Origin of the sequence: Haloferula sp. BvORR071, from assembly GCF_000739615.1 — a bacterium.
In the GTDB taxonomy this organism is placed as follows: Bacteria; Verrucomicrobiota; Verrucomicrobiia; order Verrucomicrobiales; family Akkermansiaceae; genus Haloferula.
The window spans coordinates 1-57,671 of sequence record NZ_BATP01000006.1 but is presented as its reverse complement, the minus strand read 5'-3'; the positions used below and the strand labels follow the sequence as shown (position 1 = coordinate 57,671).

General features: G+C 62.9%; 42 protein-coding genes and 1 tRNA gene (1 of these 43 running past the window's edge). 16 read left to right on the top strand and 27 right to left on the bottom strand.

The features are described from left to right. From BV071_RS05045 to proC, 5 genes are all read right to left on the bottom strand, one after another. On the bottom strand, positions 1-883 hold the 5' portion of the coding sequence (locus BV071_RS05045; protein ID WP_035603084.1) for a hypothetical protein. Its footprint begins 1,562 nt before the window's first position; only the first 883 of its 2,445 coding nucleotides appear in the window; it begins with the start codon at positions 881-883; its stop codon lies beyond the left edge, outside the window. Between the two features lie 424 nt (positions 884-1,307). Beyond that, on the bottom strand, positions 1,308-2,021 hold the full coding sequence (rsmI, locus tag BV071_RS05040; protein WP_035603082.1) for a 16S rRNA (cytidine(1402)-2'-O)-methyltransferase: 714 nt from the start codon (positions 2,019-2,021) through the stop codon (positions 1,308-1,310). Between the two features lie 57 nt (positions 2,022-2,078). After that, complete coding sequence (gene lptE / locus BV071_RS05035; protein ID WP_265594093.1) at positions 2,079-2,585, bottom strand: LPS assembly lipoprotein LptE; 507 nt, start codon at positions 2,583-2,585, stop codon at positions 2,079-2,081. Positions 2,586-2,626: 41 nt separating this feature from the next. After that, positions 2,627-3,562: an outer membrane protein assembly factor BamD gene (gene bamD, locus BV071_RS05030; protein WP_035603078.1), complete on the bottom strand. Its 936-nt coding sequence runs from the start codon at positions 3,560-3,562 to the stop codon at positions 2,627-2,629. A 60-nt stretch (positions 3,563-3,622) separates the two neighbouring features. Beyond that, a complete protein-coding gene (gene proC, locus BV071_RS05025; protein ID WP_035603076.1) occupies positions 3,623-4,411 on the bottom strand; it encodes a pyrroline-5-carboxylate reductase in 789 nt (262 codons plus the stop codon). 122 nt (positions 4,412-4,533) lie between these two features. On the opposite strand from proC, the gene BV071_RS05020 reads away from it, so the two are divergent. Next, on the top strand, positions 4,534-6,435 hold the full coding sequence (locus BV071_RS05020) for a hypothetical protein (protein WP_265594092.1): 1,902 nt from the start codon (positions 4,534-4,536) through the stop codon (positions 6,433-6,435). Positions 6,436-6,531: 96 nt separating this feature from the next. Then, the gene (locus tag BV071_RS05015; protein ID WP_035603073.1) at positions 6,532-7,413 is read left to right on the top strand and encodes a sugar phosphate isomerase/epimerase; all 882 of its coding nucleotides are present in this window, start codon (positions 6,532-6,534) and stop codon (positions 7,411-7,413) included. A gap of 106 nt (positions 7,414-7,519) precedes the next feature. Here the strand turns inward: BV071_RS05015 and BV071_RS05010 are convergent, their stop codons facing one another. Continuing rightward, on the bottom strand, positions 7,520-9,343 hold the full coding sequence (locus BV071_RS05010; RefSeq protein WP_052572914.1) for a chloride channel protein: 1,824 nt from the start codon (positions 9,341-9,343) through the stop codon (positions 7,520-7,522). Positions 9,344-9,534: 191 nt separating this feature from the next. On the opposite strand from BV071_RS05010, the gene BV071_RS05005 reads away from it, so the two are divergent. The 6 genes from BV071_RS05005 to BV071_RS32520 all read left to right on the top strand — a co-directional run bounded on the left by BV071_RS05005 (position 9,535) and on the right by BV071_RS32520 (position 17,428). Next, the gene (locus BV071_RS05005) at positions 9,535-12,528 is read left to right on the top strand and encodes a c-type cytochrome (RefSeq protein ID WP_265594091.1); all 2,994 of its coding nucleotides are present in this window, start codon (positions 9,535-9,537) and stop codon (positions 12,526-12,528) included. 168 nt (positions 12,529-12,696) lie between these two features. After that, entirely contained in the window at positions 12,697-13,011 is a 315-nt protein-coding gene (locus tag BV071_RS05000; RefSeq protein WP_035603071.1) for a hypothetical protein, read from the top strand. 86 nt (positions 13,012-13,097) lie between these two features. Continuing rightward, positions 13,098-13,188: transfer RNA gene (locus tag BV071_RS04995), tRNA-Ser, on the top strand. A 417-nt stretch (positions 13,189-13,605) separates the two neighbouring features. Beyond that, the gene (locus BV071_RS04990; protein ID WP_035603069.1) at positions 13,606-15,153 is read left to right on the top strand and encodes a hypothetical protein; all 1,548 of its coding nucleotides are present in this window, start codon (positions 13,606-13,608) and stop codon (positions 15,151-15,153) included. 149 nt (positions 15,154-15,302) lie between these two features. After that, entirely contained in the window at positions 15,303-16,046 is a 744-nt protein-coding gene (locus tag BV071_RS04985; RefSeq protein WP_035603067.1) for a sigma factor, read from the top strand. Then, positions 16,043-17,428, top strand: coding sequence for a serine/threonine-protein kinase (locus BV071_RS32520; protein WP_052572913.1), 1,386 nt, complete (start codon positions 16,043-16,045; stop codon positions 17,426-17,428). Before BV071_RS04985 ends, BV071_RS32520 begins: the two co-directional genes overlap by 4 nt. A 10-nt stretch (positions 17,429-17,438) precedes the next feature. On the opposite strand, the gene BV071_RS04975 is transcribed toward BV071_RS32520, so the two are convergent. Continuing rightward, positions 17,439-18,758 carry a PA2928 family protein gene (locus BV071_RS04975; RefSeq protein ID WP_265594090.1) on the bottom strand — a complete coding sequence of 440 codons (1,320 nt, stop codon included), beginning with the start codon at positions 18,756-18,758 and terminating at the stop codon, positions 17,439-17,441. Between the two features lie 226 nt (positions 18,759-18,984). On the opposite strand from BV071_RS04975, the gene BV071_RS04970 reads away from it, so the two are divergent. The 6 genes from BV071_RS04970 (at position 18,985) to BV071_RS04950 (ending at position 24,405) form a co-directional block, all read left to right on the top strand. After that, complete coding sequence (locus tag BV071_RS04970; RefSeq protein WP_035603062.1) at positions 18,985-20,001, top strand: NAD(P)-dependent alcohol dehydrogenase; 1,017 nt, start codon at positions 18,985-18,987, stop codon at positions 19,999-20,001. Between the two features lie 87 nt (positions 20,002-20,088). Then, positions 20,089-20,526 (top strand): hypothetical protein, encoded by a 438-nt coding sequence (locus BV071_RS35175; RefSeq protein WP_265594089.1) that lies wholly within the window; start codon positions 20,089-20,091, stop codon positions 20,524-20,526. Positions 20,527-20,672: 146 nt separating this feature from the next. Further along, on the top strand, positions 20,673-21,131 hold the full coding sequence (locus tag BV071_RS04965; RefSeq protein ID WP_035603060.1) for a MarR family transcriptional regulator: 459 nt from the start codon (positions 20,673-20,675) through the stop codon (positions 21,129-21,131). A gap of 103 nt (positions 21,132-21,234) precedes the next feature. Continuing rightward, the gene (locus BV071_RS04960) at positions 21,235-21,873 is read left to right on the top strand and encodes a laccase domain-containing protein (protein WP_265594088.1); all 639 of its coding nucleotides are present in this window, start codon (positions 21,235-21,237) and stop codon (positions 21,871-21,873) included. Further along, positions 21,870-22,715, top strand: a complete 846-nt coding sequence (ispE, locus tag BV071_RS04955; protein ID WP_035603059.1) for a 4-(cytidine 5'-diphospho)-2-C-methyl-D-erythritol kinase — start codon at positions 21,870-21,872, stop codon at positions 22,713-22,715. Before BV071_RS04960 ends, ispE begins: the two co-directional genes overlap by 4 nt. A 31-nt stretch (positions 22,716-22,746) precedes the next feature. Continuing rightward, complete coding sequence (locus BV071_RS04950; protein ID WP_265594087.1) at positions 22,747-24,405, top strand: hypothetical protein; 1,659 nt, start codon at positions 22,747-22,749, stop codon at positions 24,403-24,405. Between the two features lie 235 nt (positions 24,406-24,640). Here BV071_RS04950 and BV071_RS04945 read toward each other — a convergent pair whose 3' ends face one another. Further along, the gene (locus tag BV071_RS04945; RefSeq protein WP_035603056.1) at positions 24,641-30,322 is read right to left on the bottom strand and encodes a chitobiase/beta-hexosaminidase C-terminal domain-containing protein; all 5,682 of its coding nucleotides are present in this window, start codon (positions 30,320-30,322) and stop codon (positions 24,641-24,643) included. A gap of 197 nt (positions 30,323-30,519) precedes the next feature. Beyond that, positions 30,520-31,923 carry a pyruvate kinase gene (gene pyk, locus BV071_RS04940; RefSeq protein ID WP_035603054.1) on the bottom strand — a complete coding sequence of 468 codons (1,404 nt, stop codon included), beginning with the start codon at positions 31,921-31,923 and terminating at the stop codon, positions 30,520-30,522. A 266-nt stretch (positions 31,924-32,189) separates the two neighbouring features. Here pyk and BV071_RS04935 point away from each other — a divergent pair, with 266 nt between their 5' ends. Next, positions 32,190-32,936: a phosphodiester glycosidase family protein gene (locus BV071_RS04935; protein ID WP_052572911.1), complete on the top strand. Its 747-nt coding sequence runs from the start codon at positions 32,190-32,192 to the stop codon at positions 32,934-32,936. Positions 32,937-32,951: 15 nt separating this feature from the next. Here BV071_RS04935 and BV071_RS04930 read toward each other — a convergent pair whose 3' ends face one another. The 18 genes from BV071_RS04930 to BV071_RS04845 form a co-directional block, all read right to left on the bottom strand. Continuing rightward, positions 32,952-33,350, bottom strand: a complete 399-nt coding sequence (locus BV071_RS04930) for a VanZ family protein (RefSeq protein WP_265594086.1) — start codon at positions 33,348-33,350, stop codon at positions 32,952-32,954. 16 nt (positions 33,351-33,366) lie between these two features. Then, positions 33,367-33,639: a CopG family antitoxin gene (locus tag BV071_RS04925; RefSeq protein ID WP_035603172.1), complete on the bottom strand. Its 273-nt coding sequence runs from the start codon at positions 33,637-33,639 to the stop codon at positions 33,367-33,369. A gap of 8 nt (positions 33,640-33,647) precedes the next feature. Continuing rightward, positions 33,648-33,923: a BrnT family toxin gene (locus tag BV071_RS04920; RefSeq protein ID WP_035603051.1), complete on the bottom strand. Its 276-nt coding sequence runs from the start codon at positions 33,921-33,923 to the stop codon at positions 33,648-33,650. 124 nt (positions 33,924-34,047) lie between these two features. Further along, entirely contained in the window at positions 34,048-36,099 is a 2,052-nt protein-coding gene (locus BV071_RS04915; protein ID WP_035603049.1) for a DUF4340 domain-containing protein, read from the bottom strand. Positions 36,100-36,120: 21 nt separating this feature from the next. Continuing rightward, positions 36,121-37,698 (bottom strand): Gldg family protein, encoded by a 1,578-nt coding sequence (locus BV071_RS04910; RefSeq protein ID WP_035603047.1) that lies wholly within the window; start codon positions 37,696-37,698, stop codon positions 36,121-36,123. A 4-nt stretch (positions 37,699-37,702) separates the two neighbouring features. Then, on the bottom strand, positions 37,703-38,455 hold the full coding sequence (locus BV071_RS04905; protein ID WP_035603045.1) for an ABC transporter permease: 753 nt from the start codon (positions 38,453-38,455) through the stop codon (positions 37,703-37,705). Between the two features lie 158 nt (positions 38,456-38,613). After that, positions 38,614-39,249 (bottom strand): pyridoxamine 5'-phosphate oxidase, encoded by a 636-nt coding sequence (gene pdxH / locus BV071_RS04900; protein WP_035603043.1) that lies wholly within the window; start codon positions 39,247-39,249, stop codon positions 38,614-38,616. 188 nt (positions 39,250-39,437) lie between these two features. Continuing rightward, positions 39,438-40,127 (bottom strand): hypothetical protein, encoded by a 690-nt coding sequence (locus BV071_RS04895; RefSeq protein WP_265594085.1) that lies wholly within the window; start codon positions 40,125-40,127, stop codon positions 39,438-39,440. Positions 40,128-40,202: 75 nt separating this feature from the next. Next, on the bottom strand, positions 40,203-41,657 hold the full coding sequence (gene ffh, locus BV071_RS04890; protein ID WP_035603039.1) for a signal recognition particle protein: 1,455 nt from the start codon (positions 41,655-41,657) through the stop codon (positions 40,203-40,205). A gap of 51 nt (positions 41,658-41,708) precedes the next feature. Continuing rightward, positions 41,709-43,019, bottom strand: a complete 1,311-nt coding sequence (locus BV071_RS04885; RefSeq protein ID WP_035603037.1) for a polysaccharide deacetylase family protein — start codon at positions 43,017-43,019, stop codon at positions 41,709-41,711. Positions 43,020-43,092: 73 nt separating this feature from the next. Next, a complete protein-coding gene (locus BV071_RS04880; protein ID WP_035603035.1) occupies positions 43,093-43,848 on the bottom strand; it encodes a hypothetical protein in 756 nt (251 codons plus the stop codon). Positions 43,849-43,854: 6 nt separating this feature from the next. Further along, positions 43,855-44,142: a hypothetical protein gene (locus BV071_RS04875; protein WP_265594084.1), complete on the bottom strand. Its 288-nt coding sequence runs from the start codon at positions 44,140-44,142 to the stop codon at positions 43,855-43,857. Positions 44,143-44,574: 432 nt separating this feature from the next. Further along, positions 44,575-45,876, bottom strand: coding sequence for a hypothetical protein (locus tag BV071_RS04870; protein WP_035603031.1), 1,302 nt, complete (start codon positions 45,874-45,876; stop codon positions 44,575-44,577). A gap of 51 nt (positions 45,877-45,927) precedes the next feature. Further along, positions 45,928-46,953, bottom strand: coding sequence for a phosphate acyltransferase PlsX (gene plsX, locus BV071_RS04865; RefSeq protein WP_035603029.1), 1,026 nt, complete (start codon positions 46,951-46,953; stop codon positions 45,928-45,930). Positions 46,954-47,053: 100 nt separating this feature from the next. Beyond that, positions 47,054-47,236 (bottom strand): 50S ribosomal protein L32, encoded by a 183-nt coding sequence (gene rpmF / locus BV071_RS04860; protein ID WP_035603027.1) that lies wholly within the window; start codon positions 47,234-47,236, stop codon positions 47,054-47,056. 14 nt (positions 47,237-47,250) lie between these two features. After that, a complete protein-coding gene (locus BV071_RS04855; RefSeq protein WP_035603025.1) occupies positions 47,251-47,757 on the bottom strand; it encodes a hypothetical protein in 507 nt (168 codons plus the stop codon). 92 nt (positions 47,758-47,849) lie between these two features. Further along, positions 47,850-50,159 (bottom strand): penicillin-binding protein 1C, encoded by a 2,310-nt coding sequence (pbpC, locus tag BV071_RS04850; RefSeq protein ID WP_052572909.1) that lies wholly within the window; start codon positions 50,157-50,159, stop codon positions 47,850-47,852. A 279-nt stretch (positions 50,160-50,438) separates the two neighbouring features. Beyond that, positions 50,439-56,189: an MG2 domain-containing protein gene (locus tag BV071_RS04845; RefSeq protein ID WP_035603023.1), complete on the bottom strand. Its 5,751-nt coding sequence runs from the start codon at positions 56,187-56,189 to the stop codon at positions 50,439-50,441. Positions 56,190-56,924: 735 nt separating this feature from the next. Here BV071_RS04845 and aat point away from each other — a divergent pair. Further along, positions 56,925-57,548, top strand: coding sequence for a leucyl/phenylalanyl-tRNA--protein transferase (gene aat, locus BV071_RS04840; RefSeq protein ID WP_035603021.1), 624 nt, complete (start codon positions 56,925-56,927; stop codon positions 57,546-57,548). Positions 57,549-57,671 lie beyond the last annotated feature (123 nt).

Below are 57,671 nucleotides of genomic sequence, written 5' to 3'. Positions count from 1 at the left end.
GGCCGATCCGGTAGACGTCCGGAGCCCCCAAGCAATGTCCGAGCTCATGGGCCAGCGTTCCGCCCGAGAAGTTGTCGATCTGCACCTTCGAGTTTGGCCACATCGGCTCGCCCCACTTGCAAACCGGCCCGTAGTAGGCCCAGGCATCGAAGTTTTTGCCCTCCGGCTTCTTCTTTTTGCTTTTGCGGACCCGCACCATCTTGGTCCGGTCGGGATCGGCGCTGCGGTTTTGATAGAACTCCAGGAGTGCGGCAGTGACCTCTTGGGCCGGGGTAGCCGGGCGAGTGGTCACATAGTTGTAGCAAATGAAGCGGGGTTTGGCACCGCGGTAGGAAGTGGTGGCGAACTTCAGGGCGCTCTGGTTCATCTTGCTCACCCGTTCCTCGCCTTCCGCCTTGTCCCTCCATCCGATCGGGTTCTCCCAGTAGTCGTATTCGCAGTAGTAGCCGTAGAAGTGGGGATCCTGATAGACGGTGTTCTCGTCCGGCATGGGCGTGAGCTTCGGCCAGGTGATGCCATTGCTGTAGGTCTTGAAATACTCCTCTAGGTTCGTCCCGGAGCCTGCGGACTTGCCGCTCCCGCCGCCGCCTCCTCCTTCCTGATGGGTTTCTTTGACTTGCTCCGTCTTCTTGATCGCCAGGCTGACATCACCGGCAATCGCGGTTTCCTTGAAGGTGATGGTGATCAACCCGACGGGGAATTCGCCGGTCGCCGTGGGCTGCTTGGCCGGACTGTAATCCGGAACAGGCGCCGCCTTGGGAGGCTCCGGTTTTTTCTCAGCGCCATTTACTGGCCCAGCCAGGCAAGCCAGCGCGATCGCCCATGGAATGGCGCTCCTTCTCAAGAACCTGCCAGCCTTCGTCGGATCGATCGCATCATTCATCCTCATCCGGGAATAATGAGCCGCTTTTGCTTGGCAAGCTGAATCCCGAAAATGCCGGTTTCAAGCGTCAAAGAGGGCCAAAATGACCACGCGGAGCGTGGTGAACGGGCTCCGCTTGCTCAAAGCGGTTTCCGGCCACTGGGAGCGGCATGTGGAGTACGGTGGCACGACACCGCTTTGGTTCGGGTTGGTGATGCAACAGTAAGCGGCTGCGAATTGCCGTGAGGGGCTTGGCCGTGCGGCGCCTTATTCACACTGCGGGAAAGGGCTACGGATTGGAGAATTGCAAGCGCCCCCGCAGCCAAAGCGGTGTCGTGCCACCGCACTCCATAACACGCACCCCGGATTCGGGATCTGCTGGAGAGCTTTGCTCCGGAATCCGCCTTAACTGAGCGCCATCCGGGGCTATCCCAAAATCCTTGAGCTAATCCTCTGACACTTCGAAGCGCTCGTCCCCTTTGATCAAAAACACAATCTCACCCTTCGGCCCGTGCACCTTGAAATGGGCGGCCAGTTCCGCCGCCGTTCCGCGGTGATAGGTCTCGAACTTTTTCGTCAGCTCCCGCGCCACGCAGCAGGGCGCGCTGGGGTGCTTCTCCGCCAGCAGCTCCAGCGTGGAGAGCAAGCGGTGCGGCGACTCGAAGAAGATGCTCGTGCCCTCGGTAGCCAGGGATTCTTCCATCACCTTCAAACGCCTGCCCTTCTTGATCGGCAGGAAGCCGAGGAAGCGGAAGGCATGCACGGGGAAGCCGGAGCCCACCAAGGCGGTGAGCACCGCGGATGGTCCCGGCAGCACCTCAAAGGGGATGCCGTGCTCGATGCAGGCCTGCACCACGCGGTAGCCGGGATCGGAAACGGCGGGCATGCCCGCATCCGTGACGACGGCGATGAGTTCGCCCGCGCGCGCCGCGTCTAGCAACTCCGGCAAGCGTCGTACTTCGTTGTGGTCATGCAGGGAGACCAGCGGCTTGCCGCTGATCCCTAGCTTGGAGAGCAGGGGAGCGGAATGCCGGGTGTCCTCGCAAGCGATGCGGCTGGCTTCCTTGAGAACCTCGATGGCACGAAGGGTGATATCACCCATGTTGCCGATGGGTGTGGGAACGAGGACGAAGCGGCCCGCAGTGGTAGAGTCTGCCATTTCAATGAAGAGGGCCGTTCAAGCCGACTGAAGCCGGCGCACCCAGTGGGCACCCGGTTAGAACCCGTTCGCGATCCGGGAGACTATGCTGTCGCTGGCGCGTGCCAGCGCGTCCGGCAGGGCGTTGGTGCGCGAGGTCTGCAGGTTGGAGTCCACGAAGAAGCGGCTGCTACCGGTGGAGACGCCGGAGGCCAGGACCTTCTTCTCGTCGCGGGCATCCACCAGCCTCCAGCTCAGCGTCACCGTGTTTTGCAGTTCCTCCGGCCGCAGGGTGTCGAGCCGGGTCGAGCGCAATGCCATGTAGTCGATGGAATGTACCGTCCCCTTCAGCACCGCGTCCGCCTTGTCCCAATTGGTGATCTTGTAAGTCCCATCCAGGACGATCGCGTCCGTCGCCGCGCTGGTGGCGAGTGCCTCCGCACGCGGGTGGAGCGTGTCGTTGTGGAACATCGGCACGCTGATGTTCTTTACATCACGGAGCACGGCAGGCTTCGCCCCGCCGAGTTGGTAACCGGCGCAGGAGCTGGCCAGCAGGGCCACGGGCAGGAGCAGAAGCGAACGCATGATGGTCGGAAGGGAAAGGTGTCCTTGGATCAATCGGTCAATCAGTTGCCGAGTTCGGCGAGGCGCTTCTTGGCCTTGTCATGGGTCGGGCCATAGGCCGATTGGCGGAGGACTTCCTGATAGTAGAACTTAGCCGAGCCGACATCCCCCTTGCGCTCGTAGAATTGAGCGATCTCGAAGGAGCGCTCGACGTCTTGGCCTCCGATGTTGGCGATCATCTTGCGGGCTTCGCCGACGCGGTGATGGCTGGGATACTGGCGGACATAGTCTTCCAAGGCCACCTTGGCGCGGTCGAGGTTGGCCTGGTCCTGGTTGCCGTGCTTGGCCTGATCCAGTAGGACCTTGCCGATCCGGAACTGGGCCTCGGGCGCCTCCTTGCTGTCCGGATACTGCACTACCAGCTCGCGGTAGGCGGCCACTGCCTTGGTGGCCCCGCTGGCATTGCCCTGGATTTCCCACACTTCACCGATGGTGAACTGGGCCTTCGAGGCCGTGGGAGAGCGTGGCGCGTTGGCCCGCACCTTGGCCAGCATGTCGGTAATCTTGTCGTTGGAGATCGAGGACTTCAGGCCCAGGAAGCTGGTCTTTACGTGGCCATCGGCCGCGGATTGGGCCATCGCAGCCTGGCGGCTCAGGGCCTTCTCATAGAGATTGCTGTTGTTGTAGCGGGTGATGAAATCCTGATAGGCCACAAAGGACTTCTGGATTTCGCCATCCTGCTCCAGCAGCTCGCCTTGGCGGAAGCGTGCCTCCGCGGCGTGCTCCGAGGTCGGCATCTCGTCCGCCAGCTTGTCGTAGAGCTTGATGGCCTTGCTGCGCTTGCCGTCCTTTTCCGCCTGTTGCGCTTGGCTGTAGAGGGAGCCGGCCAGTTCGTTGTTAGCCCCGACGGTGCCGATCAGGGGTGGGGCGTCGGAATCACCGCCGCAGGAAGCCAGAAACGCCGCCAAGGCGGGCACAACGAGAAAGCGGAATCGCATGGGCGCAAAATAGGGAGACCGGGAAGGCGGCGGAAAGCGAAATTCACGCGGACGGAGCCTTCATGCCCCACCCAGCTCCGCCGAGCGGCGGGCGGCGGCATGCACCGCCTCGATGAATGCGGAGCGCATCCCGTGCTTCTCCAGCTCGGCTAGCCCGGCAATCGTCGTCCCGCCGGGGGAGGCGACCATGTCCTTCAGGGCTCCCGGATGGATGCCGGTTTCCAGCACCATCGCGGCCGCTCCCAGCACCGTTTGGGCGGCCAGCTTCAGCGCCTCGGCCCGCGGCAGGCCAGCGCGCACGCCGCCATCCGCCATCGCCTCGATCATGATATAAACGAAGGCTGGACCGCTGCCCGAGAGCCCGGTCACGGCGTCCATGAGGGTTTCCGGCAGCTCGACCGCCAGTCCGACCGAGCCGAGCAACAACCTCGCGGCCTCGCTGTCGGTCGAATTCGCCGCCTTGCCGAGGCAAAAGGCCGCCGCACCCTTGCCGACCAGGGCAGGGGTGTTCGGCATGCAGCGGACCACCCGCACCCCGGGGTGGACCCGGGCTTCCAACCAGGCCGTGGTGAGGCCGGCGGCCACCGAAATGACCCGGAAATCGCCCGGGGGCAGCCATCCCAAGGCTGCCTCGGCGTGCTGCGGTTTGGTGCAGAGCAGGTAGGTGTCCGCCTCCATCGACGAAATGGTATCCACCACGTGCGCCCCCGTGGCGGCAGCAAAGGAGCGGGCTGCTTCCGGTTGGGGGTCGCAGCCGGTGACATCTTCGGCAGCAAGCGCTCCCGAGCGGATGGCTCCTTCCACCAGGGCGCTGCCCATTTTCCCACAACCGATTACGCCGAGTTTCATGTCCCGCGCAGACTAGGAAGCGGCCGGGGCGGGCGGCGAGCGTCATTTTCGCGGCGCCGCCCGGCTTCCGTGGCGCGGTCATTTTACTTGTGAGCGGCGCGGCGGGGGACATCGTCCGGGGCATGAAATATCTCGTGGCGCTCATCGCTTCCGCAGGTCTCACCGTGGCGGCGGACAAACCGGCCCCGAAGCCCACTACCAAGCCCTCCCCGGCTGAGAAAAAGACAGCGCCAAGCGACAAGAAACCCGCCCCGGTTGACAAAAAGCCGGCTCCTGCGCCCAAGCCCGCTCCGGTCGCTCCCGGCGAGAAGAAGAAGGAGGAGGCTGACGTTCATGCCATCCCGCCGGTGGAAGCAATGTTCTCGCCGCGGCTCAAGACCCTGCCCGAGCCGACGCCGGTGCCGATCGCGAAGGGCTTCTTCATGGCAGTGACGGCGAGCGACCCGAAGGCACAGCAGCATGTGCTCGACGGTATCTCGAATCTCCATGGTGGCTGGGACTTCGAGGCCTACCGGCATTTCTGTGCCGCCTTGCAGGCCGACCCGGAATGCCTGATGGCACACTGGGGCGTCGTCGTGTCCCTGATCGATCCCGAGCCCGACCTGGTGCCGATGCGCACCGCTGCCCTGCAACGCATGGTGGAGCTGGTCAATCGCGGTGAGGCGACGGTGGAAGCTGAGAACAAGGGGGAAACCAAAGAGGTGACCAAGGAGATCGGCACGGAGCTTGAGCGCTCCTACGCCTATGCTATCGCGGTGTTCTTCGACAAAGGCCCTGCGGCTTGTTCCGATGCCTTCCGCAAGATCTCCGAAAAATTCCCGAACGATCCGCAACTCAAGGTGCTGCAGGCTGCCTTCGGGCGCGGTGGCTACGATGACCAGGGCGGGGCGACTCCCGATCAAGTGAGGTCGGAGACGATTCTCAATGACATGCTCGCCAAGGACCCGGATCACCCCTTGTTGTTGCGGGCGTATCTGGCGATCCGGGCGGAAGCTCCGGATGTGCGCGGTGATCTGGAGCGGGCACGGCGGCTTTGCCAAGTAGCTCCCGGTTATGCGCCCTTCCTGCACATGCTGGGCCACTACGAGTTGCGGAATGGCAACATCACCCAAGCGGTGGAGGCCTTTTCGCAAGCCGGCGAGGCGTACCGGACTTGGATGAAGTCCACCGGTGTGAGTCATTCCGATTGCCCGGGCTGGGTGAAGTCCGAGTGCTATCGCGCCGCGGCGCTGGCCACCAAGGGCGATTACGCGAATGCTTTGGCCGTCGCCAAGGCAGTGGCGGCGATTCCGGTTCCGCCGGCGGAAGCCCGCCGCGAGGGTGCCCAGCTTCTGCTCTGGGAGGGCCGCACGCTTGCCGCGCGGATCCTGATGCGACGCGGGCTGCCGGGGGACACGGCGCTGGCCATCGCCGCGTTGCCGAAGCCGGATGATCAGAAGGTCTACGACAAGCGCACGCACAGCATCTGGTTCTATCAGGGGCTGGCCTTTGCACTCGAAGCGCGCAAGAAGATCGAGGAAGGCAAGCTTGAGGAGGCACGCCAGATTTCTTCCGCAATGACCTTGCACGGCGAGCGGATGGCCGAGAACCGCGACGCTGCGGCGGTGGCCGGCGAGCGCTCGGCATGGATCCGCGCTTTCAAGGCACTGGAAATCACCGCCAGCGAGTTGCTGGGCCAGTTGTCGATGGCCGGCCCGAAGGACAGCATTGGCTCAGCCTTCAACTGGTACCGCGCCGCGCTCGATCGGCAGACCCCGGCTTCCATGCTCATGCCTCCGACGGTACTGCTGCCGATGCAGTGCCGCTTGGCCGACTACTATCTTGCCACCGGCGAGGCGGAAAAAGCGGTGGATATTCTGCTCCAAGCTCATACTCCCGAGGAGCGTCTCCAACTCCAAGGCCCCGGCCGCTACACCCACGACTTGGAAATCCTGACCCGCCTGCAGAAAGCTCTGACCAAGGCCGGGCACAAGGATCAGGCTGCGGAGATCGCGGCGGAGATCGAGAAGGTGAAGTCGGAATGAGGCGTCAGCCCCGTCCGGCTGGCATGGGCTGAAAATGCAATTTTATGTACACGGGCCGTGCTTGCGCTGCAACGGCGACGGCGCGAGTGTGTGGTGATGAACCGTCGATCCTTCCTCTATTCCTCTGCTGCCGGTAGCCTCGCCCTTGCCCCATCCAGCCGCCTGATGGCTGCGCTGGCGAAGGACAATAGCTACCGCGCCAACATCGGCATCCAGCTCTACACGCTGCGCGATGCCTTGAAGGCTGATGCCGCTGGCACCCTGAAGAAGGTGGCGGAGGCGGGCTACAAGCAGGTCGAGCCCTTCGGTTTCCCGAATTGCCAGCCGCTGATCGACGGCGCGAAGGATGCCGGTCTGGCAATCAACTCCACCCACTTCGAGTGGGACAGCGTGATCAAGCCGAAGGATGAGGGGATGTCCGACTTCAAGAAGATCGTCGACCGGGCCAAGGAGCTCGGCCTGAGCCACATGGTGATCCCTTACCTCCAGGACGACGTCCGTAAGACCCTAGACGACTACAAGAAGATTGCGGCCAATGCCAACAAGGCGGCGGAAATCACCAAGGCCGCGGGCATCCAGCTTTCCTACCACAACCACGCCTTCGAATTCCAACCGAAGGAAGGAGGCAAGACCGGCTACGACATCTTCATGGACGAGTTCTCCCCGGACATGAAGTTCGAGGTGGACGTCTTCTGGATCAAGGTAGGCGGCCACGATCCCGCAGCCCTGATCGAGAAGCTCAAGGGCCGCGTCTCCCAGCTTCACCTGAAGGACCTCAAGGACGGTCTCAAGCTTCCGGAATACGGAACCATCCCACAGGACTCCTTCAAGGAGCTCGGCAATGGCATCATCCCGATGGAGCCGATCATCGAAGCCGCCGCCAAGGCCGGCGTGAAGCACTGCCACGTCGAGCAGGACTTCTCCCCGCATCCGCTGGAGAGCATCAAGGAGAGCGTGGACTACTTGGCGAAGCTGTAAGCGCCTGTTAGAGGCAGTCTAAGAGTAACGCCGGACTTCGTGCGTGAAGCCTGGTCATCCTTCACCGGCTGCCAGCTCCAATCTGGAGCTGGCGGCCGCGCTGCTGTCAGTTGCTCCCTGGCGCCGCACTTAAGGTCGGCCGGTGCAGGCGATTGCTGTCCTGTTGGTGGCGGCGGGCTTCGAGAATCGACCGCCGGGTCAGTAGTCCGACGAGCTTGGGCGAGTGCGAACGGTCCACAACCGGCAGGCGGCCGATGCCATGGACGATCATGAGATCCACCGCATCGCCGAGGAATTCGTCAGCATGGATGGTCACCGGATGCAGCACGCCGGCCTCAAGCACGGTGGAATCCGGTCGTGCTTCGAGACTGGCGAAGAGGTCGGCGCGGGAGATCACGGCCAGCAGCACGTCATCCGCATCGATGACCGGGATCAGACGGACATCATGCCAAGGCGAGCCGGGAGTGCCGAGCTTGCTGGCCAGATCGCTGACCGTTTCCTCGGGGCCGACCACCAGCGGCTGGGTCTCCATGACGCTGCGGACGCTTAGGCCGTGGAGGAAATCCGGTTCGTAGTCGCTGGGGATCCGCACACCGCGGCGCGCCAGTTTTTCGGTCATGATGGTCTCGCGCATGAGCACGCGGGAGACAAGCACGGCCGCGCCGCAGCCGAGCAGCAGGGGACCGAAGGAGTCCGCCGCGTGTGTGGCCTCATAAGCGAATGCCACCGAGGCGAGGAAGGCCCGCGAGGCGCCCGCGAAGGTGGCGGCCATCCCGATCAACGCACCAAGACCGATCGGGAAATCCGCCAGGAATGGCACCCCGTGGAGCAGGTGCGCGCAAAGGGCACCTGCGGCACCACCAACGGTCATCAGCGGAGCCAAGGTGCCGCCGGAGGTGCCGCTACCGAGTGCGATCCACCAAGAAAGAAACTTGAGAATGGCCAGCGCGGCGATCGCCTTCACCGCGAGATGACCGTCCAGGAGCATCCGCAGATTATCGTAGCCCACACCCATGGTGCGCGGCTCGATCCAGCCAATGAGGCCGACGGCGATGCCACCGATGGCCGGCCACCACATCCAGTGGATCGGCAATTTCTCAAAGCCATCTTCGAGCGCGTAGACCGCCTTCGTGACGATCACCGCGAGCAGACCGCAAATCGCGCCGATGCAGAAGGATCCGCTACCAAGCGCTAGATCCGGCGTGCGCTCGAAGTGGAAGGGAAACATCGGCAGTGGCTCGTGGAAGAGCGAGCGCAGGGCCATCGCCGTGCCTGCTGCCAAGGCGACCGGCAGGAAGCTGCGGCCACGGTATTCGAACAGCAGCAGTTCCACCGCGAGTAGCACTGCGGCGAGGGGCGTGCCGAAGATCGCTGTCATGCCGGCTGCGGCACCCGCGGCGAGCAGGATCTTCCGCTGCACCGGGCTGCTCGGCAGCCACTGGCCCATCAGTGAGCCGATCGCGCCGCCGGTGGCGATGATCGGACCTTCTGCGCCGAAGGGGCCGCCGGTCCCGATCGAAATCGCCGCGGAGAGCGGCTTCAGGATCGCGACCCGGGCGGAGATCCGGCTTTCTGCGGTGCCGATCGCTTGCATGGCCTCGGGGATGCCGTGACCACGGATGGCGGGACTGCCCCAGCGGGCCATCACCCCGATAATCAATCCGCCAATCACCGGCACGAAGACCGCCAGCGGCCCCCAGGTTTCAAAGCCGGGCGCGGATTCCGCGGTGGAGAGCGTCCCGTGGAAGGCGAGGTTCGTGCAGAGGCGGATCAGCAAGATCAGGCCCACGGCGGTCAGCGTGACCGCAGCCGCGATGAGCACGGCCAGAAGAGGAATACGGGCCCGCTGCCAGGCGGAGGCGAGGCGGGATTGCGGATGGTGGAGGCGGTGGACACCGGAGGTACCCACCGGCGTTTGGTTCGACGGCATGCGGCGGCAAATATATCGTATTGCGATATATTGCAACCGTGACGTCATTCTCCCCATTCGGGTACTTCCCTATGCTAAATAGTAGGTAAGAATTCAGCGCCAATTCACGCATTATCAGGCCATGCTGGCACAGCGGAATCACCCCGCCGCTGGCCTTGTTCATCCGTCACCACCAACCGATCCTCTGCCCTGTGAAAGCGAAAGCGCTGTATCCATTCCCGATTCCGGTGGTCGCCGTCCTCTGTGGCCTGGCGACCAGCTCTCTGCTCACCGGGACCGATGTCCCGAACTGGATCTGGAGCAAGGGCGGGGGAAAGACCGACCAAGTCATCTACCTGCGGAAAGACTTCGTGGCGAAGTCCGGTCAGAAGGCACGGCTGGTGGCCACCTGCGACAATGAGATGACCGTTTACCTGAACGGCAAGAAGGTCGCCGAGAGCCGCGATTGGGAGAACGCGAAGGTCGTGGACCTTAGCAAGCTTCTGATCAACGGCAACAACCTGCTGGCGGTGCGGGCCAAGAACCAAGGGGAGGGCAGTGCCGGCTTCATCGCCAAGATCGAGGTCCAGGACGGCGCGAAGAAAGGCGAGATCGTTAGCGATGCCTCTTGGAAGATTTCAGAGCGTGAGATCAGCGGCTGGCAGACCACGGCCAATGCCGGCGGGGCTTCCGCATGGGCTGCCGCGGAGATCATGAACCCAGCCGGGGAAGGACCGTGGGCAGGCACCATCAAGGCAGACAGTCTCGACAAGTCACTCGCAGCAAAGCCGCCCGAAGCCACCCCGGTGGCGGCGATCAAGGTCAAGGATGGCTTCAAGGTCGAACTGCTCTACAGCGTGCCGATGGCCGAGCAGGGCTCCTGGGTGGCGATGTGCTTCGATGACAAGGGGCGCATCATCGCGAGCGACCAATACGGCAAACTCTATCGCATCACGCCGCCGCCGATCGGCAAGTCAGACGTGGAGACCAAGGTGGAAGAGATTCCCGTCGATCTCGGTGAGGCGCAGGGCCTGACCTACGCTTTCGGCGCGCTCTACGTGGTGACGAATTCGGACAAGTATCCGCGCGGCCTTTACCGGGTGACGGATACCAACCGCGACGACGTTCTCGATAAGGTCGAGCAGCTCCGCGCCTTCCCGAACCAAGGCGGCGAGCACGGTCCCCATGCCGTCTTGCCCGGGCCTGATGGCAAGTCACTCTACGTGGTGTCGGGCAACCAGACGCCGCTGCCGAAGATGGAGGAGAGCCTCGTCCCGCTGCACTGGAAGGAAGACAACCTGCTGCCGCCGATGGTTGGGCACGGCTTCATGGCCGGAGTGATGGCACCCGGCGGCTGGATCGCGAAGACCGACAAGGACGGCAAGAGCTGGGAGCTCATCGCGAGCGGCTTCCGCAACGAATACGATGCCGCCTTCAACAAGGATGGCTCGCTCTTCACTTTCGACGCGGACATGGAGTGGGACTTCAGCCTGCCCTTCTATCGTCCTACCCGCGTCTGCGAGGTGATCAGCGGCGGCGAATTCGGCTGGCGCGCGATCTCGAAGAAGTGGCCGGTGCGCTGGGAAGACAGCCTGCCGCCGGTGGTCGATATCGGCCCCGGTTCGCCTACCGGCGTGAGCTTCGGCTACGGCGCGAATTTCCCGCAGAAGTATCAGGATGCCTTCTACATCTCTGACTGGAGCTACGGGAAGATGTATGCCGTGCACCTCAAGCCGCAGGGTGCGGGCTATGGCGCGGACTTTGAGGAGTTCATGTCCGCCAGCCCGCTGCCCTTGACCGATCTCGCGGTGAACCAGAAGGACGGCGCGATGTATTTCACGATCGGGGGCCGCCGCGTGCAAGGGGGCCTCTATCGCGTGACTGCCATCGGCGGGAAGGCTGCGGGGCCGGTAGCCGCCAAGCCGCCACTGCTCGACCTGCGGCACAAGCTGGAAGCCTATCATGGCAAGCAGGATGCAGGCGCAGTGAGCTTCGCTTGGCCCTACCTGAACCATGAGGACCGCTTGATCCGTTTCGCCGCTCGCATCGCGATCGAGCATCAGCCGGTGGCCTCGTGGAAGGACAAGGCGCTGGCTGAGAAAGATCCGCGCGCCTCGCTTCATGCTTTGATGGCGCTGATCCGCAGCGTCGATGGCGACAAGAGCGTGCTGCAGCCCGTTCTAGCAGCCTTGGGCCGGATCGACTTCGCGAAGCTCTCGCCGGAGGATCGCGTGACCTGGGTGCGCGACTTCCAGCTCGCCTTCTCCCGTCTGGGTGAACCGGATGGCGCGACTCGCTCAGCCTTGATCGAGAAGTTGAGCCCGCTCTTCCCGACCAAAGAGCCGATGCTTGATGTCGATCTCAGCGAAGTGCTGGCTTACCTCGGCGATGGCGCTTTCCTGCCGAAGGCGATCACGATCCTCGAGAATGCCCCCACCCAGGAGGAGCAGATCTCGCACGCGAAGAACCTGCGTTTCCTGAAGAACGGTTGGACCCCGGAACTGCGCGAGCGCTACTTCAAGTGGCTCTGCCTGCGTGCCCCGACTTACAAGGGCGGCGCTGGCTTCGCTGCCTTTATGCGCGAGATGAAGGAGGACGCTCTGAAGGGCCTGAGCGATGCGGAAAAGAGCGCCCTCAAGCCGGTGCTGGACGCGAAGCCGGACCTCAAGGAGCCCCAGTTCAATCTAACTGCCCGTGATCAGGTGAAGAACTGGACCGTGGCGGACATTGATCCTTTGCTGGCAGTCGGGCTGGAAGGAGGGCGCAACTACGAGAATGGTCGTAACCTCTTCGGTGCCGCGGCCTGCTTTGCCTGCCATCGCTTCGGCAGCGAAGGCGGAGCGATCGGCCCGGACCTGACCAGCGTGGCCGGCAAGTATAGCCCACGCGATTTGCTCACGAACATCATCGAGCCGAGCAAGGAGATCAGCGACCAGTATGGTCAGATCGAGATCACGATGCTCGACGGCAGCAAGAAGTATGGCCGGGTCATGAACCTGTCCGGCGAGGACATCATGTTCAACGTGAACATGATGGACCCCAATGCGATCGAGCAGATCAACCGCAAGAAGATCAAGTCGATGGAGCAGAGCAAGACCAGCATGATGCCACCGGGCCTGCTGAACACCTGCACGGACAAGGACATCCTGGATCTGCTTGCCTACTTGCTGAGCCACGGGAACAAGAACGATCCGCTCTTCAAGTAGGTCCCGCCAGGGCAGCTCGAATTCCCGAATGCCGGATGGAGTGTGTTGGAAAGTGGGCTCCGGCTGCGGCCGGGTTCCTTTCCCGCGAGCCATTCGGCATTTGCTTGTCGCCAGGCGGCGAGGACGGGGCTTTCATGGTTCCGCGTCTGAATCCAGCCGCGGCGCGCTATGAAAATCTGGATCCTGATACTGATGTGGGTGCTCGCGCCCGGCGGGTGCAGGCTGTTCTTCGTCGCCAAGAACGGCGACGAACTGAAGGGCGGGGGAGTCACCTTCCACGTGCCTACCGAGACCAGCAGCGCGACGAGTGGCAACGACGGGATCGAATTCAACGGCGAATCCGTGAAGGCGAAGACCGATGGCAAGACCCTCTCGGTGAACGAAAAGGACTACGGAGCGCTCAATTCTGGCGACGTGGTGGACCTGCGGACCAAGGGCAAGGTGCTGGTCAACGGCGCCGAGCGGACCCCCGTGGAACCCTGAGCGGGGAAATTCAGTGACATTTCTCTTTCAGGACGGTTGACGAGTTCCGCGGGCTGTGTTCAACCTCCGCGCGACGCAAGTTCCGAGGATCGGTGGCTGAGTGGTCGAAAGCACACCTTTGCTAAAGGTGCGTACCTCACAAGGGTACCGAGGGTTCGAATCCCTCCCGGTCCGCCAGCGTGTTTCACGCTGGAATCTTCCCTAAACAGAAACGGGAAGAAGTATGCCTGCGGCATCCGTTTTTCTTGCGGAACCGGAGGGTGAGAACCTTTTCGAGCACGGCGGGAAGGGTTTGAATGCTGTGGGAGCGTTAGCGCCCCATTCTTAACGGAGAAGCCGCAAACTGGCATGGCCCGGAGGACAATCCCTCCCCCTCCGCCAGCGTGTTTCACGCTGGGATTTCTCCCAATCAAAAGGGAGAACTACGCCTTCGTCATCCCCCGCTCCCGCGGCGGGGGGCCTGAAGACGATTTCGTGAAATCTTCCCAAACTCTGCAACAAGGGGTGGTGGATTCTTAAAAAGGTAAATGAAGGGTGGCTGCAACCTGATCGGCAGGCGGCACCGCCCGACTCCAACTCTCCGGAATCAACCCCATGAAACCACCATCCATCAAATCCTGGCTGCTCCTCTCCGCGCTGCTCACGCCATTGCTCCAAGCACAGGACGCGCCGGCAAAGATCCGTGAGATCGAGCAGAAGGTGCTATCGGAACAATACCAAGAGGGCGTTCAAGCCGTCATTGGATCGGCGCGGGAGGTCGCGGACGGAACTGGTCCGGAGCTTCTCGACAAGCGCATGCAGTGGCTTGCGGTGGTGGGCGGCCAGATTGGAGCGGAAGAGAGAATCGCCGTTGCCAATCGCGAGGACATGACCCAGAGCGCCGGAACGATCAATGATCTGGCGTGGAACATGATCACTTCGGCGGATACCTCTAAGCGTCGTCCGGACATTGCGCTGCGACTGGCTAACATCGCCATCGAACTGGGTGGCGAAGACGCGGATCTGAAGCCCAGAGTGCTCGATACCAAGGCGCGCGCCCTCTTCCTGCTAGGCAAGCGCGACGAGGCGATTGCCGAGCAGGAGAAGTCGGTCGCTTCGGCCACTGAGCAAGAGAGGCCCGGATTCGAGGCAACTCTCGCTGCTTACCGCAGGGCCGAGCCGCCGGAGGGTGCCACTTTGGCTGTTCCAGCCGTGGAAGCGGCTTCGGCATCGAAGGATCCGGGCCCGAAGCTGGACGACATTCTAGCCCTACAAAAGAGGGTCGAAACTGCCGAAAGGGAACGCTCTTCCAGCCTCCCACCCGAGGCCGTCCAGGCGAGGGCTGATTTGATTCGGGAACAGCTGGCCCGTATGTTTGCCATACTCGAATCCGCGGAAAGGAAAAGCTCCGCGAACACCCCGGGCGGAATCATTCAGAGTCCGATCGATATCGCTCGTGCTCGGGCAGATTTGAGGAAGCAGATGGATGAACTCGAGAGATTCGCCGGGCCGAAGGAAGCGACGAATCAGGGCGGTCTGTCCGCCGGCACCAGCTACATTTTGGAGAAACTCCGGAATATCGTCATTCCTTCGATCCAATTTGACGACACGAGCTTGGACGAGGCCGTCGACTTTCTGAGGAAGAAGTCCATTGAGCTCGATACGAGTGAACCCGATCCTGCCCGCAAGGGGTTGAATTTCGTGGTCCGCCTGCCCGCGGGAAAGCCTGCCGCTGCGGCGGGCAACGAGGCGCCTAAACCGGAGACTCCCCGCATCAAGGAACTCCGCCTTCGCAATGTCCCGCTGGCCGAAGCGCTCAGATACGTCTGCGACTCCACCCGCTTCCGCTACAAGGTGGATGATTTCGCGGTCACCCTCGTTTCTCTAGATGCACCCGAAGACCTCTTCAACCGCACCTTCACCGTGCCCCCGAATTTCGGGAGCTCACTCGTTCCGATTCAGGACTTGCTGAAGTTGTGCGGTGTTAAGTTTGGGGAGGGAGCCTCGGCGGTCCTGACCTCTTCCGGCATGCTGGTGGTCAGGAATACTCCGAACGAGCTGGATAAAATCGAAATGTTGATTGAGGCGGAGATCAACGGACGAGGCCGTGGCAGAGCCGCGGTTCGACAGGACACGGCACCCGCCACCCCGGTCGAAAGATAAAGGCCGCTTCCGGGACAAATCGACCTCCGCTTTTCCCATCGGCATCGGCCGGAGTCCTCCGGCCGATGCTTTTGCAGTTTGTCTTCCGGTCCCTCGGACTTTACTCCGTCTGCAGCGCATCGTTTTCCTTTTGTCCTGAGCTGACAGCTATGCCGAATGCCTTCCGCACCCACTCGGGAGAGTTCCATACTACCCGATGGTCCATCGTCATCGGTGCCCAAGGGCATTCGCTGGCGGATGTGAACGCCTCGGTGGAGTCGCTCTACCGGCAGTATCTCTCGCCGCTCTATGCCTATGTGCGGCGGCGGGGATACTCGCCCCATGACGCGCAGGATCTCACTCACGAGTTCTTCTCTCGCTTGCTGGAGAAAGGTTGGTTGTCATCAGCCCAGCCGGATCGCGGGCGCTTGAGGACATTCTTGCTGGTGGCGATGAAGCGCTTCCTGACAAACGAGTGGGACCGTGCGAAGGCGGAGAAACGCGGCGGTGCTTCGCAACTCGTGAGCCTGCAATCCGAGGAGGGCGAGCGCTTGTTTGCTGCCAGCGCTGCGGCGAGCTCGACCGTGCCGGATGAACTGCAGTTCGACCGCAATTGGGCGATGGTGCTGATGCAGACGACCTTGGATCACATGCGCCGGGAATACGAGCGGAGCACGCGACCGGGGGATTTCGCAGTGCTGAAGTCCTGTCTAACAGCCGAGCGCGGTGACATCGATTACGCGGCGATCGCTCGTGAGTTGCAGCTCCTGCCGGCATCGGCGCGGAGCTTGGTTCATCGCTTCCGCAGGCGTTTCCGGGAGATCTTCCGCGCGGAGGTGGCGGGCACGGTGGCCTCTCCCGGGGAGGTGGAGGATGAGATGCGGTCGCTAATTTCCACCTTGGGACAACGATGAGCGGAACCGCAAAAAAGGAAGATTCGGTGGCGGCGGAAGCAGTCGCGCTGGCTGCCTGTCCGCGCTGTGGCTCTCCGCTGGCGGGAGCTAGTGTGGACGGCTTGTGCGCGCGCTGCCTGGGGTCGCTGAACTTCGACACGCTCACGCGCATCGGAGGAGCGGCGGATGAGGAGTCGCTCGCGGTCCCGACCGTGGAGGAGCTAGCGGAATTCTTTCCGCAGTTGGATGTGCTGTCCCTGATCGGACGCGGCGGCATGGGCGTGGTCTACAAGGCTCGGCAGAAGTCGCTGCACCGGCACGTCGCGTTGAAGCTGCTGGCCCCGGAGCGGGCGGGGGATCCGATGTTCGCGCGGCGCTTTGCGAGCGAGGCGCGATCGCTTGCGGCACTCAATCATCCACACATCGTCGGCGTGCATGATTTCGGCGAAGCGGGGGGCTATTTCTATCTGTTGATGGAGTTCGTGGATGGGGTGAATCTGCGGCAGCTGATCCAGAGTCGGCGGCTGAATGCGGAGGAGGCCTTGGAAATCATCAGGCCCGTGTGCGATGCCCTGCAAGCAGCACACGACCGCGGAATCGTGCACCGCGACGTGAAGCCGGAGAACCTGCTCATCGATCGCAATGGTGTGGTAAAGATCGCGGATTTCGGGATCGCGCGGATGCTGGATGAACCGGTCGGGGAAGAAGCTTTCCCGGCAGTCTCGGGGCTTCCGGCTCTGCCGACATTGGCTGCGGTGGGGACACCGGATTATGCCGCTCCGGAGCAGCGTGTGTCTGCTCCCAGCGACCACCGTGTCGACATCTATTCCCTGGGCGTGGTGCTGTATGAGATGATCACGGGCCAGCGTCCGGGCAGCGGGCAGATCACACCGCCATCCAGGCGCGCGGCTGTGGACATGCGGATCGATGAGGTCCTGCTGAAGGCACTACAGGAAGAGCCGGATCTGCGCTTCCGGACCGTTGCGGAATTTCGCGAGCGCTTCGAGGAGGTGAAGGAGCAAATCGCGGAGAACTCGCCGGATCGAAAGCCCCGGACCAAGTGGACTCGGCAACGCGTGACGACGGCGGTAATTTCCATGGCTTTGCTGGGCGCTGTGGCCACAGCAGAGCTGATGATGAGGCACCCGGCCAAGCAGGAGGCCGGCCCTTCCGTTCCAGAGACGGTTGCGGAGCCTTTGTTAGAAATGGCGTCCCTGAAGGCAGCCTATCAAGCCTTCGAAGAGAACTTTGCCGCGCTGCAGGAGGCGCGGCAAATCCAGCTCGTCGGCATGCCGGACGGCAGGGTGGCCCCCCCGAATCAGGCTGAAGTGGTGAAGAAGCTGGAAGTTCGCGACGGGCAACTGCGGGCGACGATCTTGCGAATGTCGAAGGAGGGAAATTAGCGCACTTCTCTCAGGGCTTCGTCGTTCCGCTCACTTGAACCGGCCAATCGCGATGCAGATCCGGATTGAAGGACTTCACCTCGCCGCTCTTGAGATCGATAGCGATTACCTGAGGGACGGTGTTCTCGCCTTCCTCGGCCATCGGTGAATGCTGAGCTGAAGGATCGGGACCCAGCATCACCGCGTAGCGCTCACCCGGGAGCCATGCGCCCATGTCGGAAAGCGGCAGGGCAGTGGCCCACACCGGGGTGCCCTTCGGGCCAGAGATGCGGGCGAGTTGCAGGCGGCCTTGTTCACCGAGCCGATCGCGGGAGAGTACGAAGACGCTGTCCGGCTCCCGCCGATACATCGCGCTCTGTCCATTGGTGCCGCCGGAGCCTTGGGTCAGCAGGCCCGCCATCAAGAATTCCGGGCTTTCCGCCAACACGCTCGGATTTTCGAAGGTCAACTGAGCGCCGAGGAACTCCTGTACCGTCTTCAGCTCCGCCCGATGGAGCTTCTGCCGCCGGGGAGTGCTGAAGTCCATCTGCGGACTGATGACGTGGCGTTCCTGCATCATGGCCAAATCGGTCTCCGCGAGGAGACCCAGCCATTGACCGTTCTTGCCTTCCGCAGGTGCTTGGATCGCGAGGCCCCGGACCATCGCCCACCAGTCCATCCCGTTGCTGATGGATACTACCTTGGAGCCAAAGGTTTCCGGGCCTGCTTTGCTGGAGTCCTGGCTCTCCTTGTGGGGCGTGGCTTCAAGCGTCAGCGGATCGATCCTCACTAGGCGGGCATCGTCGAGCCGCACGATCATGCCGGTCTGTGGTGAGAATTTCAGCGGCTGCATCGATTCCGTTAGAAAGGTGCCGGCTTGGGCAGGCTTCGGCATCAGGCCTGCGAGCGTGGGATTGCGCGCCTCGATCTTTGTGGCATCCGCGACGATCTCACCATCGCTCAAGCGGATACCAATGAGCTCGGGAATCCGGGCCCAGAGGATGCCTTGTTCCATCCCCATCGCCTTGGCGTCGCCGTTCACCTTGGCCTGTTTGATTCTACGCCGGACCACCGGCTGGGCGGTAGCAGCGTCGAGTTCCCACAGGTCGATGTTGAGCCTGCCCTCGGTTCTCGTGCTGGAACTGCTGCGGCTGCTGGTACGGAAGATCCGCTTCTCCCACTGGCTTGTTAAATAATAGAGCCTGCCTCCCGTTTCGCCATCGGTCCGCACGACACCACCCATGATCTCGGGCGTGCTGAGGTGAATGTGGGTGCCGAAGAGCCCCCGCTTCCAAATGAGAAAGGCGGCGACCAAGACGAGGATGAGAACTACCGCGGGAGCCTTTTTCACCTTTTGGAGGGATGGATGGTTGGATCCGAGGGCAATCGCTTTCATGCCATCCGCCGCAGATCGTGACAATCCTGCAATTCCGGTGCGTCTGCTAGATGGTCGCCTGAATCGGTGGCGTTTTTGCCTCGCAGAAAATCCCTCTGGCGTCGGAACGAAGAAGGGTTGAGAAGTCGGGTGATTCTCCGCGTTTTTCCCACCCCTAGAACCATAACCCTCGTTCACGACCATGAGCCAGATCCACGCCTACGCCGCCACAAGCTCCAAGGGACTCCTCGAACCCTTTACCTACGATCCCGGCGAACTCGGTCCGGAGGAGGTCGAGATCCAGATCACCCATTGCGGCATCTGCCACTCCGACCTCTCGATGCTCGACAATGACTGGGGCATGTCGGCTTACCCTTTCGTCCCAGGTCACGAAGCGGTGGGTCGGGTGGTGGCACTCGGTGAGCATGCCAAGGGTCTCAAGATCGGGCAACTCGTCGGGGTAGGCTGGACGGCCTTCAGTTGCCTGTCCTGTCCGGAATGCATCGCCGGCGACCACAATCTCTGTGCGACCAACCAAGGCACCATCGTTGGCCGTCACGGCGGCTTCGCGGATCGCCTGCGGGTGCAGTGGATCTGGGCTCGCCCGCTTCCGGAGGGGCTCGATCCAGCGGTCACGGGGCCGCTGCTCTGCGGCGGTGTCACGGTCTTCACTCCGTTCTTGGCCTATCAGATCCCGCCAAGCGCCCGCGTCGGCGTGATCGGCATCGGTGGGCTCGGCCACATGGCCTTGCAGTTTGCAAACAAGTGGGGCTGCGAGGTCCATGCCTTCACGACCAGCGACAGCAAGGAGGCGGAGGCCCGCAAGCTGGGTGCCCACTTTGTTCACAACACCAGGAACGCCGACGCTCTCAAGAAGATCGCCGGCAGCCTCGACCTGATCATCTCCACCATCAACGTGCCCATCGATGTCCCGGGGCTTCTGAACACGCTCGCGTCCCACGGCCGCCTGCATGTGGTCGGAGCGATTCAAGAGCCGATGCCAGTGCAGGCCTTCGGCCTGATCTTCGGACAGAAGTCGATCTCGGGATCGCCTACCGGCAGTCCCTCGGCGCTGGATACGATGCTCGCCTTCAGCGCCCGTCACGGGATTGCGCCGGTGACGGAGAGCTTCCCGATGTCAAAGGTGAACGAGGCCATGGAGCATCTGCGCTCCGGCAAGGCCCGTTACCGCATCGTGTTGGAGAACGACATCGGCTGAGCCGGGGAAGGGGAGGAAGGGAAATTCCGGAGCGAGACGCCATCCCGGGCTTGAATGCCCGGGGGCGTCCATGGCGCTATCTTTGCCATGCGAGTCCTCGTGATTCCGGTCTGCGCCCTGTCTTTATTTTTGAATTCCTGCTCCCTCTTCAAGGACGAGGAGCCGAAGGAAAAACCGAAGTCCGCCCATCCCGTGTTGGTCGGGAGGGTGGCTTCGACCCCCCCGGGGGCTGATTTTGTGCTAATTGAAACCTATGGTGCTTGGAAAGTGCCCGATGGGGGGCTGCTGTCGGGGATTGGTAATGAAGGACGTACGTCGAATCTGGCGGCTACCGGGGAAAAGCTGGGGCAATATTTAGCAGCAGATGTTCGTTCAGGAGTGGCGAAAGTTGGGGATTCGGTATATTATAGGCCAATTGCAGAACCGGAGGAGGGTCCCGCCTTGTCCGCACCTGCTGCCGAAGGGCATCCCTCGTCACAGCTTGAAACACAAAAAGACTCGAGTGCAGAACCCGCAAAGCCATGAATTTCAAAACGATCGGCCTAAATTCGTAGTGTTAGGCGATAAATTTGAAATTTGGTCTTGCTTACAGTTCGGCATCCTTGTTAGGTTCTTCCTCGCAAAGGCTGTGCTCCCTTACATGTCCCGAAAGATGAATACTACAACCAGCCATGAAACTGAGCACCTCGGGCGCGTCCAGCGCCCAGCACGTCGATGCAGATCGTATCGCTGACTTCGTCATGTTAACGCAGCGTAGCTGCATTCTCAACCTGTCGAACGAACTCAACAAGGGTAACGTGTCATTCCCCCAGTTCTTCCTCCTGACCTACCTTTCTAGCGAAGACTATCTGACCATGTCGGATATCGCGAAAAAGATGGGCCATTCGACCGCCGCGGCCACTGGCCTCGTCGACCGATTGGAGAAGCTGGGGTATGTCGAACGCGTCCACGCCGCGGAAGATCGCCGCAAAATCATGGTCCGCATCACTAGCAAGGGTGTGGATCTGGTGAACAGAATGCGGAAGGAAATTGCCGCGGACCTCGCAGGAATTCTGTCCGAACTGGACGAAGACCAGGCAGAGGCCGTCGAGCACACGAAGCGTGCCATTCGGGCGCGCGCTATCGCGTGAGCGACGAGGCCGCCGATAAAAACCCCTAGGCGGATCGATCGCGCCTCCGTTACGGTTTGTGCCCGTGACGGAGGCGCTCTCTTTTTTAGACCCGATCAACCGGTTGCCCGGCTTCAAGGCGGCTTGGATCGGGCGTTTGGCTGGGGTGGAGACGACCACCGATCGTGATGAAACCTTGGCGCGGCTGCGGCCTCTCCACGAAGCCCGGGTACGAGCCGACTTCGGCGCAGAGCGCTGGTGGCGGGCCGAGCAGGTCCACGGCAAGGGCGTTGCGACCGTGCCGGGCGCGGCGACGATTCCGGGCGGCGACGGGCTACCGGTGGTGCCAAGTGCCGATGGTCTCGTGACCGGGACCGCAGGCGAGGTGCTGGGAATTTACGTGGCGGATTGCGGTGCCATCTGGCTGGCCGACCGAGGTACCGGAGCGGTGGGCTTGTTGCACTCCGGTAAGAAGGGCACCGAGCTGGGGATCCTCGAAGAGGGCGTAGCGCTGATGGCGCGCACCTACGGGACCCGGGCGCAAGATCTGGTGGTGGTCCTTGGACCATGCATTCGGCCGCCGAATTATGAGATCGATTTTGCGAAGGAAATTGCGCGGCAGGCGGCGGCGGTGGGTGTGGGCGAGTTTCACGACCTCGGCGAGGATACCGCCTGCGATCTGGAGAGCTTCTACAGCTACCGGATCGAGAAGGGGAATACCGGGCGGATGCTGGCCTTGATTGCAGGGGAGGGCGTGAGATGAGCGAGGAGGCGATGGTTTTGGATGCTCCGGCGAAGCTGAATCTTTCCCTGCGCGTGCTGCGCCGGCGGGAGGATGGCTTTCACGAGATTGACTCGGTCATGGTGCGGCTGCCTGGGCTTTGCGACCGGCTGAGCGTCCAGCCTGCGGCGACGGATGCCTTTACCTGCGACGATCCCACGGTGCCCGCCGATGGCAGCAATCTGGTGCTGAAGGCGGTGGCTGCCTACCGGGAAGCGACGGGGTTTGCTCAGCCGCTGGCGATTCGCTTGGAGAAGCGGGTGCCGCACGGCGCGGGGCTCGGTGGCGGCAGCAGCGATGCTGCGGCGACTTTCGAGGCGCTGGACCGCTTGAGCGGGAATCCTGTTGGCACGGTGCGACTGATGGAGGTTTCCGCGACGCTAGGCTCGGATATTCCTTTCTTCCTCGGGCCGCCAGTCGCACGGGCGACGGGGCGCGGCGAGACCATTGAGGCGGCTGCGGCCCTACCCGCTCTAACAGTGCTGCTGCTGAAGCCGAACTTCGGGGTGGCCACGCCGGATGCCTACAAGCGTTGGAAGGATTCGCGGGAGCTGCCGGGGATCGCCTACGGCCCGCAGGTTTTCTCGTGGGGCGAGTTGGTGAATGATCTGGAGCGCCCGGTGTTTGAGAAGCATCTCTTCCTAGCCGAGGTGAAGGCTTGGCTGGTGGCCAGGGAAGGAGTGACAGGGGCGCTGATGAGCGGTTCCGGTTCAACCATGTTCGCGGTGCTGGAGGATGCCTCGAAAGCTGATGGGATCATCACTGCAGCACGGGCGGAGCTCGATCCCACGCTATGGGCTTGGCATGGAGTCATCGGGGGTTGAGGGCCGTGCGGGCCTGTCCTAGGGTCCGGCCATGATTTTGCTCCGGGTTATCGCAGTCCTCTTGATGGTGGCTGGCACCGCCTTCGCGCAGAAGAAGCCGAAGGCTCTGCCGCCGCCGGCCGATGTCGCGAAGAATCTGGAGACCCTGCAGGGTCTGATCCCGGCGATCCTCAACGCTGAGAAAGAGCTGGAGAGTCTGCGTGCCGAGCTGGCGAAGGCGCCGACCGACGAAGCGAAAAAGGAAATCACGACGCGGGTGGATGCCCAGCGCGAGCGGGTGAACCAGTTGCGCTCGAACTTCCGGATCGTGGCAACGGGAGTGGAGGACAGCGCCTACCTGAGCGCCGCGGAGGAGGAGGCGAGCTTCGACAACGAGTTCAAGGATCTCCTCAAGCCGCTGTTCAACGGTCTTCGCGAGGCGACCTCCAAGCCGCGCGAGATGGAGGAGCTGCGTTCCGAACTGCGGGTGTGGTCGGAACGGCAGAAGGTTTCGAAGGCGGCGCTTGATCGCGCCAAGGTGGCTTTGGCCTCCGCGGAGAATGGCGATGTCAAAACCGAGTTGGATGCCATCCGTAATCTATGGACCAGCCGGGTGGACGAGGCGTCGAGCGAGACCCAGACCCTGTCGCGGCAAATCGAGGAGCGGGAGAAGAATACGCCCTCCGCCTTGGACATGATCTCGGGGATGCTCTCCGATTTCTGGCGTAGTCGCGGGCTGAACCTCCTGCTGGCCTTCGGCTCGGCTCTGGTGGTCTACCTGGTCACGCGGCGGATCTACCGCGGCGTGCGCAAGATCAGTCCGCTGCACCGCAAGCGCGGAAACGGGCTGATGGCGCGTTCCGCGGATCTGATCGTGGCGGCGGCCGCAGTGGTGCTTGCTGTCTTCACCGCCACGCTGATCTTCTATCTGAAGGGCGACTGGCTGATGCTGGCGATCACGATCATCTTCATTCTCGGCCTGCTGTGGGCTTCCAAGCGCGCGCTGCCCCCTTACATCGAGCAGATCAAGGTGATCCTCAACCTCGGTCCGGTGCGGCAGGGTGAGCGCCTGATCTACAGCGGGATCCCTTGGCGGGTGGATACGCTGAACATGTACTGCGACTTTAGTAATCCCGAGCTGACCGGGGGAACCATGCGCTTGCCGGTGAAGGATGTGCTGCCGCTGCACTCCCGCATTTCAGAGGCGAAGGAGCCATGGTTTCCGACCAAGGAAAACGACTGGGTGCGGCTGTCTGATGCGACCTTCGGCAAGGTGCTGCAGCAGACCCCGGAACAGGTGGTCGTGCTGCGTCTGGGTGGCAGCTTGAAGACCTATCCAACTGCCGATTTCCTGGATCAACGTCCGGAGAACCTGTCCCGCGGCTTCCGCGTCGCCACGGTTTTCGGCATCGGTTATGGACACCGCGCTGGAGCCACGAGTGAAATTCCTGAGGCGCTGCAGGAAAGCGTGCTGAGACACTTGGTTGAGAACTTGGGCCGCGAGCTGGTGCGCTCGGTTCGCGTCGAGTTCAATGCCGCGGGCGCGAGTTCGCTCGATTACCGGGTGATGGCCGACTTCAATGGCGAGGCGGCGCAACGCTTCTCAGCGCTGGAGCGGATGATCCAAGCGGCTTGCATCGACATATGCAATGAGAGGGAATGGGACATTCCCTTCCCGCAGATGGTGATTCACCAGGCCACGGTGTCTTGACCAGGCATCCCACGATACGGCTTGTGGCCGCGGAAGTGCGACGGTCATAGACCGACGCTACAGGGTGGCGCGACATGACCCCCGGACACTAGAGGGGGGAACCGTTCCAGTGGCCGAGGGTCTTAATGTCCCGTTGTTTGCTTTGGGGGAGCTGTGCAATTTCCCTTACGCGGACGACTATGTCCGATTTCTCCCCCGTCTGGTATTACGTGATCGCGGGACATTGCGAAATGCCTCACGGTGCTTGCCGGATCACCCGCAGGCGATAGAAGCGGCGGATCTGGAGTGGCGATGGATCGGTGATGGTCAGGTAACCGTCGGGTGAGGGCTGGAGGGACGAGCTGGTGGAATTGAACAGGATCACCGGGTTCGACCAATCGGAGAGGTTGGTGGTGGCTTCGACCTGATAGACCAAGTCGAAGAGGGCGGGATTGTAGCGGAAGCGGAAGCTGGCACTGCCGCCGTTGCGGACGAGTTCCGGAAGACTTACCTGTCCGGCTCCGCTGGTGCCGAGCGCATAGCGGAGGAGGTTCGGGACACCATCGCCGAAAGGTGCTGCATTCTCCCCGGAGATCGCCGGGTTGCCGAGTTGGGCCGGGGTGAAGGCAGCGGCTTGCCACGCGGCGAAATGGGTGGGAGCGCCATCGAGGCGGACTTCGAGGATCTCCGCGTTGATATTGCCTTGGCCGAGATTCACCGTGATGGGCACGCGGGTCAGGCGGGCGTTGGAGACGAGGGACCACGTGCGACCATTGAAGAACTGCCCGCCAGCATCATCCGGTGCGAAAACCTGCGGAGCGGATTCGACGAGCGCCGCCTGCCAATCGCTGCCGGGCGGCAGCAGGAGGCCGCCGCGGAGACGGTCGCCGGCTTGCAGCGAGGCTAGATCGAGATAGAGCGTGAGGCTCGAGATCGGCCCGCTGAGTTGGTCTGCGACCAAGGTGCCGTTGCCAGCATTGGCGGTTTGCGAGAAATCCGGCGACCCGGTTTGAGAGAAGACGAAGGTCGCTGCCAAGCCCGAGAGGGAGTCCGCATGGAGGATGCCGCGATCCACGAGGAGGCTGCCGCTGCCCGTGAGTGCACCGCTGTGGCCGTAGCCGCTGAGCGAGGTGCCGGAGGCCAGCTGAATCGCGCTGCCAAGATTGCCCGCCAACTCCAAGCTGCCGTTGTCCACTTGGATCGCGCCGAGATAGGAGGGGCTGTTTCCGGAGAGCCGGAGGACACCGCCACCGCTCTTCACCCAACCGGAGTTGCCGGAGAGTGTGCCGCCAAGTTCGAGGTGATTGTCGCTGCCATCCACGTGGAGGTCGCTGGCACCGGCGAAGGCGATTGGATTGGTCACCTTGGCGTAGTTCTCGCTATTGCCCGGATCGTAACGCAGGGCACCGAGCACCCCCATGCCTGCACCTTCGACGACGCCGCTGCGACCCATGCCGCTGAGTTGAATCGGCCCTCCGAAGGCATGGAGGCCCGGTTCTTCGGGAGTGCCAGTGGAAGTCAGGCGGAGTTGTCCACCTGGACTTACGGTTACCGATGAACTCGCAGTCATGGTGGCGGGAGCGCTGACCGCCAGCACGCCTTGGCTGATGAGGGTAGGGCCGGTGTAAAGCTTGCCCTCACCTGTTAGGGAAGCGAGGCCGGGTCCGGTCTTGGTCAAGCCGCCGCTGCCATTCCAGACGGTGCGCAGCCGCAGCGCGCCGAAGTCCTTGTTGCCGACAATGTTGTTCACCTCAACGGTGAGCGGCGAATTGAGGGTGCATTGGGAGGCGAGTTCAAACTCCACCCAGCCGGTGCCCGAGCCGTTCACGCGGAGCAAGGCGTTGCCCTGCGCGGACTGGAAACTCAGCGGATTCACCACGAATTGGTCGCGCACGCGGTTGCGGAAAGTGGTGCTGCCCTGCTCGAAGACGAGCTCGCCGACGGTGGTCGCACCGATCAGATCGATATTCCTGTCGCCGCTCGCCGGAGCGAGGATACGGGCACGGGCGCCGCTGCTGTTGGGATAGGGTGGATTAGTCCAGTTGGCATCGACGTTCCAACTCTCGCTGCCGCCGGGAATGAACTCGGCGACCAGTTGCTCCGGCTGGAAGGAGGCGGCGAGCAGCGCGCTCCAAGTGCCGTCGCTGAGCCGCGCGCGGGCTTTCACGGTCAGGGCGGATGGCAGCGTGAAGGGGGCGGTGTAAAGCGTGCTGCCAGCCGCCGGATTGCCAGTGGCCGGGTCGGCCGGATCGCTGCCATTGATGGTGTAATAAATGTCACCCAGCGGTGCGGTGATGGATAGCGGCTGGGCCGGCGGGAGGATGCCGCCGTGCTGGCTGAAGGTCGGGGCATCGAGTGCCGGATAGAGATTGTTGGCACGCAGTTCCTGGATCAGGCCGCGACTGTCCGTGGAGCTGTTAACGATGGGAATGTAGTAGTTTACCGTGAGGTCGCGCTCGACCAGCCACGAGTCCTCGCGGGTGAAGTAAATGCCGCCCGGATCGCTGGCATGAGGAGCCGGCGGATAATTGTCGGAGTCCAGGTTGTTGAGTGGCACCGGCTGCGCAATGGTGCTGCCGTAGGGTGTCTTGTCCGCGGTGTCGCCCCAGCGTGCGGACTCGGCGACGATGGCCTTGTCGATCTGCGCGGCGATATTGAGATAGCGGCCGCCGCTCTTGGCCACCGTGAGCGCGCCACCATCGAACATTGCCTTCTTGACCCGGTCCGCGAAGATCAGGCGGAAGCCGGGATTGAGCCGCAGACGCTGGAATAGCGTGCCGGCGGTGTTGTTGCCGGGATTGGTGCTGTAGCGGTTCCAAGTGAACTTGTTCAGGGCAATCTCCTGATCCCAGACGGAGAAGCGGAACTTGCCATCACCACTTATCGCGTTGGCTGCGGCGTAGCCATTGTGATGCGGCCAGTCCTCGGCATCGCCGTAGAAATGCAGGATCATGTAGTCCGCGAAGTTTTCCAGATCGATGTAGGGCTGAATCGACGCGAGGCCGGCGGGGGTGGATATGTTTGCTGAGTTCGCAATCGCCATCATCTGGGTCCACCGCGGGCTGCCGGTAGCGAAGTCGGCATTCACCTCCCAATCCTCGGACCTACCGCCGAGGTGTTCCGCGTAGAAGTCATCCTCCAGCCGTTCGGTGAAATCATGGAGTCCGAAGTAGAGCCCGTTCACGTAGAGGTGGACGTAACGGCCGTAGCTGGTCGGCTGGCCCATGTCCCCGAAGCTGCGCTTCATCCACACGTCGCGCATGTACTGGGCATCATTCGGGCGGTAGCGCGGGGAGTCCCAGCTGACGAGACCCCAGCTGTCGCTGAAGCAGGCACGTAGCACCAGCTTGTTGAACTTGGTGACCGGCGAGTTCGGGAAGAGCGGGAAATCGAGCTTCGGGATGCCGATCGCAGAGCTGAAGGTCAGCCGCAGCGAGTGCTTCTGCATGCGCGCCGGGCGGCGGCTGGCGTTGCCTTGGATCTCCACCTTGCAGTCGGTCTGGAAGCCTTGGCTGCCATCGACCGGCAGATACTCCACCGAACATTCCTTCTCCACGCGGTCGAGTGGACTGGCATAGATGCCACCGGGCGGCTCGATGAAGTCGGCCATCGGCATGTTGATCGAGACGCTGGGAATATCCAACAGCGCGTCGCGGATCGAGTAGCCGGGCAGGGTGCTATTCACCACCCGCGGGTCCATCTCGTAGTCGGATGGCACGGTTGCGCCGGCATCCGAGCTGTAGCCCCAGTTCGTGGGCCAACCGGGGGGATTCGCCGGCTGGTGGGCGACATCATTGACGAAGACGTAGCTGTGGGTTTGCACCGCTTGTGAGAGCCAGCCGCTGCGATAGGAAATCGCGCGCAGCTTGCTGGTAGTAGTCACGGAAATGGGGGCACCCGAATAGATGGTGCCGGTCGTGACATTCGGCTTTGATCCATCCGCGGTGTAGCGGATCTGGGCCAGCGGGGTGGGGCAGCTGAGGCTCACGTTCTGCGCCGTGTCGTAGAAGCCGCGGCCCACCCAGAAGGCGGGGGGGGCGACCACGCCCTCGTAGCCGCTGCCATTCGCCGCTCCGGGAGTCGGTGGCGAGAAGTAGCGTAGCGCTCCGCTGGTGGGATGGCGGCCGTAGGAGACATCCGTGAATTGCGCGGGGAAGCCGGAGGAAAACTGGTCGTCGATACTGCCGTTCGGACGGCTGAGCGCGAGATATTCGCCGTCGGCGGAGAGAGCGAAGTTCGTGTGGAGCTTACCCATTGCATCCGGCACACCACTGCCCGAGGCGAAGACCACCAGATAGGAGTTTGCCCCGATCTGGACGGAGGGGAAGACCCACTTGCCGGGCTCCAGCGCGCTATCGGTCAGGCGATAACCCTGCAGGTTCACCGGCGAGGGATTCGGGTTGTAGATTTCGATCCAGTCCGACTCGTCGCCATTGCCATCGCTGAGGCCGGTGCCGTTGCTGGCGAGCACCTCATTGATCCTCAGCGGTAGGGGGAAGGGAGGGTGATCACTGGAGTTCTTCGGGTTGGTGCCTTGGGAGATCTCGAAGGCATCGTCGTAGCCGTCATGATCCGAGTCGGGATCATTGGGATCGGTGAAGTACTGCAGCACTTCCTCGCGATCGGTCAGGCCGTCGCCATCGCTGTGGGCGCTGAGCGGATTGGTGAAATACTGCTTCAGCTCCGGACCGTCCCAGAGTCCGTCGTCATCGGTATCGTGATTGAGTGGATCGGTGCCAGCTTGCAGTTCCTCCAGATTGGTGAGGCCATCATTGTCCGGATTGCCGCTGGCGACTTGATTCAGGTTCTGGAAGTGCAGGAGTTCCCATGTGTCGTCCAAGCCGTCGGCATCGGAGTCATTGACCACCTGCAGGGTGAAGATCTTTTCGAACCAGCCCGCGTTGGCATCGGTGGAGCGGATGCGCACGGAGAGAATCTGGCCATTGTTGTATTCGCTGAGTTGCCGCTCCACCACGAGGGTATTTCCTTCGATGGAAAAGTCGGCGTTGTTGTCTGAGCCCAGGCCTTCGGCGAGCGAGTAGGTGAAGGTGTCAGCCGGGGTGGGATCGGTGGTGCTGAGATTGCCGACGACCGTGCCTTCCACCGCTGTGCGTGCGATCGTGCTGCCCGCGAGCGCGATGTCAGTCGGTCCCGAAGGTGGCGAGACGGCACGCAATTCGAAGCCATTCACCCCGAAGAGCTGGACGTGGGTGCCCGCAGCATAGGAGTACGGTGTGTATCGTACCAAAACATCCTGCCCGGCTTGTGCAACCAGGTTGAAATTGATGGTAGAGGGCAAGGTGGCCGGATCTTGATTGCCGGTGCCGGTGTAAGTCTGCGCGGAGGCCGGGGTGCCGCCGGGGCTACTATCTGTCATCCGGAACGGGCCGCCGGAAAGAGTGGTGTAGCTGGTGCCACCGTTGGTCGAGTATTCGACGATGAAGGGCGTATTGAGATTCTCGGTATCGTGGTGGTAGGACCGGTAGGAGTAGGGGCCGGTCGGGAGCCCGGTGAGGCGGAAGATCATCCGCGTAGGCAAGCCGGTGACACCATCATAGTTGCCGCGCCCGCCCTCCGCGGTGCGGGTATCGATGCCGATGAAGTCCGTGAGGAGATCGAGCTTTTGGCCGACCCAATAGGCGTCGTTCCCTGCAGTCCGGTCGATCATCTGCTGGACATGGACATTCGTTGTGTCCGGCCAGGTGACCTTGAGGGAGACCGTGGTGTTGAACGCGCTATAGGTGCGGGCGGCCAAAAAGTCTGCGGCGACCTCATGGCCCGCGTTGTAGGGCTGGTAGCCGCTCATGTTGTGCGGGCCGCCTTCCTGGTTGGTGGAATTAAAATCTACCAACAGATCCGCGCCTGCCGCAGGGCGCGCGATGAGTGCAGCGAGAAGCGCCGGCAGCAGGGCGGCCGCTGGGCGGAAAACGGAGGGCATTTCGGGTTAGGCTTGGGTTTTTCGGCCACGTGACGAGGGTGTCACATTGGAGAGAAGAGCCCATTTGTCACCCGGCGGCAAGATGGAATCTGTCTGACAACTTGGGGATTTTACGGAAGCCCCGGGCGTGGTGAGCCCTCCGGGCCGACCGCCCGGGCGAGAGAAAGTGCCCAACCCCCGCGCTCCGCGAGGCCGCCTCAGGCGTGGTGGAGCAGGATCGAATTCGCCGCGAAGTGGTCGGAGAGAATGTCCGACACGATCACCAGCGGGGTGCCCTGTTTGACCAGATCCGCTTGGCGGAGCATTTCGATCGCCCGCTGGATGGTCTCGTCAATGGTGGCGGCAAAGGGCAGCTTGAATGCCTCGATGTTGCGGGTCAGGGCAAGCTGGCGGCAGACCCGGTCCTTCGGAGTGAAGGCATAAAAGCCATTGGTGCGCGGGCGCAGCATGGCTGTGTGATTCGCCATCACGCCGCGTCGGGTGAGGACGATCAAGCGGGCATCCGGCAGGGTGTCCACCAGGGTGACGGCAGCGCGGGCGGCCTTCTGGCGCTCATCGCGCAGCAGCACGCACTGGCCGAAGCCGAGGCCGCCGGTGCGCTCGATGCGCATGCTGATCTTTACCAGCGCCTCCACGCAACGCAGCGGATGCAGGCCCACGCTGGTCTCGCCGGAGAGCATCAGAGCATCGGCCTCTTCGTAAGCGGCATTCGCCACGTCGGTGACCTCCGCGCGGGTTGGGGTGGGATTCTGAATCATCGACTCCAGCAACTGGGTGGCGACGATCACGCGCTTGCCGAGTTCGTGGCAGCGCTTGACCAGGCGACGCTGGAGGATGGGAAGTTCTTCGAAGGCGACCTCGGTGCCGAGGTCACCGCGGGCGACCATGATCACATCGGTCGCCTGGATGATGGCGTCGATGTTGCGGATGGCTTCCTGGTCTTCGATCTTCGAGACGATCTGGGCCCCGCCTTCCAAGGCTTCCACGGCGTCACGGAGTTCGCGGACGTGGGCGGCATCGCGGACGAAGGAACCGGCGATATAGTCGGCGTCGCACTCCACGGCGAGGGCGAGATCCACGCGGTCCTTGTCGGTAAGGGCAGGCAGGTTGAGACGGGTGCCGGGCAGGTTGATATGGCGGCGGGAGCCCATCTTGCCGGCGGTCTTGACCTCGCAGATGATGCGGTCGTCCTTCCGGACTTTGATCTCCATCAGCATCGTGCCGTTGTCGACGACGAGGGTCCGGCCCTCCGCCACGTCGTCCATCAGCCCGTCGTAGTTCACGGTGGTGGACAGCGGGAGACTGGGCTCGGCGGTGGATTTCCGGAACTCGACCATGTCGCCGATCTTGAGTTCGTAGGGCTTTGCCAGATCGCCGGTGCGGATCGAGGGGCCGGTCAGATCGAAGAGGACTGCCACCTGGGCCGAGCGCTCGGCCGCGGCGCGGCGGACCCGGCGGGCCATCTCGCGTGCCCAGTCGTGCTTGGCGTGGCTCATGTTCAGGCGGAACACGTTGGTCCCGAGTTCGATGAGCTGGCCGATGGTCTCTTCGGCTTCCGTCGCCGGGCCGAGGGTGATGATGATCTTGGTTCTGCGCGACATGGACGGGACGGATTCTGGAAGGTGGGGCGACGGGAGTCGAGCAGGGAGACCTGCATGTACTGTGCCGGAATTGTGGCCGGGAGGATGAGCGGGATTACTACTCGGGTGCCATTGGACTTTGGGCGCCCTTGCCAAGTTTCCGGGGCGGTTAGCGGAATGGAAGCTACGGATGCAGGCTGCAATTGCGGCGATGGATGGTCCCGTCTTCACCTGTTCTTCTCACGGGGCTTCTTGCTACCCGCAGGAGGCCGGCGGATTCTTCCGGCATGAAGCTCGTATCTTGCCTGTGGTGTTTCCTCGCCGCGCCACTGTGGGCAGAGGTCAAGGAGGAGAGCGTGAGATATGCTGACGCGGACTTCCGGGTGGTAAGGCTGGAGCCCAGTCTGGTCCAAGTGGCGTGGAAAGACGCCCAGGGTGAGCCCTACCGGACCTTCGACAAGGTGCAGGCAGCCTATGCCAAGCAAGGCAAGACAGTGAAGTTCCTGATGAATGCCGGGATCTTCGAGGCCGGGGGCATCCCCTCCGGGCTGCATGTGGAGGGCGGCAAGCAGCTGCACCCGCTCAACATCGCGGCGGGGCAGGGGAACTTCTTCCTCAAGCCCAACGGCGTCTTCCTGATCCGCAAGGCTTTCGGAGGCAAAGACGTCGAGCAGGCCTACATCCACGAAACGGGTACCTTCGCGAATTGGGAGAAGCCGATGCCAGCGGTGCGGCTCGGAATCCAATCCGGCCCCCTGCTGCTGGATCAGGGCAAGCGCCATCCGACTTTCAAGGAGGGCTCACCTAACAAGAAGCACCGCAATGGCGTGGGGATCGATGGCGAGGGCCGGGTGGTCTTCGCGATGACGGCGAAGGACCAAGAGGTGAACTTCTGGGACTTCGCGGGTCTCTTCCTAAAGCTCGGCTGCAAGGATGCCCTCTTCCTGGACGGGGACATTTCGCAGATGGCGGTGAATCCGGACAAGCCGGTGGGGAGCAACCGCTTCGCCGCGATGTTGATGGTGGCGGAGTAAGCTGCCGCGCCTAGCTCAGAGATCCTTCTTCTCCAGAAGCCGTCGACAGCGTCCTGCCGCGAGGGCTCCGCAAAAAGCTCCGGTGAAATCCGCAGTCAGGTCCGCGGCGTCGTTTCCGCTGCGCTCCGGCACATGCGTCTGGTGCCACTCGTCGAGTGCTCCTATCAGGAGGCAGAAGAAGATCGAGCACAGGGCGGCGCGTTCCCAAGGCCAAGCGGGCCTTAGTCTCTGGAAAAATGCCGCGGCGGAAATCCCCCCGAGGAAGAAGTAGCCGAAATGCAGGACCTTGTCCTTGTTCTCAAACTCGGGTCCCGGTGGCTTGGGATGCGATTGCGAGGACAGCCACCAGAGGACTCCGAACCACACGGCTACGGCCGCGAGCCAAGTCAAGGGATGACGAAGGACGCGGTGCACGGAGGTCTTTCCCGGATTACTGCTTGCGCAGCTCGTCTTCCAGACGCTCTGCCAGCCACTGCTTCATCATCGACTGGTAGTTGAGGAAGCGCGAGCGGGCAATCCGCTTGATGCGGGAAAGCATGCGGGGATCGAAGCGCAGGGTGATGGTGGTCGACTCGCGCGAATCCGGCTCGTGAACGGAACCGGACATCAAGCGGGCATCCAGCTCGTGGGTATCCCAGAAGCGGGCTTCGGCTTCCTCGTCGTCAAAGGCCGGGATGTCCGACCAGCGGGTGATGGGCTGCATGGGCTGGCTCATTTGAACTCGGCGTATTTCCGCTCGTAAAAGCGCTGTTCGCCCTCGGACATCGGGCGTGCGGTGATGACGCGGGTCCGTTTCCCGTCGGTCCAGAAGCACAGGAAAAGGTAGCGGTCCGCCACGGTGCGCCCGAGGGCGTAGTAGCGTGCGTCCTGGCCGTCCTCCTGGTCTGGGAGCAGGCGTACGCCGAAGGGATCCTCGAGGGCTTCTTCGAGCTCCCGGGGCTTGGTGGACTTCAGGTCGAAGTGGACGTCGATGAGGTCGAGTTCCATGGAAAACGGTTGCGGGCCGGAGAAAACACGAGTTGCGGGAAATGGGGAAGCGGAAAGGACGCGGAAAGCCGCTTTCCACGTGCTTTCCCTATCGTGGAAATCCTTTCAGGCCAAAGGAGGCCTCTCAATTGTCCGAGAAGAGGTCCACTTGCAGCCGCTCGGCATACTTGGCGGAGATGCGGAAGGGGTAGGGATCCTTGTCCACCCGGCCGTAGTAAAACTCGGAGCCGATGGGGCCGCTGCCGGGGCCGAGGGTCAGAACATGTTGAAGCACTCCTGTTACCTCCGCGGTTCCATTGGCGTATTCAACTTTGTTCGCCGTGATTCCAAAGCGCAGGGTCGGGTCGGCCAAGGCTTCGAGAGCCTTGGGATCATCGGGAGCCAGCCACTCTTCCACCTGTAGCTCCAGCAGTGCCTTCAGCAAGTTGTCGGCGCGGGCGGTCACCAATTCGGTGCTGCGATCCTTGAGATCCTCGCGGACGGTGTTCCAGGTTTGGGTGACGTAGGTGTATTCCAGTAGCAGGTCTGGCTTCCCGGCCATCGTGCGCTCGATACCTTTGACATCGGCCTCGGACATTGACCACGGGTAGGGCGGCCGCCACTGCCAGAGGCGGGTGTAGATATCGCGGACCACCTCGTCGCTGATGCTCATGACCGAGGTAGTGCCCGCGCGCATGGCGTACCAAGAGCCATCGGGGCCTTGGCCGAAGAGCAATTCGAAGCGATCCGAGCCGAAGGAGACGAAGGTCAGAGAGATCGCGGGGCGGTCGAGGCCGTAGGGGGCGAGGTTGGTGGCCGAGTCAGTCTCGAAGCCCTCGACCTTGGAGCTGGTCAGCGCGGTGACCATGCGGATGAGGGTGACTGCATTGGCCTTCTGCTGCGGGCCGCCGCGGGTGTCACCGTAGAGCCAGTCCGCGCCGAGCTTTTCGCGGCTCAGCAGGATTTCCGGGCCGGTGGAGGGCTTGATCAAGATGCCCTGCAACGACTCGACGTTGATCATGGTCAACATCGGGTCCCGCAGCTCGTTGATGGTGTCCGGGATTTCGGCCAAGGAGACGAGGTCGTCCTTCGGCGGCGGCGGCGGGGTAGGGAGGCCTGCGGTTTTCGGTGTAGCGGGTAGGCTGGGAAGCGGCTTGAGGCGGAGCTCGAAGACGGTGTCGGGCCGGTCGCTCACGGTGGCGTAGACGGTTTCCGCTTCCGGCGAGGCCGGGGGCATGATCGTCAGGGTCGTCTCCGTGGGCACGGAGAAATGCTTCAGCGAAAACCGCTCGCGGCCGTTCGCGCTTTCCTCGGGCAGGGTCACTTCCGAGCGGTCCTTCACTTGCACGGCGCGAAGGTTGAAGAGGTCGCTCAAGAGCTTGGTTACCGCTGTGGCATTGGTCTTCCGGTCCAGGGGCTTGGTGATGCGCCAGGGAGCCTTCGGAGTGGCGTGGGCAAGCACCAGCTCATCCTCGCCATTCTGGATCCGCACGGATTCCAGGGCCAGCGGGTCAATGTAGAAGGGGTGGTGGTCGCGCAGGTGGCGGAAGCCGTCGCGGAAGAGGGAGTGGATGTCACCGGTGCCGACGTAGGTGTCATCGCTGCGGCCTGGATCGAGCGGCTGGATGAAGACGGTCTTGTCCTCCTGCCAGCGGTCGCCTGGCTTGGGCTTGGCCTGTTGCGGATCGATGTAAACCCACTTGGTGGTGTGGCCGAGGAAGTAGTTGGCGAGCAGGTTGCCGGCATCGTCCTCGATTCTCACACCGATGATGCCTTCCTTGAGGCCGGCCTTGGCGGTGTCCAGCTTGCCCTTCGGGATCACATCCACGACCTGCGTGCCGAGCGTAAACTGGACGATCAGCTCCGCGGCCCGCTTGTCCATGCGGTCCTTCCAGAGCTTCTCCTTCACCACCTTCTCGTCGCCGCCTTTGGCTGCATCACCACGGTTGACGCGGCTGCATTCGGCGATCCATTCGCCATTCTCGAAGACGCAATCGACGAGGAAACCATTGCCGCCGAGCTGGATGCGGTGGGGCTTCGCCTTGAGAGGATCGAACTTGTAGAGGTGCTTGCCGATCTGGACCGGCGGCGCGCCGAAGAGCTTTTCAAGATTGCCGTCCTTGAAGCGCAGGGCTGCCACCAGCGTGACCGCGGCGGCGAGCACGAGCAGCAGGAGCGTGAAGGTGACCGAGCGCATGGTGGCGGGCAGGCTTTTGCTTCAGGCGCGGCGGGACGACCAGACGATCGCACCGATCAGCAGGGCAAAGGCAGGCAGGAAGAAGATGTTCACCCGGTTGATGAAGCCGAGCTGGCTGTCCAGCAGCGGCAGCTTGTAGGTGCCGAGGGTCAGCGGGCCCGCGCCGGTCAGTTCCTCGCGGCCCATCAGCCAGTTCATGCTGCTGGCGACGAAGTTGCGGTTGATGTCGGAAAGGTGCTTCGGCGAGAGGAAGTCGGAATTTCCGATGACCGTCAGCTTGGAGACCTTGTTGCCCACGTCGTCCCGGGCGGAAGAGCCGCGGACCACGCCACCGGCGAGAGCTACCGGGCCACGGGTGTCCTCAGTGGACTGGAAGGTGGGGTTCGGCGCGGTGAAGCGCGTCTCAGCCCAGAACTCCGGAGCGCTGCTGAGGAGCGTCAAGGGCATGATGCCCTTGCTGGTGAGCTCCTCGTTGTTCTTGTCGCGGATGGTGAGGCTGCAGGTCGCGCCTTCGAGCAGGGTGCTCTTGTCGGCGAAGTCCTCGGTGAAGGCCCAGCCTTGCTCGAAGACCCCGCGCACGGTCGTGATGACCTGCTCTCCCTTGGTGGTGAGCACGCGGTCGTTGCCCGGCGTGATCCCTTGGTTGCGCAGGAAGGCGCGCAGGTTCGCCGGGGTCTCGTTGGCACCGAGCGTGATGAAGATCCCGGAGCGCTCGCGCTGCCAGTATTGCTCCAGCACCTTGATCTCGGAGGCATTGAAATCGTAGGTGGGATTGATGATCGCGACGGCTGCGGCATCGTCAGGCAGGCGCTCCAGATCGGCCATGCGGGCGGCCTTCACGGTGGCGTTCTGGGTCAGCAGGATCTTCTCGAAGTTGACCAGCACGTCATCGCCGCTTTGCGCGGTGTAGCCGCTCTTGTCGACCAGCAGGTAAACGGTGCGGGCCTTGCCCTCGAGCGCCCCGAGCAGGCCGGCGGTCATGGCGTCCTCGCCACGGAAGCCGGTGACCTTTCGCTGCCCCATCTGGTCGGTCTCGAAGCGGGCCATCATCTCGGCCTCGATGAAGCGGATGTGGGGGCTGGTTTGCGCCAAGGCTGTTCCCGCGCCGTTGGCTTTCTCGCGCTCTTCCTTGGTGCGCGCGTCGAAGATGATCAGGTCGGTGTTGAAGATCGTCTTCGCGTAGGCGTCGCTGTAGACGGGACCGAATTGGTCGACGACCTGCTGGGCGCGGTCCGGCGAACGCACGGGATCCAGCAACTCCAGCTTCACCTTGTCGTTGGAGATCCGCTTGTACTCCTCCGCGAGCACACGGACCTTCTCATACATCGGATTGCTGCGGCGGAAGGCCACGAGCATGCGGATCGGCTCGGTCCGCTCCTGGACCACCGGCGAGCGAAGGTAGCGCTGGGTGGCGGGGGAGAGGGTATAAACCGCCTCCGAACTCAGATCCATCGGCGCATGATTCTGCGAGCCGAGGTAGTTCACCGTCACGTAAAGGATCAACATGCAGATGACCTGGGTGATCGAGAGCACCCCGATGCCGAAGCGGCGGATCGGTTTCGCGGCCTTTTGCGGCGGGCTGTCGGATTCGCTGCTCATGAACTTATCGGCGCCAGCGGCGGTAATCGATGACGTGGTAGGTGACGAAGAGGACCAGCGCCGCGGTGCTCAGGTAATAGACCGCCGGGCGGGTATCCAGCAGACCGCGGGTGAAGTAGTGCAGGTGCTCCTGACTGGAAATGTAGTGGAAGAGTCCCGCAGCGCGGAAATCCTCACCCCAGATCACGGTGACGTAGCCGAGGAAGAACTGCAGCAGCAGCAGGCCGATGGTGAGCAGGCCGGCGATGATCTGGCTGGAGGTCAGGGAAGAGGCCAAGCAACCGATGGCAGTGAAGGCGGCACCCATCAGCAGAATGATGGCGTAGGCCCCGAGCATGGCACCGGGGGCGTAGGCTGGCGGGACATCGGTGACCCACTCATACATGCGGAACTGGAAATAGCCGGGTATCCACAGCAGGGAGAAGAAGGTCATGGCCGCGCCATACTTCGAGAGTACCACCTGCCAGGTCCGCACCGGGGCGGTCAATAGACCCTCCAAGGTGCCACTACGCTCTTCCTCCGCGAAGAGCCGCATGGTGATCAGCGGGAAGATGAACAGGAACCAGAACCAAAACAGGGTCGTATTGAAGACCGAATAGACCAAGCTGTCCTGGCTGGGAGAGTCCTTGAACCCCTTCAATGCCGTGGAGAGCGTGAAGCCCTGCATGATATTGACGAAGGCGAGGATAACCCAGCCGAAGGGGCTGAGAAAATATCCCTTCAACTCCTTGCGGAGCATGATGAACAACAATCGCATGATTCGTGGGTGCCTCGCGGGGCCGCTTGTGTAGGGAATGCCGCGGCAGGCGGAAAGGGGAATGTTTGGTGCGACCTAACGAAGGTCGAGCCCTTAAGGTCCAACTGTGGCCTTTAAGGTGATTTAAACGACCGGAAGATCTCCTGATTCGCTCGGAATCAAGGGGAAAGGCGATCGATGGACCAGCTCTCCGCCTGCCTCTGGTAGAGAAAGCGGTCGTGGAGCCGGGCGGGGCCTCCCTGCCAGAATTCGATGGTCTGCGGGACCACCCGGTAGCCGCCCCAGAAGGGCGGCACGGGGATCTCGCCACCGCCGAAGCGCGCGGTCAGCTCCGCGAGCTTCTCGGTCAGTACCTGCCGCGAGTCGATCACCTCGCTCTGGTGGGAAACCCATGCCCCTAGTTGGGATTCGCGCGGCCGGGAGTGGAAGTAGTTGGCCGTTTCCTCCGCCGTGCACTTCTCGACGCGTCCTTGGACTATCACCTGTCGCTCCAGCGCGATCCACGGGAAGAGCAGGGAGACCTGGGGGTTCTCCGCCATGTGCCGGGCCTTGCGGCTCTCGTAGTTGGTGTAGAAGACGAAGCCGCGGGTGTCGAAGCCCTTGAGCAGGACCGTGCGCAGCAGGGGCTGGCCGGACGCATCCACCGTGGCCAAGCTCATCGCGTTCGGCTCATGCAGTCCCAGTTCGATAGCCTGCTGGAACCACGCCTCAAACTGGCGGATCGGATCCGCTTCCAGATCCTCGCGGTGCAAGCCACGACCGGTATACTCCTGGCGGAACTCGGACAAATCCATGCCCGGGAGATAGGGCCGGGGCCGCTTCCCGGCAAGGCATGGGATGGGATTTGCTCAGCGGGATTTGACCGCGAAGGAGCGGGAGAAGGTGTCGTGCCAGCCCTCCGGCTCATGGCCGAGGAAGGAAAAGGGCTCGAAAGACAGGAAGCGGGGGCTGATAGGGATCGTCTTCGGACATGCGATAGGCCCTACTTCATCTCCGTGTAGGTGGTCACGATTGTCATCGGCGAACCCTTCGGCCCGTAGGCGTGGATTTCCAGCTTCCGCTTGCCGCTGCTGTAGCTGGCGTGGTAGGTCCGGTTGCCATTGATGTCCGCGGAGCCACTCGTGGTTGCGCGGGAGGATAAGAGCTTGTCGGCTTCTTCCTCGAAGAACTTCTTGATGGCTTCGGTGCCATCCGGCGTGTCCGCCACGATTATGCCGTGGATTCGGTCCGGCAGGTCCTGATGGAGGACCGAGATCTCTCCACCGGTGGTGGGGGCTGGGTAGCGCGGGACCCAGGAGGGCACCTTGGTGAGGTCGCCTTGGAAGACCCGCTGGGGAGTTCCGGAAGCATCCGGGATCTCAACGCGGCCGTGGACAATGTCGTCGTAGCTGGTGTCCGTCGAACCGCCGCCGGACTTCAGACGCAGGCTCAGCGTGCCGCTCTCCTTGCTTTCGTTGGATTTCTCAACCGATGGATAGGCAGCGAGGACCTCGCCAGCGGCCGCCTTCGCCGGATGATCGGTGAAACTCTTGGCCCAAGTGAAGACCTTTGCGCCCAGGATCGCCGCCAGCGCGATCCCCAGAATGGTCAGGCCGCCGCAGCCGATGCCGGCCCATGCGAGAGGGGATAGGCCCTTCTTTCTGACTGGCGGCGGAAAGGGCGGAGGAGACATGGAGTCCATGCCATCCTTTCTAACATGCCCCCGGGGTAGGGGCGCAAGCATGCCTTACATCGATAGGCTCCGAGCTCAGAAGGGGAACTTGCCTTTGAATTTCTTCATCAGGTCCCCGATGTCGCCCATTCCGCCGAGATCGCCCATGCCACCGGGGCCGCCGGCGCCAGGTCCGCCGAAGCCGGGAGGCAGGCCACCCATGCCGCCCATTCCCCCCATCTGCTTCATCATGTTCTTCATCTTGTTCGGCGAGCGCATCATCTTGCGCATCTCGCCGAACTGCTTGAGCAGGGCGTTCACCTCGATGAGCTTCACGCCGGAGCCCTTGGCAATGCGCTTGCGCCGGGAATCCTTGATGATTTCCGGGCGACGGCGCTCGTCGGGGGTCATGGAAAGCACGATGGCTTCCGTACGCTTCATGCGCTTCGGGTCGAAGGCGGCGTCCGGGAGCTGCTTCTTGATCTTGTTGAAGCCAGGCAGGAGGCTCAGCAGGCCTTTCATGTCGCCGAGCTTCTGGATCATCTTCATCTGATCCAGGAAGTCGTAGAAGTCGAACTTGCCCTCGGCCAAGCGTTGCACGGACTTGAGCGCGTCCTTCTCGTCGATCTTGGAGGCGACCTGCTCGACCATGCCGACGATGTCGCCCATGCCGAGGATGCGGTCAGCCATGCGGTTCGGGTGGAATTCGAAAAGCTGATCGAGCTTCTCGCCCTCGCCGGCGAACTTGATCGGCATGCCGGTGACCGCGCGCATGGAGAGCGCCGCACCGCCGCGGGCATCGCCGTCCAGCTTGGTCAGGATGATCCCCGTGACGCCCACCGCTTCATTGAAGTGCTTGGCAACCGAGACCGCCTGCTGGCCGGTGGCGGAGTCCGCCACGAGCAGGGTCTCCTTCGGCTGCACGAATTGGTGCAGGCGCTTGAGTTCCTCGATCAGGCGATCATCGATTTCCTGGCGGCCGGCGGTGTCGAAGATGATCACCGTATGCGGCTGTGTTTCCGCCCAAGCCAGAGCTTCGCGCGCCACCTTCACCACATCGCTCTCGCTGGCTTCCGGGGTGTAGATGGGCACACCCACCTGCTTGGCCAGAGTGGCAAGCTGGTCGATGGCCGCCGGGCGATAAAGGTCGATCGCGACGAGCAGCGGCTTCTGGCCTTCCTTCTTGAGGCGCATCGCGAGCTTGCCCGCGGTGGTGGTCTTGCCGGCACCGTTCAGGCCGCAGAGCAGGATCCGTGCGGGCGGAGTGAGGTCGAGCGGCACTTGGTCGCCACCGAGCAATGCGGCCAGCTCATCGTGGAAGATTTTGACGATCTGCTCGCCGGGCTTGATCGACTTGAGCACGTCCGCGCCCATCGCCTGTTCCTTCACGGCGGCGATGAATTCCTTCGCCACGGCGAAGTCCACGTCTGCCTCCAGCAGCGCCAAGCGGACATCGCGGAGGGCATCGGTGATGTTGGCCTCCGAGATCTTGCCCACGCCACGGAGGTTGCGGAAGGTCTTGTCGAGGGAGTCGGCGAGGTTGCTGAACATGAAATCTGAAATTTGAGATCTGAAATTTGAAATCAGGGATCCGCGAGACGCTTACTTGGTTTCACTCTGCGGGACATAGGCCGCTTCGGTATCGACGCGGAAGGACCAGCGCAGTGGAACCTCGGGGGGCTTGCCCTTGCTGTCCAGCCACGAGACCGAGACCTGGCAGACTGGCGAGCGCAGGCGGCGATTCAGTTGCCAAGAGAAGGCCTTGGTCTGCGGATCCAGAATCGCAGGCACCTCGCCGAAGCCGCTGATCTTCATGCTCAGGGTCTTCGGGTCCATGTCTTGCACGGCGGAGAGGTCGGCCGAGACCAGCGGCAGGCGGGTATCGATCATCGAGCCCGGCTCCGGCTTCACCGGTTGCGGGGTGGTCTGCGGGGCGATTGCCGCATTCTGGGCGGCGGCGCCAGCACCGGAGATTTCGTTGAAGCTGGTGGCTTGTTCGAAGATCTTATCGTGGGTGCCAAGGATGATGTAGCGCGGCAGCACCTTGTCATCATTTGCGCGGCGGACCTTCCCCGGTAGCACGGTGAAGAGTGACTCGTAGCCGAATTCCTTCGCGATCGCATCCATTTCCGGAGTGCGGATGCCGCCGGGGTAGGCATAGGTCGTCACGCGTCCGCCGAACTTTGCTTCGATCGCCTTCTTGGACTCGCCGAATTCGGTGGTGAGGAACTTGGCATAGGCCTCCGCGCCCTTGCGGCGGTGAAGCTGTGGATAGGAGTGCGAGACCGAGTGACTGCCGAGGCTGGCACCGTGCTTCATCATCTCCTGGATCATCGGCGTCGTCAGGGCCCGGCCGCCGCCATCGATGTAGTTCTTGTAGAGGAAAAGGGTGAAAGGGTAGCCGAACTCCCGCAGGACTGGATAGGCGTCGGTATAGGCTGCCTTCCACCCGTCATCGATAGTGATGACGATGCTCTTGTCCTGGATCTCCTTCTCGCCCCGCTTCCAGGCTTGGAAATCCTCCATCGAGATCACCGGCAGGCCGGCATTGCGGATGGACTCCATCTGCTTCCGGAATTTGGAGGTGCGGATGATCATCTCCGTCTCCGTCGCGGTCTCCGAGAAATCGTGGTAGCCGAGGATGCAGACCCGCACGCCGTCATCCGGCACGGCGGGCTCAAGCATCTCCGGCGGGGGAGGTGGAGTCAGCGGTGCCGGGGCGGGATTTGGATTGGTGCCCGGAGGCGTTACCGGGGCTGGACTGGGGGCCGGAGTAGGTCCCGGCGCTGGCGTAGGCGTCACCGGAGCCGGGGCGGGAGTCGGCGCCGGCTTCGGGTGGGGCTTGGGCGCATGGGGGCGCTGCTGGGCCGCGAGCGGCAGGGCCAGAGCGAGCAAGAGAGCAGTGAACTTCATCAGACGGCGGGGGGAGTGTAGCGGTCCGAGGGCGGCTGCGAAGCGCGAATTGCGAGGAGTGGACGCACGGATTTCAGCCCGGCGGGCCGCTCTCCACGGCAGGTGTCGGCGCGGCGGGCAGCACCTGGGCGAAGAATTCGTAGATATCCCCCAATACCGCGAGAGAGGCATCCCAATTCCCCCGGTGGATGAAGTCCCAATCCCCGCTGCCGATATTCCACACCGTTTCCAGGCTGACGCCCAGCCGGGCACGGGGATGGAGGATCCGGTAACGCAGCTGCTGGCCCCAACTGCCGCTGAAGTCGATTGCCACACCGGCGTGTCGCCCCGGATTGAGGTAGTGCCAAGGGCCGCCGCTCGATCTTTCGGCCTTCAGTTGGAAGCGGTCCGCAAGATGGGCCTTGAGCAACTTTCGCATTTCCGTGGCAGGAATCGTCTCGAACTTGTCGGCATGGGAGATCAAGGCCGGATTCACGGGACCGGACATGCGCCGGGCACCGGGCTTGGCGCTCTTCATGGCACCCGTCCACTGCTTGAGCAGCTTGAGCGACATGCATCGGTCACTGCTGTGACTGGCCCCGAGGCTCTTCACCTCCGGCATCAAGGGGGATGCCTGTGGACGCGGGAGGGCGGGATCGATAAGGTGCTGGATGTAGGCTTCCGCGTAAGAGATCGCGGCTTGGCTGACCTCGCGCCGCCGCTCGACATCGAGCATGTAGAGGCCCGTGAAGAACTTCGTGACCGCAGTCTCGGGGATGCGCTGGAAGATCTCCGGAAGGCCATCCGCATCAATGGCGAGCGAGGTGAAATCCACGGGTGGGGGATTCATGGGAATTTACTCCACCGCCTCCACCTTAGGGAGTGCGGACTCACCATTTACCTCGAGCTCTTCCGGAAGCAGGAATCCAATGAGCATCAGCAGGGCGAGGAGACTGAGGAAGATGCTGGAGACCAAGGCGAGGGATCGGCCGAAGTGTAGCTTGAAGAGCCGGAGTATGCCTGCGCCGATCAAGCCGACTACCAGTGAAATCACATCCAGCATTAGCAAGATGACGATGCCGAGAATGACTCCGCCGATGGTTCCTTCGATGACGGGATCCTTTTCGTTCTCGGCGATCGACATCACGCACAAGATTGGGATCGCAAGCAGGTGCGAGATCACGACCCATACCCACCAAGGTATCCGACGGCTAGGTTGAGGAAGCGGTGGCATGCCAAAGCTTGCCCCAACGGGCAGTCGTGAAGGCAACGGCGGGGGAGGGGGCGTTGCGACCAGTCGGGCTTCCGGTGGGGGCGCAGCGGTCCCGCTGCAATCCTCGCAGAGGATATTCGTCGGCGGTGCGAAAGATGGACCGGTATCGACCGTTTCACCGCAGCGGGAGCATGGATAGCGGGGCATGGAGGCTTGGCAGGAGTTATTGCCGGAGAATTCTAGTGAGATCAATCCATCCGGCTCCGATATCCTCGCGCCGATCGTGTCGCGGTCTGCAAGATTATCTCCGGTCGAGAGCCGCTCTACTGATTCCCATGTAGGATCCAGAGGCCTCATGTCCGCCTACGGGTTCTCCGGATCATTCTTGCGCTCCTTGGATTTCGACTGCGCTTCGTTCAGCAGTTTTTCCTCCTTCTCCCGTTGCTTGGCAGCAAATTCGTTGAGCTTCTTCAAGATTGCTTGGAAGCCAGCAAGGCCTTCGTCCGACTGGAAGAGCAGCTTGCCGTCCGTCACGGTCCATTCCGTCTTGGTCTCCTCCAAGTAATCGATGAGTTCGACCAAGATGCCGAGCGTCTTGGCTTCCGCGTTCCAAGGGGCTTCCGTGTCCGCTATCTTGCGGGGCATTACCTCGTAATGTCCCACGAGGAATTCCTTCTTGTCAGCCGCTGGGATGGGGTAGCGATCGAGGAGTTGGGGGATGCTATCGAGGAGTTCCCGCGACTTCGCCTTGTAGTCCTTAACGAGCTCGGCACAGCGGGCGAGGATGGCCCGGCTTTCCTTCAGGTCTTCGTCGGCAGCCAGTCGTTGTCGGTCCAATAGCCGGTGCACGCCAGCGTTGTCGATCGCTTGCAGATACTCGTTCCGGATAGCGACCGAGTCGTTGAGGAGAGATTGGTTGAGGTGCCGGAAGCTGGATGCTGCATCCTTCGGCTCTTCACTTTCGAAGTGGAAGTCGGTGCCTTTGGACGAACCTTTGTTGATCTCCGCGAGCATGCGAGCCCTGTCTTCTTTCATGCCCTTGAGGGCCTCCTCGCTCTTCGCCGTCTCCTTTGCCTGCCGGGTCTCGCGCGCCCGCTGCTGGCGTTGGCCAGCTTCGCCGACGAGGCCGCCAAGGCAGGCCAGGATGGCGATCAATAGCGTGGCCAGACTATAGGAGTGCGCGAAGCTCCGGCCGAAGGATTTCTTGAAAGCGAGCATGACCAGTGCCGCCACCAGACTCACCGCAAGTCCTGCAACCGCCATGCTGATGGTGGAACCGAGCCACAAGCTGAAAAGGTGGCCGGGGTTGTCCTCCTGCTTCCAGATGGAGAACTTGAGACCTGCGAACGCGATCGATCCTGCGATGAGGGTGGCGAACAGGGCTCTCAGGAAGAGAGCGCTCCCACTCGGAGGCTGGCGGCCGGAGGGGCCAGGGATATCTGCTGATGCATGATAGGGTCCGGGTGTGGGCTGGGGAGGCGGTATGACCAAGGGCGGTGGCACAGTCGCCGTGAGCGGCACCGAATCTTCCCCGGCAGGCGACGCGACCTCACCCCGGCAGGCTGGACAGGTGGGATCGGGCGGAGCGAAGGAATCGTCGCTCTCCACGGACGCACCGCATTGGTTGCAGAAGAATTTGGACATGCCGGAATCGATCCGGAGCATGCCGCAACGCCGGAAGGGATGCAACCCCGCGGGCCAAGGGTGGCGAGTCCGTTAGAGAGCCACCTTCGCCAAGGTCTCCTGGATATGTGGATTCACCTTGTGCTCATAGGTCTCCATGCCGACGCGGATCGCATTCCGCACCGCGACCGCGGTGGAACCGCCGTGGGCGATGATGACCACGCCATTCACCCCGAGCAGCGGGCTGCCGCCGTAGGATTCGGCGCTGGCCTTTTCCTTCATCGCGACGAAGGCACCCTTGGAGATCATGGCGCCGAGCTTGCGGACCGGGCTGGCGAGCAGCTCGGCCTTGAGCCACTTGAACATGGCCTTGGCGGTGGCTTCGCAGGACTTGAGGACGACGTTGCCGGTGAAGCCGTCGCAGAGGACGACATCAAGCTGGGTCTCGAAAAGATCGTGGCCTTCGACATTGCCGACAAAATCGAAGGGGGCCTTGCCGCTGTCAGCGAATTGCTTGAGCAGGGCGAAGGTCTCCTTGGTGAAAGTGGTGCCCTTCTCGTCTTCCTCGCCGTTCGACATCAGGCCGACCTTCGGGCGCTTCACGTGGAGCGCGTATTGGGCGAAGGCGCTGCCCATGATGGCATAGACCAGCAGGTGCTCGGGCTTGGCCTCGGGATTCGCGCCGGCATCCAGCAGGTGGCAGATACCGTATTCGTTCGGCAGGCCGGAGGCGATGCCCGCGCGGTCGACGCCTTCGATCAGGCGCAGCTTGATGGTGGCGGAGGCGACTGCCGCCCCCGTGTTGCCCGCGGAAACGAAAGCGTGAGCATCGCCAGACTTCACCAGATCCATCGCCACATTGATGGACGACTTCTTCTTGCCGCGCACTGCCTTGGCTCCCGATTCAGCCATGCCGACCGTTTCCGGGGCATGGACGATTTCGACGCGCGCGTCGCTCAGGGAGAGCCCCTGCTTCGCGCATTCGGTCTTCAGGGTGGCCTCATTGCCCACCAGGTAGATCTTTTCGATGGCGGGGTAAAGCTGCAGGGCTTCCTTGGCCCCTCCGATATTCACGGCGGGGGCGTGGTCGCCACCCATGGCGTCGAGCGCTACTTTCATCGCGGTTGCGGCGTGGTGATGGTGAGTTCCGGATACAAGAAATCACCGGGCCGGAAGATCCGGCACGGCGATCTCGAAAAGGAATCCGGGAAGACGCGCTTTAGTGCACGTCCACTTCCAGCACCTTGCGGCCGGCGTAGTAACCGCAGGACGGGCAGGCGATGTGCGAAGGCACGCGGCTGCCGCACTCGGAGCAAGACTTGAAGATCGGGGCGCGCCAGCGGCTGGCGCCGCGGCGCATCTTTTGCCGGCTTTTGGACTGACGGCGCTTTGGTACGGCCATGGCGGTAGAAAAAGTTAGCGTTCGGAATCTAGGTTATCCAGCGCGTCGAGTGCCGACCAACGGTCGTCTCCGGTCGCGCGGGGGCGGGTCTCTACCGTATCCCCGACGGGTTTGTCTACTGCCAAATATAGGGGGTCGATTTCGCAGTGCATCGGTTCGTCCGCCTCATCGCAGTGCGGATAGTCCGGAATCTCCAAAAGAATCTCCTCCCGCAGGGCTTCGGTAACATCCAGAGGTCCTTCCTGCTCAATCTCTACTGAGATATTCGCGGGATCCACATGGAGGGTTTTCACGAAGGGGTGCACGGTTCTCACGCAGGTCAGCTCGAAGGGAGTCGAAATGCTGCCGGAAAGCAGTAATTCCGAACCAAAGCGCTGGGCGCGCAGGTCATAAACCAGTGGTCCGACGGGTTGGGGGTCGTGGGCGGGCAGTTCGAACAGCTCTGGCGACAGTTCGCCGCTGAAGTTCTTGCCTTCCTCCGGCAGGGTTGGGAGGTCGATGATCAGTCGGGCAGCAGACATGGCGGGGCTAGGGTGATGCAGTGACACGGGGATTTCAACCGGCATCCGTGCCGGGGCAAATGGAAATGCGCCCAGCGGCGAATCCCTGCGGGCTAGCGGCTTCTCACGGTGATGGCTACCGATGCGCCACGGCCATGGTCATCCACCACGCGCAAAGTGCGGCGGCCGCAGGTCGGCAGCCAGGCGAAATCCGTGCTGGGTGCGGTGCTGCCTAGAAAGGCTTCATCGCAGAACCAATAGAGACGGGTGACTCCTGCCGCAGGTTTGGCTTGGAGCGCGATGCTCTCTCTCTCGTCACCAGCGAGGTAGATCCGGCCGCTGAGGGGAGATGTGATTTCGGGAGCGGTGCCGGGATCGAGGCCGTCCACGGAGGCCACGCCATTTTCCGGCGATGGCGGCTCGCGGCGGGGGACTCCGGCCTTGCGGAAGAGTTCGAGGAGATCGGGCGGCCAGAATTCATAGCATTCGCGGCGTAGGTTGGGGCGGCCATCGTCGTGGGTCACACGGAGGCCGGTGGTGGCATCGACCAGTATTTCACGGTGCAGATCACATACGCGGATTGGGGAGACGCCGGAGATGAAGTGCGAATAGCGTCTATGTGGGCAATGCTGTCCGGAGAGGCAGCCGGACTGCGGGCAGATCTCTGCGGAGACCACGCTGGGGGGCAGGGGGCGCGGCTGGTCCGGCAGGTCGAGACGGGCTAGCAGATCGAATAGCAAGGGGGCGGCGCAACGTCTCGCGACCAGTGCATTGTTGCCGCGGCCGGAGAAGTTGCCCATCCACACCAGCAGTACGTATTCGCCTTGGACACCGACCGCCCAAGCATCGCGAAAGCCATGTGAGGTGCCGGTCTTCCATGACACGCCGGGGCAGCGGCTGGTGAAACCGTATTCGGGGCCGAGGTCGCTGCCGCCGCTGAGCATTTCCAGCACGAGGTAGCGCGAGGCGTCGTCTAACAGAATGGGACCGGGTGCTAGCAGCGGGCCGGGCTGGAAGGAGAGCGGCCGGTAGCGCCCGTCATCGGCGAGCGACGCATAGAGCGTGACGAGTTCGAGTGGGGTGACGCTGGCGCCGCCGAGGGTGAGTGAGAGGCCGTAGTAGGAGGGAGGATGGTTGAGCTGCACACCGCCGCGCTGCATAAGGGCGTAGAGGCCGCCGCCGGAGAGACGGCGTGCGAGGTCGACGGCGGGGATATTGCGGCTGCGCAGCAGGGCCTCGCGGGCATTGATCGGACCCATGAACTCGCGCTCGAAGTTCTCGGGATTGTAGTCGCCGAAGACCATCGGGCCATCGACCAGCAGGCTGCGCGGGTGAATGATGCCTTGTTCAAGAGCGAGACCGTAGACGAAAGGCTTGAGGGCCGAGCCGGGGGAGCGCTTCGCGCGCAGGCCATCGACCATGCCGGGGATCGAGCGGTCGTGGTAGTCGCCGGAGCCGATGTAGGCGAGGACCTGGCGGCTGGGTGCATGGACCAGAACGGCGCAGGCATTGTTGATGCCGATCTCGGCACTGCGGTCCAAGCGCTCGCGGATGCCACGTTCGAGCGTTTGTTGCAGGCGCAGGTCGAGGGTGGTTGCCAGCGAGTCCGCGGGATCGGCGTACATCATCCGGCGGCAGAAGTGCGGGGCGAAGTGGGGCGGCTCGCCCGGTGGCTCCAAGGTGAAGGATGCGGCGAGGGGATCCTGACGCAGCGGGTCCTGGGGATCGAGGGTGGCGATCAAGCGGGCCTGGGCCGCGGCGATGCGAGCGCGGTCGGCGGGTCTGCCGGGGTGTCGCGTCGCCGGGCTTTGCGGGATCACGCTCAGGGCGAAGGCCTCGCGTTCTGTTAGGTCGGAGGGAGGATGGCCGCACCACAGCAAGGCCGCCGCCCCGGCTCCCTCGACGTTGCCGCCGTAGGGAGCCAGGTTGAGGTAGGCCTCGAGGATCTGGTCCTTGGTATAGTGGCGTTCCAGTTGCAGCGCGCGGAACATCTGCACCAGCTTGCCGCCGGGGCCACGGGTCTCCAGTTGCCAGCGCAGGCGGGCGACCTGCATGGTCAAGGTCGAGGCGCCGCCCGCGGAGTGGCCGGTGAGATTGCCCCAGGTGGCCCTGAGCAGGGCGATGGGGTTCACGCCGGGATGCCAGCGATAGTAGCGGTCTTCCTTTTGCAGGGTGGCGCGGATGAGTGCCGGATGGATCTCTCCCAAGCTCGCGTGCAAGCGATAGCGGCCGTCGGGGGCGGGGGAGAGGTGGAGCAAGGTGCCGTGGCGATCGCGGACTTGGCGCGACCAGCCGAGGCCTTCGGGGTAGAGCTCGGGTTTGGGTAGGAAGATCCAGCCTAGCAGGGCGAGCAGCAGCAGGGCGGCGGCGCTGTAGGTGATGCGCCGCCGCCAAGTCAGGAAGGTCTGCCAGATGTTGCGCATGAGGGCGTGGTTGGTGAGTCGGATCTCGCTGCGATCCCTTCGGGATCGGGTGTTCCTTGTTGTTGAATACCGGGGGTGTCGGCTAGCGCCTCAACCCCCGGCTACTGTTGCTGTGATCCCTTCGGGATCGGGAGCGTGTGGAATACCAAGGTGATGGCAGCATTTTCGGTGGCTTCCGCGGTGTCACCACCGCGCCTACATGGGGAGGGAGGATCTTACGATGCGGCTTGTGGCCGCCGAAGTGCGACGGTCGTAGACCGCCGCTACATTGGAGGTGCTTCAGTTTGCGGCGACCACTTCGATGCGGCCGGGTTCGGACAGGCCGTGGCGGCCGCGGTCGTACATGTCTTCCACCAAGGCGGAGGGAACGATGAAGCTGCCAGGGCAGACCGCCTTCATTCGGTAGGTGACGGTCCACTCCTTGTTGCCGGCGAGGCCGAGGTAGAAGAGGCTGCGGTCTTCGCGGACTTCGCTGAAGTTGGTGCCCGGAACTGCGCCGGGTCCTGACTTCAGGTCGCCCGCCACCACCTCGAAGCCCGCGGGCAAGAGGTCGATCACCGCGATGTCGCTGAGCTGACGCGGGGTCAGGTTGCGCACCGTCAGCTTCACGTCGATCGCATCGCCCGGATGGACCGGGCCCTCCTTGGCTGGCTTGATCTCTCGGAAGATGCCGATGCCGCTGGTCTGCGCGCCCGGTGGCTTGCCACGGTCGAAGCCCGCTTGCACCGACTGATAGAAGGCGCCGATGTCGCCAGCACCTTTCTGGTCGCGGCGGAAGCTGAGCTCCGTCGTGCCTTCCGCGAATTCAGCGCGGACTACTCCCTGAGTCGGTCCGGCGAGTGTGGTGCTGCTGCCACCCTTCGGCTTGGCGTAGATCGCCAGTTCCAGCCCCGATTGCGAAGCGACATCACCATAGGCCTTCAGGGCCAGGGTCATGAAGGAAGCGGTGAGGGTGTTGAAGCTCTCGCTCTTGAGCGGGGCCATCACCGGCTCCAGATCCTCGTAGCCGAACTCGCGCGCCTGCTTGGGGAAGTGGCGGCAGCGGACGTAGAAGATCTTGAGCTCCTCCGCTTGGTCCGAATTGTAGTAGGAGTAGTCGAAGGTTGCCTTCGGCGCACCCTTCTTGCGCGCGTCGAGGCAGGCCTTCATCAGCTTCTCCGCTTCCTTGTCCTGTTTCAGTAGTCCGTAGCTGGCTGCCATCCACGCCGCGGTCGAGCGGCCTTCCCACTGTCCGGCCTGGGTCTTGGTCAGGGTGTCGCGGAGATTCACCAACTGGGGTGCCGCCGCCGAACCGTTGCGGGCCAGCAGGTAGATCGCGTAGGCTTGCAACTCCGCTTGGGCGGGAGTCCTGACTTCCGCGCGGGCGGTATCCCCGGCGTAGGCCAGCGCACCCTTCATCATCGCCTCCGGCACCGCGTGGCCCAACAGCTTGGCCTCGGTCAGGAAGTGGAGCACGTAGAGCGAATGGAAGTCGAAGGCGCGCGGCGCCCCGGCGTACCAGTAGCCGAAGCCGCCATTCGCCTGCTGGCGATTGGCAAGCTGGGCGATTGCGCCACGCAAGTGCTCCGCGGCAACCGAGGGCGGCAAGCCGAAGTCTGCCTCCGTGGAGCAGAGCAGCTTCACCATCGCGCGGCTGGTGATCTGTTCGCTGCAGCCGTGCGGGTATTCGCTGACGTAGGCTTCCAGACCATGGGCAAGTCCCAGCGGCAGTGCGCTACAGATCGCCTCGCCACGACGGAACTGGGGATAGAGCGTGCGCCCGATCTCCAGATCCTGGCTGCCCATGCGGAACCAGCCCGACTGCACCTTGGTCAGGAAGTGGCTCGCCGGCCGCACACTGAGCGTAGTGGCGCGGGCGACGCTCTCCGGTCCACCGCTGGCCGTGAACTTCAGCTCGGCCCCGCCGAGTTCGTCCAGGGCCTTGAAGCGGAAGCGCACCATTCCTTCCTTGCCGGGTTCCAGTTCGACTTGGTCGACCGTATTGCCGACCGGCTCGAGCTGGCTGCTCGATGAGGCGCTCACGCGGATCGCCGTCTTGCCCTGGACATCCAGATTATTGGTCACCGCGATGGAGGCCTCGAACTCATCGCCGGGAGAGACGAAGAGCGGCGTATTCGGCACCAAGATGATCGGCGCCTTCACTAGCGAACTGCTTTCCGCCACGCCCACACTGCCGGCATTCGCCGCCACGGCCATCACGCGCAGGTTGCCATTGAAGTAATCCGGCACCTTCCATGTCACCTCATGGCGTTGTGGTCCGGCGGGGACGATTCCCGACCAGAAGACCACCGGCGCTTCCTGGCGGCGCTTGAAGGGATTCACATGCAGGGCGAGCAGATCCTCGTCGCCATCACCGCCGAAGGCCGGGGCGGCCTTCATGAACTGATACTCCGGCAGCAACAGGTCAAGCCATTGCAAGGTGCGCACTTCGAGCGCTTGTTTGCGCGTGAAGTAATCCAGCGGCTTGGGCAGCTTGTAGTTCGTGATCTGGTGGATGCCCTCGTCCACGGCATAGAGGACCAGCCGAGATTCCTTGTTGGTGCTGAAGCCGAACTTCGCCTCGGAGCCCGGGCGGATCACCTTGGGTGTATCGAGCTTCACCTCCATCTGCTTGTGCAGCGGGGTGATGCGCAGCGGCGCGGCGGCATAGCTCAGCGGGCTGTGGAAGACCTCCGGCGAAGATGGCGAGCGCACGAAGGCGGCATTCACATAAACCGTGCCCTCGATGTCCGCCGGAACCTTCAACTTCACCGTGCTCTGGTTGGTGCTGGTGTGGAACCACTGGTGGCTGAGCACCCGGTCACGTTCCAAGGTAACCACGCCCGCGCCGGCATAGGGCGCGGTGAGGTGGACCTCCACTTCGCCGCCGGGCTTCACCTCACCCTGGCCCAAGACGAGTTCGAGTTCCGCCTCGCGTTCCAGGGTACGGTCTACCTCGCCCTTGCCCGCGACGCGGTAAGGGATGGCGCAGAGCACGGCATCGTCCCCGTCGACGATCTCCAACCGGAAGTTCCCCGCCTCGCCAGTGGCCAGGGGCAGATCGCTGCCGCCCTCCGCGAGCGAAAAATCATCCATTGCCGCCACCCGCTCGTGGCTGGTCGAGACGTAGGCGTAGTTGCCATTGTTCAACTGCGTGAGCGCGGAGACCTGGCGGATCTCGATGAGGCGGCGGTGCAGCTTCGGCAAGGCCACGGACTTGAGTGCGCGGTCGATCGCGACCACGCGGACCCCACGTCCGCTGTCCTTGCCTATGTAATCGAGATCGCCATCGGCCTTCCAGCCGAGCACCTCATTCCAAGGCGAGACGAGCTCCGAGAAGGTGTGCCGGACGCTGCGGCCGCCCTCGCGTTCGAAGGCCTCGGTATTGATCACAAGCCGGTAGGAGGCGTCCTTCAGCGTCTCAAGCGGCAGCTTGAACTCGGCGATGCCGGAGTCATCCGTCTTCGCCATCCCGAGGTCGATCGTGCGGCCCGCGCGCGATGCCGAGGTCTCCGCCGAACGGTCATGGAAGGTGTAGTCCTTCCATTCCGGGAAGCTGAAATCACTGGGCGAAAGATCGAGGTGCATTCCCACTTGGCGCTCCGCCGCGGCATCGCCGAAGAGCGAGGCCACCGCCGCCTTGGCGACGGCAGCTTCCGGCTTCATCCAGCCGGCCGGTGGCGCGGGCTCGATGCTGGTGTTGACCTTGCTGCGGTCGGGTTGGAATTCCTCCAGCTTCACCATTGTCCGGCCGAGCCGGAACATCTCCTTGTCGTCGCCATCCAGAACGTGGGCGGTGATCTCGCAATTGCCGAGCGGCGCGGTCTCCGGGATCTCGAACTTCGCTTCGAAGAAGCCGTCGTAGGGCATGCGCTGGCGCTGCTCGCCGATCTGGCGACCTTGCGAGTCGAAGATTTGCAGGCGCACTGGCAGGCCTTCGAGCACCGGCTCCCAGTCCCGGCGGCGGACCAGCGCGCCGGTGTTCACGGTATCGCCGGGGCGGTAGATGCCGCGTTCGGTGAAGAGGAAGCCCTCAACTGCCTTCTGCCGTGAGGCCATCACGCCTTCAATGTCGAAGCGCGAAAAGTCCATCGCGGGCAACTGGCGTTCCCGTAGCGGCAGGAAGGTCACATCCTGCGCCTTCGCGGCCAGCACCGCGATCGCCTCGCGCTCCTTGGTGAAGCCATCGAGCGGCGGCAGCTTGGCGCGGCCCTGGGCATCGGTCAGAGCTTCCGCCAGGACCGTGCCGTTGCGCGCGAGCGCCTTGAGGGCGACGCCTTCGATCGGCAGCCCGGCAGTCAGGGACATCACGAAGAGATCCCGCCCGCCATCGGCCCCGACTTTCACCATCAGGCCGAGATCGGTGACCATCACGAAGCGTGAGTCGGACTCGCCGTCATCCTTCATCCAGCCATCCGCGAAGCCATCGCGGTTCTCGTCGTCATCATGCTTCCAGTTCCCCTCATCGCCATCGTAGGGGTTTTCGATCCGCCCATAGACGCTGGTGTCGACTTCCGCTGGCTCGACTTTCTTGGTCGGCTTGATGTCGATGAAGAAGATCCCGCGAGCTCCGGGGAGCTGGTCGGGAGCGGTCATCGGCCGGGCTTCGCCCAGATCGATCTCGGTCTGCACCGCTTCCCAATCGTTGTGACGCGGCACGGTGACGATCTTGCGATAACACTGGGCGAGGTTGTCCTCGCCAAAGTCGTCCCAGAAGTCCGGAGCATCGAAGCTGCCACCGCGGTTCTGCGTGACCAGATGCTGGACCTGGGAAATGGGGACCCGCCCGAAGGTGATCTGCAGGTGGTCGATGCCACGCGAGCTGGCGACCAGCTTCTTCGCGCCGCCGAGCGTGAGGATGTTGCCCTTGCCGAGGATTTCGACCTCCTGCGGGAACTCCGGAATGCCATCGACCATCTCGAAGCGCCGGCCGAGCTCGAAGCCGCCCGGTGCCTTTACTCCCGGCTCGATGCGCAGGAGCATGAAGCCGGGGCGCGGCTCGGTGAAGCGGAAGGCGTGGCGGTTGCTGAGCGGGGCCTCGGAAGCGACCGGGGTCAGGGCGATCTTGCTGGCCGCGGCGATCTGTTGCTCCAACACGGCCCGGTCCTGGAGATTCCAGCCGTGCTCATCCCGCCACCATGCCGTGATGTGCTTGGCCACCTCGGCGCTGTCCATCGGGATGCTGGATTGGATGAAGACGAACTGCTGCGGTTCGCCGTCATCGGTGCGGATGATCCGGGCACCGCCGTCGCTCAGCTGGAAGCCGCTGAACTTGTCCGGCACGCGGGTCTTCGTCTCACCGTTCCGCGGCAGCGGCTGGCCCCATGCGGCGGCATTGAGCCCCTTGGTAACCCGCAGCTTCACGAAGTGCTCGTGTTCCGGGATGTCGATGTTACGGCTGCGGACGAAAAACTGCCGTGGGCCCGCGCCTTGGGTGACTGTGAAGAGCGGCTCATCCGGCTCACCCTTCTTGAAGATCGGCGTGCCATCGAGCACCTCCATGCCGACGTGGCGGTTCACCTCATCCAGATTCACCGGATGAGTGAAGCGCAGCTCGCCGACGAGCTGGTGCACGGAGGGATCCTTGGGGCTGGTGTAGAAGTTGAAGTCCTTCAACTCCACACCGAGCGGCGGAGTGGTGAATTCGAGCTTGTTGCGGCTGAACTCCAGCTTCGGCGCAAGTTCGTCAGGATCGAGACGGACCGTGTAAGCGGTGCCCGGCAGCCAGTGCAGGGCCTGCGGCGTGAAGACCAGGGTCTCGCTGTCCGTCCACTCCCACTTGCCCGGCAGCGGCGGCTCCAGTGCGATCCCGGGGCCCGGTTCCTTGCCAGTCTTGTCCATCGGCGCGGAGGGCAGGGAGAACTTCACGACCAGCGGCGTGGGGGTGAGGTCCTTCTCTTGCCACTCCTGTCTCTGGATTGCCGGCGGGCTCCAGCTTACGGTGACCTTCTGGATCTCCTCGTAAACGACAGGTCGCGGTTTGTGAGCAACGCGCCAGCGGAGGTATTGCCAGGTGCCGAGCGATAGGAAAGCGGTGCTCGCGACACCCATGGCCCAAGGCCGGCGGTGCTTCGCGACGTGCTTGCCGAATAAAGATATGCTTTTTCCAGTCAAAGTCAGCCACGGAGGGGCCGACCATGTGATATGTCCAAAAAGGAAGCCGGCGGTACGGCCGGCCAAGTCAAGCAGTGCCCTCAAAGGGGCGGAGGTGGTTTTCACGGAGGTGTCCTTCGTGGGGCGCTACGCGTGGCCTTATTCGGGCTTTCAGGTTTCATCTAGAATTCACGGAAGAGTTTTGGAAGGGCTTTTGAGGCGGTTGGAAGGGTGCTTTGAATAGGTGTTATGGGTCTTATTGGACCTATGGTTTGAGGGGGGATCGGGCTCGCTGCGGGTAGCTCGATTTACCGCAGAGTGCAGAGGTCGCGGAGGGGCGCAGAGGAAAGGCGGATGGTGAACCGCCAAGACGCCAAGGTGCCAAGTTTTCCAAACAGGAGGGAAGGGAGCTTTGGGATCGAAGGCTCGTTAGTGACGGGAGTGGCATCGTCCAGCTGGGAGTTGGAAGGAAGAGAATTTGAACAGGAGGAAGGCAGGAGGTTTTGAAGGTTGCTGCATGCTCTTGAGGTGATCGGCGGACGCCACCGGGGTCCGGCCATTTGGGCAGTCAGCGGATCGGGTGCGCAGGCTGAAGGGGCAGCAAGGTCGGCTTCCTGGTCGGAAAATAGCCGGGAGTAGCCGCGCAAATCGTTTGAGCAGCGGGCCGGGAGACTGCTAACTTGGCGGCGCAAGGTGTCAGGATTCCCGCCAGCCCAGATCATCCCGCCGCAGGTGCTGCTCGGTGCCTATGCGCAGGGCGTTTTCCCGATGGCAGATCAAGGCGAGCTGACTTGGTTTTCGCCGCTGATGCGCGGGGTGATCCCGCTCGATGACAAGTTTCACATTCCGCACGGCTTGAAGCGGGTGATGAAGAAGCCGCCCTTCACCGTGAAGTGGGATAGCGACTTCCGCGGCACCATGCAGGGCTGTGCCGCGCGTGAACGAACCTGGATCGACGTCACGATCCTGGAAAGCTACTGCCTGCTGCACCGGCTGGGCTACGCCCATTCGGTGGAAGTCCACGATGCCGAGGGACTGCAGGGCGGACTCTATGGCGTGGCATTGGGCCGGGCTTTCTTCGGGGAAAGCATGTTCTCGCGGAAGACGGATGCCTCCAAGATCGCACTGGTCGCGCTGGTGCGGGAATTGCAGGCGCGCGACTTCCTCTTGCTGGACACCCAGTGGCTGACCGAGCACCTGCGGCGCTTCGGCGGGCAGGAAATCCCGCGGGATGAATACCAGCGCCGCCTGAAGGTGGCGCTGGGTGAGATGGCTAGTTCCTTCCACCCGCCGGCGCTTGGGCCGGCGGCGGGGTAGGCGCGCGAACGGCACGTGATCAAGCCCGATCCCGCAGGGACACAAAGAATGGAGGGCGGTCCGCCGTGCTGCGGACCTTGGCAACGGACGGCAGTAAGGGACCATTCTGCGGGGCGGAGCCTC

Bases quoted from the DNA above. Each gene is read 5' to 3' on its own strand.
- rsmI (WP_035603082.1), bottom strand. From the start codon at position 2,021: ATGGCAGACTCTACCACTGCGGGCCGCTTCGTCCTCGTTCCCACACCC.
- lptE (WP_265594093.1), bottom strand. From the start codon at position 2,585: ATGCGTTCGCTTCTGCTCCTGCCCGTGGCCCTGCTGGCCAGCTCCTGC.
- bamD (WP_035603078.1), bottom strand. From the start codon at position 3,562: ATGCGATTCCGCTTTCTCGTTGTGCCCGCCTTGGCGGCGTTTCTGGCT.
- proC (WP_035603076.1), bottom strand. From the start codon at position 4,411: ATGAAACTCGGCGTAATCGGTTGTGGGAAAATGGGCAGCGCCCTGGTG.
- BV071_RS05020 (WP_265594092.1), top strand. From the start codon at position 4,534: ATGAAATATCTCGTGGCGCTCATCGCTTCCGCAGGTCTCACCGTGGCG.
- BV071_RS05015 (WP_035603073.1), top strand. From the start codon at position 6,532: ATGAACCGTCGATCCTTCCTCTATTCCTCTGCTGCCGGTAGCCTCGCC.
- BV071_RS05010 (WP_052572914.1), bottom strand. From the start codon at position 9,343: ATGCCGTCGAACCAAACGCCGGTGGGTACCTCCGGTGTCCACCGCCTC.
- BV071_RS05000 (WP_035603071.1), top strand. From the start codon at position 12,697: ATGAAAATCTGGATCCTGATACTGATGTGGGTGCTCGCGCCCGGCGGG.
- BV071_RS04990 (WP_035603069.1), top strand. From the start codon at position 13,606: ATGAAACCACCATCCATCAAATCCTGGCTGCTCCTCTCCGCGCTGCTC.
- BV071_RS04985 (WP_035603067.1), top strand. From the start codon at position 15,303: ATGCCGAATGCCTTCCGCACCCACTCGGGAGAGTTCCATACTACCCGA.
- BV071_RS32520 (WP_052572913.1), top strand. From the start codon at position 16,043: ATGAGCGGAACCGCAAAAAAGGAAGATTCGGTGGCGGCGGAAGCAGTC.
- BV071_RS04970 (WP_035603062.1), top strand. From the start codon at position 18,985: ATGAGCCAGATCCACGCCTACGCCGCCACAAGCTCCAAGGGACTCCTC.
- BV071_RS35175 (WP_265594089.1), top strand. From the start codon at position 20,089: ATGCGAGTCCTCGTGATTCCGGTCTGCGCCCTGTCTTTATTTTTGAAT.
- BV071_RS04965 (WP_035603060.1), top strand. From the start codon at position 20,673: ATGAAACTGAGCACCTCGGGCGCGTCCAGCGCCCAGCACGTCGATGCA.
- ispE (WP_035603059.1), top strand. From the start codon at position 21,870: ATGAGCGAGGAGGCGATGGTTTTGGATGCTCCGGCGAAGCTGAATCTT.
- BV071_RS04950 (WP_265594087.1), top strand. From the start codon at position 22,747: ATGATTTTGCTCCGGGTTATCGCAGTCCTCTTGATGGTGGCTGGCACC.
- BV071_RS04945 (WP_035603056.1), bottom strand. From the start codon at position 30,322: ATGCCCTCCGTTTTCCGCCCAGCGGCCGCCCTGCTGCCGGCGCTTCTC.
- pyk (WP_035603054.1), bottom strand. From the start codon at position 31,923: ATGTCGCGCAGAACCAAGATCATCATCACCCTCGGCCCGGCGACGGAA.
- BV071_RS04935 (WP_052572911.1), top strand. From the start codon at position 32,190: ATGAAGCTCGTATCTTGCCTGTGGTGTTTCCTCGCCGCGCCACTGTGG.
- BV071_RS04925 (WP_035603172.1), bottom strand. From the start codon at position 33,639: ATGCAGCCCATCACCCGCTGGTCGGACATCCCGGCCTTTGACGACGAG.
- BV071_RS04920 (WP_035603051.1), bottom strand. From the start codon at position 33,923: ATGGAACTCGACCTCATCGACGTCCACTTCGACCTGAAGTCCACCAAG.
- BV071_RS04915 (WP_035603049.1), bottom strand. From the start codon at position 36,099: ATGCGCTCGGTCACCTTCACGCTCCTGCTGCTCGTGCTCGCCGCCGCG.
- BV071_RS04910 (WP_035603047.1), bottom strand. From the start codon at position 37,698: ATGAGCAGCGAATCCGACAGCCCGCCGCAAAAGGCCGCGAAACCGATC.
- BV071_RS04905 (WP_035603045.1), bottom strand. From the start codon at position 38,455: ATGCGATTGTTGTTCATCATGCTCCGCAAGGAGTTGAAGGGATATTTT.
- pdxH (WP_035603043.1), bottom strand. From the start codon at position 39,249: ATGGATTTGTCCGAGTTCCGCCAGGAGTATACCGGTCGTGGCTTGCAC.
- BV071_RS04895 (WP_265594085.1), bottom strand. From the start codon at position 40,127: ATGTCTCCTCCGCCCTTTCCGCCGCCAGTCAGAAAGAAGGGCCTATCC.
- ffh (WP_035603039.1), bottom strand. From the start codon at position 41,657: ATGTTCAGCAACCTCGCCGACTCCCTCGACAAGACCTTCCGCAACCTC.
- BV071_RS04885 (WP_035603037.1), bottom strand. From the start codon at position 43,019: ATGAAGTTCACTGCTCTCTTGCTCGCTCTGGCCCTGCCGCTCGCGGCC.
- BV071_RS04880 (WP_035603035.1), bottom strand. From the start codon at position 43,848: ATGAATCCCCCACCCGTGGATTTCACCTCGCTCGCCATTGATGCGGAT.
- BV071_RS04875 (WP_265594084.1), bottom strand. From the start codon at position 44,142: ATGTCGATCGCCGAGAACGAAAAGGATCCCGTCATCGAAGGAACCATC.
- BV071_RS04870 (WP_035603031.1), bottom strand. From the start codon at position 45,876: ATGCTCCGGATCGATTCCGGCATGTCCAAATTCTTCTGCAACCAATGC.
- plsX (WP_035603029.1), bottom strand. From the start codon at position 46,953: ATGAAAGTAGCGCTCGACGCCATGGGTGGCGACCACGCCCCCGCCGTG.
- rpmF (WP_035603027.1), bottom strand. From the start codon at position 47,236: ATGGCCGTACCAAAGCGCCGTCAGTCCAAAAGCCGGCAAAAGATGCGC.
- BV071_RS04855 (WP_035603025.1), bottom strand. From the start codon at position 47,757: ATGTCTGCTGCCCGACTGATCATCGACCTCCCAACCCTGCCGGAGGAA.
- pbpC (WP_052572909.1), bottom strand. From the start codon at position 50,159: ATGCGCAACATCTGGCAGACCTTCCTGACTTGGCGGCGGCGCATCACC.
- BV071_RS04845 (WP_035603023.1), bottom strand. From the start codon at position 56,189: ATGGGTGTCGCGAGCACCGCTTTCCTATCGCTCGGCACCTGGCAATAC.